44 protein-coding genes and 4 riboswitches (1 of these 48 running past the window's edge) are annotated in these 57,671 nt (G+C 36.8%); of the genes, 14 read left to right on the top strand and 30 right to left on the bottom strand.

Annotated features, from left to right (window positions below; translation table 11 throughout):
• The 4 genes from ACFHWD_RS14885 to ACFHWD_RS14870 form a co-directional block, all read right to left on the bottom strand.
• On the bottom strand, positions 1–419 hold the beginning of the coding sequence (locus tag ACFHWD_RS14885) for a hypothetical protein (RefSeq protein ID WP_378062581.1). The gene continues 3,625 nt to the left of window position 1, outside the view; only the first 419 of its 4,044 coding nucleotides appear in the window; the start codon lies at positions 417–419; the stop codon falls past the left edge of the window.
• A 302-nt stretch (positions 420–721) separates the two neighbouring features.
• Positions 722–4,456 (bottom strand): cell wall-binding repeat-containing protein, encoded by a 3,735-nt coding sequence (locus ACFHWD_RS14880; protein ID WP_378062579.1) that lies wholly within the window; start codon positions 4,454–4,456, stop codon positions 722–724.
• Between the two features lie 693 nt (positions 4,457–5,149).
• Positions 5,150–6,202 (bottom strand): Fic family protein, encoded by a 1,053-nt coding sequence (locus ACFHWD_RS14875; RefSeq protein WP_378062577.1) that lies wholly within the window; start codon positions 6,200–6,202, stop codon positions 5,150–5,152.
• Between the two features lie 221 nt (positions 6,203–6,423).
• Positions 6,424–7,491 (bottom strand): cell wall-binding repeat-containing protein, encoded by a 1,068-nt coding sequence (locus tag ACFHWD_RS14870; protein WP_378062575.1) that lies wholly within the window; start codon positions 7,489–7,491, stop codon positions 6,424–6,426.
• 193 nt (positions 7,492–7,684) lie between these two features.
• Here ACFHWD_RS14870 and ACFHWD_RS14865 point away from each other — a divergent pair, with 193 nt between their 5' ends.
• Together ACFHWD_RS14865 and ACFHWD_RS14860 are read left to right on the top strand one after the other, a co-directional pair.
• The gene (locus ACFHWD_RS14865; RefSeq protein WP_150358889.1) at positions 7,685–8,125 is read left to right on the top strand and encodes a cell wall hydrolase; all 441 of its coding nucleotides are present in this window, start codon (positions 7,685–7,687) and stop codon (positions 8,123–8,125) included.
• A 135-nt stretch (positions 8,126–8,260) separates the two neighbouring features.
• Positions 8,261–8,677: a hypothetical protein gene (locus ACFHWD_RS14860; protein ID WP_378062573.1), complete on the top strand. Its 417-nt coding sequence runs from the start codon at positions 8,261–8,263 to the stop codon at positions 8,675–8,677.
• Positions 8,678–8,788: 111 nt separating this feature from the next.
• On the opposite strand, the gene ACFHWD_RS14855 is transcribed toward ACFHWD_RS14860, so the two are convergent.
• The 4 genes from ACFHWD_RS14855 to ACFHWD_RS14840 all read right to left on the bottom strand — a co-directional run bounded on the left by ACFHWD_RS14855 (position 8,789) and on the right by ACFHWD_RS14840 (position 12,765).
• Positions 8,789–9,067: a hypothetical protein gene (locus tag ACFHWD_RS14855; protein ID WP_229981127.1), complete on the bottom strand. Its 279-nt coding sequence runs from the start codon at positions 9,065–9,067 to the stop codon at positions 8,789–8,791.
• A 10-nt stretch (positions 9,068–9,077) separates the two neighbouring features.
• On the bottom strand, positions 9,078–9,944 hold the full coding sequence (locus ACFHWD_RS14850; RefSeq protein ID WP_150358891.1) for an ATP-binding protein: 867 nt from the start codon (positions 9,942–9,944) through the stop codon (positions 9,078–9,080).
• 66 nt (positions 9,945–10,010) lie between these two features.
• On the bottom strand, positions 10,011–10,955 hold the full coding sequence (locus tag ACFHWD_RS14845; protein ID WP_150358892.1) for a sensor histidine kinase KdpD: 945 nt from the start codon (positions 10,953–10,955) through the stop codon (positions 10,011–10,013).
• A 457-nt stretch (positions 10,956–11,412) separates the two neighbouring features.
• Positions 11,413–12,765, bottom strand: a complete 1,353-nt coding sequence (locus ACFHWD_RS14840; protein ID WP_378062570.1) for an MATE family efflux transporter — start codon at positions 12,763–12,765, stop codon at positions 11,413–11,415.
• Between the two features lie 1,174 nt (positions 12,766–13,939).
• Between ACFHWD_RS14840 and ACFHWD_RS14835 the strand changes: the two genes are divergently transcribed.
• From ACFHWD_RS14835 to ACFHWD_RS14820, 4 genes are all read left to right on the top strand, one after another.
• The gene (locus ACFHWD_RS14835) at positions 13,940–14,404 is read left to right on the top strand and encodes a hypothetical protein (RefSeq protein ID WP_378062568.1); all 465 of its coding nucleotides are present in this window, start codon (positions 13,940–13,942) and stop codon (positions 14,402–14,404) included.
• Positions 14,391–15,065 carry an accessory gene regulator B family protein gene (locus ACFHWD_RS14830; RefSeq protein ID WP_378062566.1) on the top strand — a complete coding sequence of 225 codons (675 nt, stop codon included), beginning with the start codon at positions 14,391–14,393 and terminating at the stop codon, positions 15,063–15,065. The genes ACFHWD_RS14835 and ACFHWD_RS14830 overlap by 14 nt, the downstream gene beginning before the upstream one ends.
• Entirely contained in the window at positions 15,055–15,189 is a 135-nt protein-coding gene (locus ACFHWD_RS14825; protein ID WP_378062564.1) for a cyclic lactone autoinducer peptide, read from the top strand. The genes ACFHWD_RS14830 and ACFHWD_RS14825 overlap by 11 nt, the downstream gene beginning before the upstream one ends.
• 102 nt (positions 15,190–15,291) lie before the next feature.
• On the top strand, positions 15,292–17,145 hold the full coding sequence (locus tag ACFHWD_RS14820; protein WP_378062562.1) for an ATP-binding protein: 1,854 nt from the start codon (positions 15,292–15,294) through the stop codon (positions 17,143–17,145).
• Positions 17,146–17,212: 67 nt separating this feature from the next.
• Here the strand turns inward: ACFHWD_RS14820 and ACFHWD_RS14815 are convergent, their stop codons facing one another.
• The gene (locus tag ACFHWD_RS14815) at positions 17,213–18,571 is read right to left on the bottom strand and encodes a B12-binding domain-containing radical SAM protein (RefSeq protein ID WP_378062560.1); all 1,359 of its coding nucleotides are present in this window, start codon (positions 18,569–18,571) and stop codon (positions 17,213–17,215) included.
• A 298-nt stretch (positions 18,572–18,869) separates the two neighbouring features.
• A complete protein-coding gene (locus ACFHWD_RS14810; protein WP_378062558.1) occupies positions 18,870–19,421 on the bottom strand; it encodes a protein kinase in 552 nt (183 codons plus the stop codon).
• A gap of 311 nt (positions 19,422–19,732) precedes the next feature.
• Here ACFHWD_RS14810 and ACFHWD_RS14805 point away from each other — a divergent pair, with 311 nt between their 5' ends.
• Positions 19,733–21,445, top strand: a complete 1,713-nt coding sequence (locus ACFHWD_RS14805; protein ID WP_378062556.1) for a methyl-accepting chemotaxis protein — start codon at positions 19,733–19,735, stop codon at positions 21,443–21,445.
• 86 nt (positions 21,446–21,531) lie between these two features.
• Positions 21,532–21,663, top strand: a riboswitch (cyclic di-AMP (ydaO/yuaA leader).
• A 7-nt stretch (positions 21,664–21,670) separates the two neighbouring features.
• On the top strand, positions 21,671–22,429 hold the full coding sequence (locus tag ACFHWD_RS14800; RefSeq protein ID WP_179978496.1) for a cell wall hydrolase: 759 nt from the start codon (positions 21,671–21,673) through the stop codon (positions 22,427–22,429).
• Positions 22,430–22,473: 44 nt separating this feature from the next.
• Here the strand turns inward: ACFHWD_RS14800 and ACFHWD_RS14795 are convergent, their stop codons facing one another.
• Complete coding sequence (locus ACFHWD_RS14795) at positions 22,474–23,802, bottom strand: amidohydrolase family protein (protein ID WP_378062553.1); 1,329 nt, start codon at positions 23,800–23,802, stop codon at positions 22,474–22,476.
• 55 nt (positions 23,803–23,857) lie between these two features.
• A complete protein-coding gene (locus ACFHWD_RS14790; RefSeq protein WP_179978495.1) occupies positions 23,858–25,033 on the bottom strand; it encodes a pyridoxal phosphate-dependent aminotransferase in 1,176 nt (391 codons plus the stop codon).
• Positions 25,034–25,223: 190 nt separating this feature from the next.
• On the opposite strand from ACFHWD_RS14790, the gene ACFHWD_RS14785 reads away from it, so the two are divergent.
• Positions 25,224–25,922, top strand: coding sequence for a flavodoxin family protein (locus ACFHWD_RS14785; protein ID WP_150355532.1), 699 nt, complete (start codon positions 25,224–25,226; stop codon positions 25,920–25,922).
• A 104-nt stretch (positions 25,923–26,026) separates the two neighbouring features.
• Here the strand turns inward: ACFHWD_RS14785 and ACFHWD_RS14780 are convergent, their stop codons facing one another.
• The 5 genes from ACFHWD_RS14780 to ACFHWD_RS14760 all read right to left on the bottom strand — a co-directional run bounded on the left by ACFHWD_RS14780 (position 26,027) and on the right by ACFHWD_RS14760 (position 31,105).
• Positions 26,027–27,163 carry a DUF1648 domain-containing protein gene (locus ACFHWD_RS14780; RefSeq protein WP_150355533.1) on the bottom strand — a complete coding sequence of 379 codons (1,137 nt, stop codon included), beginning with the start codon at positions 27,161–27,163 and terminating at the stop codon, positions 26,027–26,029.
• Between the two features lie 16 nt (positions 27,164–27,179).
• Entirely contained in the window at positions 27,180–27,566 is a 387-nt protein-coding gene (locus ACFHWD_RS14775; protein WP_179978494.1) for a GntR family transcriptional regulator, read from the bottom strand.
• A gap of 220 nt (positions 27,567–27,786) precedes the next feature.
• A complete protein-coding gene (locus ACFHWD_RS14770; protein WP_378062550.1) occupies positions 27,787–28,959 on the bottom strand; it encodes a pyridoxal phosphate-dependent aminotransferase in 1,173 nt (390 codons plus the stop codon).
• Positions 28,960–29,057: 98 nt separating this feature from the next.
• A riboswitch (SAM riboswitch) is annotated at positions 29,058–29,161 on the bottom strand.
• Positions 29,162–29,213: 52 nt separating this feature from the next.
• The gene (locus tag ACFHWD_RS14765; protein WP_378062548.1) at positions 29,214–30,083 is read right to left on the bottom strand and encodes a DegV family protein; all 870 of its coding nucleotides are present in this window, start codon (positions 30,081–30,083) and stop codon (positions 29,214–29,216) included.
• Positions 30,084–30,148: 65 nt separating this feature from the next.
• Complete coding sequence (locus tag ACFHWD_RS14760; RefSeq protein ID WP_150355537.1) at positions 30,149–31,105, bottom strand: AEC family transporter; 957 nt, start codon at positions 31,103–31,105, stop codon at positions 30,149–30,151.
• 152 nt (positions 31,106–31,257) lie between these two features.
• Here ACFHWD_RS14760 and ACFHWD_RS14755 point away from each other — a divergent pair, with 152 nt between their 5' ends.
• Together ACFHWD_RS14755 and galU are read left to right on the top strand one after the other, a co-directional pair.
• The gene (locus ACFHWD_RS14755) at positions 31,258–32,844 is read left to right on the top strand and encodes a glycosyltransferase 87 family protein (protein WP_378062545.1); all 1,587 of its coding nucleotides are present in this window, start codon (positions 31,258–31,260) and stop codon (positions 32,842–32,844) included.
• Positions 32,845–32,970: 126 nt separating this feature from the next.
• Complete coding sequence (gene galU / locus ACFHWD_RS14750; RefSeq protein ID WP_179978491.1) at positions 32,971–33,843, top strand: UTP--glucose-1-phosphate uridylyltransferase GalU; 873 nt, start codon at positions 32,971–32,973, stop codon at positions 33,841–33,843.
• Positions 33,844–33,928: 85 nt separating this feature from the next.
• Here galU and hemL read toward each other — a convergent pair whose 3' ends face one another.
• The 5 genes from hemL to ACFHWD_RS14725 form a co-directional block, all read right to left on the bottom strand.
• Complete coding sequence (hemL, locus tag ACFHWD_RS14745) at positions 33,929–35,203, bottom strand: glutamate-1-semialdehyde 2,1-aminomutase (RefSeq protein WP_150355540.1); 1,275 nt, start codon at positions 35,201–35,203, stop codon at positions 33,929–33,931.
• A gap of 14 nt (positions 35,204–35,217) precedes the next feature.
• Complete coding sequence (hemA, locus tag ACFHWD_RS14740; RefSeq protein WP_378062543.1) at positions 35,218–36,432, bottom strand: glutamyl-tRNA reductase; 1,215 nt, start codon at positions 36,430–36,432, stop codon at positions 35,218–35,220.
• A 116-nt stretch (positions 36,433–36,548) separates the two neighbouring features.
• A riboswitch (cobalamin riboswitch) is annotated at positions 36,549–36,728 on the bottom strand.
• Positions 36,729–36,777: 49 nt separating this feature from the next.
• Positions 36,778–39,060 carry a glycosyltransferase family 39 protein gene (locus ACFHWD_RS14735; RefSeq protein ID WP_150355541.1) on the bottom strand — a complete coding sequence of 761 codons (2,283 nt, stop codon included), beginning with the start codon at positions 39,058–39,060 and terminating at the stop codon, positions 36,778–36,780.
• An 11-nt stretch (positions 39,061–39,071) separates the two neighbouring features.
• Positions 39,072–39,491: a GtrA family protein gene (locus ACFHWD_RS14730; protein ID WP_150355542.1), complete on the bottom strand. Its 420-nt coding sequence runs from the start codon at positions 39,489–39,491 to the stop codon at positions 39,072–39,074.
• 6 nt (positions 39,492–39,497) lie between these two features.
• Positions 39,498–40,442: a glycosyltransferase family 2 protein gene (locus tag ACFHWD_RS14725; protein ID WP_378062540.1), complete on the bottom strand. Its 945-nt coding sequence runs from the start codon at positions 40,440–40,442 to the stop codon at positions 39,498–39,500.
• Between the two features lie 181 nt (positions 40,443–40,623).
• Here ACFHWD_RS14725 and ACFHWD_RS14720 point away from each other — a divergent pair, with 181 nt between their 5' ends.
• Both ACFHWD_RS14720 and ACFHWD_RS14715 read left to right on the top strand, forming a co-directional pair.
• Positions 40,624–41,301: a response regulator transcription factor gene (locus ACFHWD_RS14720; protein ID WP_150355544.1), complete on the top strand. Its 678-nt coding sequence runs from the start codon at positions 40,624–40,626 to the stop codon at positions 41,299–41,301.
• Positions 41,302–41,303: 2 nt separating this feature from the next.
• Positions 41,304–42,524: a sensor histidine kinase gene (locus ACFHWD_RS14715; protein ID WP_378062538.1), complete on the top strand. Its 1,221-nt coding sequence runs from the start codon at positions 41,304–41,306 to the stop codon at positions 42,522–42,524.
• A 24-nt stretch (positions 42,525–42,548) separates the two neighbouring features.
• Here the strand turns inward: ACFHWD_RS14715 and ACFHWD_RS14710 are convergent, their stop codons facing one another.
• From ACFHWD_RS14710 to ACFHWD_RS14700, 3 genes are all read right to left on the bottom strand, one after another.
• A complete protein-coding gene (locus ACFHWD_RS14710; protein WP_378062536.1) occupies positions 42,549–43,745 on the bottom strand; it encodes a M20 family metallopeptidase in 1,197 nt (398 codons plus the stop codon).
• Positions 43,746–43,775: 30 nt separating this feature from the next.
• Entirely contained in the window at positions 43,776–46,988 is a 3,213-nt protein-coding gene (carB, locus tag ACFHWD_RS14705; protein WP_378062534.1) for a carbamoyl-phosphate synthase large subunit, read from the bottom strand.
• 114 nt (positions 46,989–47,102) lie between these two features.
• A complete protein-coding gene (locus tag ACFHWD_RS14700) occupies positions 47,103–48,152 on the bottom strand; it encodes a carbamoyl phosphate synthase small subunit (protein WP_378062532.1) in 1,050 nt (349 codons plus the stop codon).
• Between the two features lie 412 nt (positions 48,153–48,564).
• A riboswitch (cyclic di-GMP riboswitch) is annotated at positions 48,565–48,647 on the top strand.
• Positions 48,648–48,704: 57 nt separating this feature from the next.
• Between ACFHWD_RS14700 and ACFHWD_RS14695 the strand changes: the two genes are divergently transcribed.
• Entirely contained in the window at positions 48,705–49,550 is an 846-nt protein-coding gene (locus ACFHWD_RS14695; RefSeq protein WP_378062530.1) for an endo alpha-1,4 polygalactosaminidase, read from the top strand.
• A 148-nt stretch (positions 49,551–49,698) separates the two neighbouring features.
• On the opposite strand, the gene pelG is transcribed toward ACFHWD_RS14695, so the two are convergent.
• The 5 genes from pelG to ACFHWD_RS14670 are packed head-to-tail and all read right to left on the bottom strand — an operon-like array spanning position 49,699 to position 57,451.
• Positions 49,699–51,132: an exopolysaccharide Pel transporter PelG gene (gene pelG / locus ACFHWD_RS14690; protein WP_378062528.1), complete on the bottom strand. Its 1,434-nt coding sequence runs from the start codon at positions 51,130–51,132 to the stop codon at positions 49,699–49,701.
• A complete protein-coding gene (gene pelF, locus ACFHWD_RS14685) occupies positions 51,132–52,553 on the bottom strand; it encodes a GT4 family glycosyltransferase PelF (RefSeq protein WP_378062526.1) in 1,422 nt (473 codons plus the stop codon). The genes pelG and pelF overlap by 1 nt, the downstream gene beginning before the upstream one ends.
• 6 nt (positions 52,554–52,559) lie before the next feature.
• Positions 52,560–54,365, bottom strand: coding sequence for a DUF2194 domain-containing protein (locus tag ACFHWD_RS14680; protein ID WP_378062524.1), 1,806 nt, complete (start codon positions 54,363–54,365; stop codon positions 52,560–52,562).
• Positions 54,355–55,254: a hypothetical protein gene (locus ACFHWD_RS14675; RefSeq protein ID WP_378062522.1), complete on the bottom strand. Its 900-nt coding sequence runs from the start codon at positions 55,252–55,254 to the stop codon at positions 54,355–54,357. Before ACFHWD_RS14675 ends, ACFHWD_RS14680 begins: the two co-directional genes overlap by 11 nt.
• On the bottom strand, positions 55,247–57,451 hold the full coding sequence (locus tag ACFHWD_RS14670; RefSeq protein WP_378062520.1) for a GDP-mannose 4,6-dehydratase: 2,205 nt from the start codon (positions 57,449–57,451) through the stop codon (positions 55,247–55,249). Before ACFHWD_RS14670 ends, ACFHWD_RS14675 begins: the two co-directional genes overlap by 8 nt.
• Positions 57,452–57,671 lie beyond the last annotated feature (220 nt).

Here is a 57,671-nt window from a genome sequence, read left to right as displayed (position 1 = left end):
TGTTGTTTTGGCTGCTCGCTTACTGTTCCATCTGGGTTTTCAACTCTTTCATATATAGTACCTTCAACAGGTGTCGTAGTCAACGTTTCAGTAGCTGTCTGAGGATTGAAGTCATCTCCGGCATCTCCCCAAGCATCCAGTATTGTACTACGTGATACAAATCCATTTTGCACATCATCATAGTAAGAAATAACCTGTGCACCAGCATCTTTAACAGCCTTAAAGTCATCATATAATGCTGTTCCGCCCGCAAAAGAATCTTGTAAGTCCTTATAGTTATATTCATATATTTTTCCTGATGCATCCTTTAAAAGGACAGAAGCCATTTTTGCAGATGCAGGAGTTGCCACTGCAGAAGCAATAATAGTTGATATTGCTGCTGTCGAAAGGACTGCCAATAACTTTTTAGAGTTATTCATAATTTATAAAACCTCCTTAAAATATTCGAATCAATAATTATTGCATATTTTTATATAAAAATCATTTTCAGTCATCGGGGTTTTACTAGTTGCTCATAATCAAAATTATAAGTTCTCCCAGAATTATCCTTCAGTACTACTCCATTCACTTTAGTAAAAGCCTTCAAAAGACATAAATACAACAACTAATCTATGTATGAATTTTTTCGTACCTTAAATAATCCCCTTTATTTTTAGTTAGACTTCAACATTGAAAAATTTCCAATGTTGAAGTCTAAAATTAATATATCAAGTAAATTTAATTATTCTGCTTTCTCAACTGTAACTTTACTCTGTGCAGTAGCTTGATCTACATTTCCATCAACAACTATAACATATGCACTTTGATTTTCTTTAAAAGAAGCTGTCTGTCCATCATATTTTACAACATATTTTGCTGCGTTTGTTGCATCATTTACTCCATCAAGCTTAACTGATATTTTTGTAGCAAACAGATCACCATCATAATCTGCAGTTACTGTTGCTGCAGGTACTTCAGTCCCAGGGTTTGGATTTTCTCCATTATTATCTATAGTAACAATAATACCCTTATAATCGTCATCTGTTGGAACATAGTATGCATACTCATCATTTGCATCCTTTTCCGCGGAGATTTTAACAGTTGATTGTGGAGTAACCTTTATTGTCTCAGCATCCTTAAATTCTCCTATATTCTTGTTGTCTTTATTGAATTTAAAATTAACTGTACGTGCATCATTTTCATCTACCTTTGCAGAATCAGCATTTATAGTTGTTCCGCCTATGTTGAATTTGAAGTCTGATGCATTTACGCTGTTGCCATCAATTGGTGTATCAAACTTAACAGATACAATTGCGCTGCCATCACTTTGGAGTCCTGCACTCCAGTTTGTTGCTGGATCATCCTTACTATCTCTGTCAACAGTAACTAATCTAGGTGCCGCTTCATAGAAATAAGGTTTGTCACCTGAAGCATCAGCTGTAGTAACTGACTGTCCGCTTACATCCTTAGTAGCACTGTCTGCTTTTATAGTCAATACTGCACCATTGCCCAATGCCTTTATCTTGTTTATATTTGTATCCGCATTTTTGTCATCATCATTGCTCTTAAATGTAAGAGTTACTATCTTGCCATCAGGTTTTGCCGAATCTGCTGTAACTCCACCGAATGTAAAGTCTGAAGCTTCCAAAGTATCCGAATCAATTGGCGTATCAAAAATTACATCGACCTTCAAGTCGTCATCATTATCTTCATAGTAAACTTTAAGAGAATTAGCTTTGGCTTTTGTAATACCTGTTGGTGTAGTTATATCAGCTCCATCCCTTCCGGTCTGCAAGCTGTTTCCATTGGCATCTTTAACTCCAGTTGCATATATAGCTGTTATGATATTCTCATCAGCTTTTCCTGAATTCTCATCAGTAGTCAAAGAGGTGTCATCCAAATCAATAGTTGCACTCTTGTCATCATTGCTAGTTATATCGGCACTGCTTGGAAGAGTCTTTGTATCTCCCTTTTTATTCACATATTCATAATTGTCAGTGTCAGTTAATGTGGATGCATCCATTTCCTTGTTGAATACAACTGCAATTTTCTTTCCGTCACTTCCTGAAACCGCATAAACTCCTTCTACTTTTGCATTCACTTCATCAGAACCATCAAATGTATCTTCATATGTGTCTATTACATTTGGTGTAGAAGCCTTGTCCTGAATGTTTTCTATTCTTATAGTGTATTTTGAATCAGTTAATTTGTATCCTGACTTCAAATTTATATCAAATACATCTGCTGTACTTGCACCGGAGTCTCCTGCAGGAATGATTTTATCTATTTCATCAGTTATATCTGTACCATCATTATCTCTCAATTTATAGTTTGATGTATTTGTAGCATAATCCGAATCCACATCTTTGCTGAATCTAACTCTGATTGTATCATCGTCAAGAGCATATACAGAAGTTACAGAAGGTTTTGTTGTATCTTCTTCAAGTTCAAAGGATTCATAAGTATCCTCTTCAATGTTATTTCCATAAGCGTCTTTTACACTATCATCGATATATAATTTATTTGAGCCCTTGTTGAGACCATCAACACTGAGTTTAACTTGAGTGTCTCCTTCTTTGAGTTCAGCTTTAGTTACAGTAGCACTTTTATCATTTACCTCATATTTATCCTTGTTTTCTGCTGTCTTAGGATCCATTGGCCTGTCAAAGTTTATTTTAACCTTTCCATCATCACTTGCAGTTATACTCTTGATTTCTGGTGTTGAAGTCAATGTATCAACATCAAAAGTCTCTGTGGTTTCTGCAACCGGGAATCCTGCTGCATCTGCAAGTAAATCCTTGTCTCCTTCTGAAATTTTTAAAGTCTTGCTTCCGGAATCAAGTGCTGTGTCAAAATAATAGTCCACTTCATCTGTCCAATAATTTCCGTCAACATCTTTGATATAATCCGATGCTTCACTATAATCATAATTCAATCCATAGGATGAAAGAGTTTTTCCATCTATTTTAAATTTACTCTGTATTCCACTGGCATCTGCCTTTTTACCAACATTTATTGGCTCTGAGAACTTAACAGTTAATTTTTTATTTCCTTTTACTTCTACTGAATCAACTGTAGGTATAGTTGTATCACTAAATGTTACAGTATCTGTATATTCTGGAACAGTGCTTGATTTATCTGCAGTAAGTATTCCCTTCTTAACTGTTACATCTATATCATCTGATTGTTTTTGAGCCTTTGCCAATTTTATAACAACTGTTTTATTGTCATCCTGAAGTACTGCTTTTGCACTATTTTCATCAGGTGTTTCATCATTATCTGCAGTTCCCTTGTCATTTAAAGTTGTTCCATCAACTTTGTAATTTGTTATATCCTCAGCTGTATCTGAATCAACTTCCTGATTGAATACAACCTTTATCTCATTTAATCCATTAGTTTCTATGGATTTAACTTCTCCCTCTGGACTTGGATTATTATAAATATCATCAATTGCTTCTACAGTATTCTCGGAAACAACTCCTGTTCCTCCAATTACCTGGAAATCAGTGCTGGAAGTAGTGTTGTCTTTCAAGTAAGCTATTGCATTGTCTGTTGCATTTGGATTAGTTGTTGATCCTGAAGGATCTTTGTCCACTAATACCAGTGGTGCTGAATATTTTCCAGCTACTGCGGAAGCTACCAGTGCATCTGCATAAAGGTTATCTGGTGTAGCTTTGCTTGCATTTGCAATGTACACCTTGTCACTCTTCAAGTCACCCTGGAAATTATTCAATACTTTTATGTTTGTAGCAAATCTATCTGCGCCGCCATCTACTCTTGAAGATGCTCCAAGGGCATTGTAGATAGTGTCATTTATTATATTCTTAGTTCCAACAACTGTAACCTTTGAATTGTTTTTCTTTACAAAATCTATTACTGGCTGAGTTTTAGCCTGGTCATTGGTTGCCAATAACAGTATTTGTCCCTTTGCAGCTGCTACTGGTGCTACTGAAAGGGCATCCGAGAATCCTTCTCCTCCAACAACCAATGCATTGCTGGCGTCAACTCCCAATTTAACCAGTTCATCAGCTACTGCTGCATTTGTTTCATATCTATTGGCTCCGCCCAATTCTGTCAAAGTATATTTGTCTTTAAGTCCATCTCTTATACTCTGAGAAATTGAAGCATTTCCGCCAATAACATATACATTCTTTGGTTTCAGCGTATCAAGTGCTTTCTGAGCATCTGCGTTAAGTGAACCTGGTTCAGTCAAAAGTATTGGTGCACCCAGTTTCTTAGCCAATGCTGAAGCACTAACTGCATCTGCATAACCTTCACCTGAAACCAATACCACGCTGTCACTTCCACTTTCCCAGTTTGCTGTTGCAACCTGGGAAGCTGTTGCATATCTGTCGGCACCGCTTACTCTAGTTACTTTTCCTTGAGCTGCTTTAACTGGACCAGCTGATAAAGCTGTAGTTAAAACCAAGGACATAAGAGCAGCACTTGCAAGTGCCTTTGTACTTTTCTTACTCATATTGTAATACCCTCCTCGATTTAAGTGAATTTTAATTAAAATTCTTTTATATATATATATATATTTAAAATATATACTTTATTAAAATGCCAATCCAAGTAACATAAGCATGTACAAATCAATTTTTAACTTTATGTACTCTGTGAAATTTCATCTTTCCCATGCCAATACTGCTTGGTCAACATCCTTAAAACAGACTTTATTATACCACATATGGATTGTACATACTAGTAACATTGTACAATTTAACATAAATTTTCACAAAAATTTATTATTTACATGGTATTCCTCATAATTTATTTTGATTATATCATAATAAATCCATAATTTCTACAGTATACCTCCTATGATAAATAATTTCTCATCTGGCAATGACCAACCCATGTTTCAATTATACAACAACATTTCTAATTTTTCCATAGTCCAATCCCTAGTAAGTTAAGGTTTTACAAGAAATATATTCCTTAAAATATGGATGCTTTTTATAAAGCTAGTTAATTATACTTATATATTTGATATATTATTCTACATAACCTATAAAAATCCTTTTTTTATATTGTTAATAAATTTAAAAATCCGCTTTTTTTGGTTTAATTTTATGCTCACCTATCATATTCATTCGTCATAAACATAGTCATTTATATCGCAAATGACTATGTTTATTATAAAATGAATATATTTAATGTACATTTTTTAACTGATTACTTTCCATTTCGCATTTCTTCCCTTACCTGTAACAGTTATCTTATTTTCTTCTCTTAATTTGGACAGAACCCTGTTTATAGTTGATTCCCCTACATTAGGACATGCCTTCCTTATATCGTTTTTAGTAAATGAACCTATAAAATGATTTATTGAATTTTCCACTCTATAGCCTTTACTTCCTCTCGTATTTTTTATATCTCCAACTCTGGCTTCAAATTCCCTGTAGGCAGAAATAATGACCCCAAGCAAGTATTCTATCCAGGGCAAAAGGACATGTTCGCAGCTGTGCCATTTCTGTGAGGACAGATAGAGAGTTTTATAATATTCTTCTTTATTTTTCTCTATTATTTTTTCCAGACTTATAAATCTTCCCACTTCATATCCGAATTTATATAACAACAGCAAAGTAAGAAGTCTTGACATCCTTCCATTGCCATCATCAAAGGGATGAATGCACAAAAAGTCCAAAATAAAGGCACATGTCAAAATCAATGGATCTACTTCATTATTTTTTATACATTCATTAGTTAAATCGCATAATTGCTCCACAGCATCAGGTGTACCCAAGGCACTTACCGGTTTGAATCTTACAAACTTCCTACCATCCGGCAATGTTTCCTGAATAAAGTTATCACTGCTTTTCCAGTGCCCCCCTTCTGTTGAAACAAATTTATATAACTCTCCATGTAACTGAAGAATTACATTAGGTTTTAGTGGGATATGAACTGCTGATGTATGTATTAAATTCAAGACTTCCTTGTACCCCATTATCTCTCCTTCTGATCTATTTTCTAAATTTATAGGTTTTTCTTTATTTATGATATCCTTAAGACGCTTATATTCTATTTTAATGCCTTCAATTTCATTAGATGCCCTGGTGCTTTCTATAACTGCTACTTTTTTAAGACTTTCCAAAATCTGTGGTGACTGTTGATTGTACAAGTCCTGTTTTCCCTTGTATTCATTGATTTTCCCTATGAGACGTACTATGCGCATTGGAACATTCATATTGAGCAGTCTTCCATTTAAAAACGAGTTCATAAAACCTATTTCCTTTCCATTTTATATATATTTTGAATATATTTTTAATATACCCATTTATCATAAACATAGTCATTTATATCTAAAATGAATATATTTATTATTAAATGAATATATTTATGAGCATATTTATTATATAAAATCAGAAGAGTTTTTACAATTCACAACTAAAGATGAAGTTTGAATAACGACTATAAAAAACCCGCAAAAGCGGGTTTTTTTTATTCAATACCTATTATAGAAAAAGTAAAACTGTCTTCTATTGCCTGTGAAACGGAAGCCGTTCCTCCAATTATGGTTATCTTTGAAGTGTCCGGATCGGTATTGGACAATACATAATCTCTGGCATTATCTATTTGAGTCTGATTTGCACCAACTCCGCTGAGCACCAGAGGTGAATCGGTCTTTGCTGCTGCTGCAGAGGCCACCAGGGCATCTGCAAACTGATTGCTTGTCGCTCCCCCAGCTGCTACATACACATTGTCAAATTTAAGGCTGCTTTTAAAATAATTGAGGACTGCCAGATTGGTGGCAAATCTGTTCAACATATCGGAATCCTTGGTGATTTTAGTCCCATTTACTGAATTCACTACAGCTTCAGGCAGGACTCCGCTTCCTCCTACAGCTTTTATATTACTCAAGCTGTTGGAAGTCACTATATCCTTAACCACATCAGGTACTTCCGTGCTATTTGCAAATAAAACGGGATATCCCTCCTGTGCTGCAACGGAAGCTACTGAAAGTGAATCCGCATATCCATCTTGTCCATTTACAAGGATTGCAGATTTCTTTCCGGTCTTATCAAGCACTTTCTGGGCAACTGCTGCATTTGTACCCATTCTTGTGGTGTCAGTGGTTCCCTCTATACGCTGAACGTGTTCCGTCCCATATTTAGCCTTCAAACTGTCTTCTATGGACTGGGATACAACTCCGCTGCCGCCTACTATGTATACATTGGACACATGAAGACTGTCCATGGTTGAAGATACCTGGGATTCCAGAGCATCCTCCCCGCTTGTCAAAAGTATGGGGGCATTGAGCTGTTTTGCCAGTGGAGTGGCACTCACTGCATCCGCATATCCGTATCCATTTACAAGAACTACATTCTGGGAAGTTCCAAAGAGATCCAGCGCCACCTGGTCAGCAGTACCTATCCTGTCGCTTCCCCCTATTCTGTTTATATTATCACTGCTGTCATCTGCTTGTACACCTACACTTCCAACTCCAAGTGTCAGTGACAGCACCAGCGCAGTCAACAGGGGGCTCAAAAACCTTTTCTTATTCGCCATATAGTTTACCTCTCTTTCAATTATCATCAATATATACAATTTATTATATAACAACACAAAATTTTTTTACAGTCAATATAAGAATTTCTTATCCATGTAATTGATGGAAATAAGAGTTTAAGTAAATAATTGTAACCTTTTAAACTTTTCCAAATAAAATAATACTGTAAGTAAAATATGGAGGTGAAAGTCTATGGCTTTCTCAGATAGAGAACTCCTTGCCAGAATCATAAAGTGTGAAGCAGGCGGAGAAGGGGATAACGGAATGAGGGCTGTAGCTACCACTATCATGAACAGGGTACGGGTTCCCTACGGGGAATATCATAGAATAGGCCAGGGTGATCTCAGGCGTGTACTTTTTCAGGCTGGTCAATTCGACTGCATGCGTACTGAAATAAACGGCGTACCCAATAATCAAAATGTCTGGTCCATTCCTCCTGATCAAATACACTATGACATAGCAGACTGGGCACTTGCAGGAAACAGGTTATTTAACATAGGTTATTCTCTATGGTATTTTAATCCCTATGCCCCATGTCCCGGTATATTTCCCTATAACGGTGTAGGAACTTTTCAGATAAGGATATTAAACCACTGCTTTTACAACCCCACGGAGCTGTACGCACAAACTTAGGCAATGCACAATTCACAATGTACAATTGACAATGCACGATTTGATTTTTAATTGACAATTGAAATCTAGCCAGATTAATCAATATAATATGGAGGTATTTTAATGATATCAAATTACCCTGATTATTTCAGGACTATGCCAATGTCACCGGAGATAATGCCTGAAATGGAAATGCCAGGAGCTCCTCCCCCGGAGGAAACACTTGAAGAAACACCTGAGGAAACAGACGAAAGTTCTGACGCAAGACAAAACCAGCAGACGCCTTCTCAGGCACCCCATATCACCCCGACACCCACCAGCTTCGAGATGGCCCCAGGTTCTCCAATACAACAGGATATAAATTATGTTCAAGGTTACTTAAGAACTCAGATAGGGAAAAGAGTGAGGGTTACCTTTTTGCTGGGCACCGGCACTATGCAGGACAGGACAGGAATACTGGAAAATGTAGGAATAAGCTATATAATACTGAGGGAAGAGGGTACGAATGCCAGAGAACTGGCAGATATATATTCCATAAAGTTCGTGGTTATATTCGATAATGGACAGTCTTAGACAATTCACAATTTAAAGTGAAAAGTTAAAAGCGCAGGGTGTATAGTAAATGAAGATTTTCTGCAGTCGCTAAAAATCAACAAGAGCTGTATACTCCCAGCTGTCAGCTTTTCACTGTTTTTTATTTTTTGTTTTAAGTTCTTCTATGACAAATTTGTCAAAAGAGAATCTGTCTATAAAATTATCCTGTGTAAAAATAGTTTTGCCTCTCCTGTTGTACTCCTCCAGGTTGGTGGGAAGCCAGTAGGGTTTTTCAATGTCAAATTCACTGCAGAGCACAATTATACATTTCTTGAGATCCTGCTGATAATTTTCCCCGCCGCCAGCTGTGACCACTTTGTCTTTGATTATTTTATTGTGTTTTATGAGCTTTCCCCATATCTTTATCATTTGATTCAACTCACTGTCTATCATAATCTTCCAAAAAAGAATGTTTCTCTCCATCTTTCTCCCAGGCGAGAATGCCGTCTAAATTTACATTTTCCGCCGCGTGAAAAATGGATTTATCTATATCTTTAAATCTCTTCTTTAACTCCGCTATCAAGTCCTTGATCTCATAGCGCTTATTGCCTATTCTCTCTGCTGCAACCATGCAGGCACAATTAAGAGGCCATATACCGCTGTTTTGTATAAAACGCTGAATATAGACTTCTTCCACGTAATAAAGAGGTCTTATGAGTTCCAGACCTTCAAAGTTTTTGGACTTCAATTTTGGAAGCATGGTTTTAAAGCTTCCAGAATATAAAAGATTAAGAAGAGTTGTCTCTATTACGTCATTGAAATGGTGTCCCAGGGCAAGTTTATTGCAGCCAAGTTCCCGGGCTTTGGTATAAAGTGCTCCCCTTCTCATCTTGGCACACATATAACAGGGGTAATCTCTGGCAATTTTATCTATTACAGAAAAAATATCAGATTCAAAAATATGCAGTGGAATTTTTAAATATTCACAATTACTTTCCAAAAGTTCCCGAATGCTCTTATGATATCCCGGATCCATAGAAATAAATTCCAGCTGAAAATCCACTCTCCAGTGTTTTTTCAGTTCCTGGAACAATTTTGCCATGAGCAGACTGTCCTTGCCTCCGGATACTGCCACTGCAACTTTATCCCCTTCTTCTACCAAATGATATTCGCTTATAGCCCTTACAAATCTCGACCATATATGGGTTCTATACCTTTTAGTGATACTATGCTCTATTTCTTTCAACGGTTTTCTCTCATTAAAGGGAACCAGTATTTCGCATCCGTTCCCTCCAATTTTGCTCATGCCATCACCCCACCTTTACCAGAATATTATATCACTTATAAAGATGGAATCAAGATTCCTGCAAAATCAAGTTTTATAGTATATATCCGGGAATTCCATGCCAATCTGTTCTTTTCTGTTCCCATAATCGCTCTCTTCACAGTACTCTTCCTCTATAACTTTGGCGGGAAGCCTTATGGTAAATTCGCTTCCAACGTTCAAGGTGCTCTTTACACTGATTTCACCGCCGTGGAGCTCTACAAATGATTTTACCAGGTAAAGGCCTATTCCGCTGCCCTTGCTGTTGTCTACATAATCTCTGCCCACCTGCCCAAATCTTTCAAATATGACCTGAAGTTTGTCTTCCGGTATTCCAACACCTGTATCCTTTACTTTAATATATACATTATCCCCTTTATCCAGAACATCTACGTATATCTCACCATTCTCGGGAGTAAATTTCACTGCATTTGAGAGCAAATTTAAAATTATTCTCTCCATTTTATCCGGATCCACGGCCATTATCTTTTCCTCCACATTGGTGTCAAAGGTCAAATTGATTCCCTTGTCTTCCACATATGGAGCCAATGAAGAAGTGATATCCTCAACTACGCTTACAATATTTCTATTGTGAAGATTTAATTTTATAAATCCTGAATCCAGCTTGCTTATATCCAACAGGTTATTTATGAGCCTCATAAGTCTGTAACAGTTTTGTTTCATAATTTCCAGATACTTGCTTTGCTTGTTTATGTAATTTTTGTCTGTATAATCCTTACACAGTGCCAATACTTGTATCGCAGAAAAAATAACGTTGAGAGGTGTTTTTAATTCATGAGAAATATTAGATATGAATTCTGTAATCTTTTTATTAAGCTCCTGGCTTTCGTTTAAAAGTTCAGTATTTCTTTCTACGTCATTTTTAAGCTGTTGAACTTGTTTTTCCAGAGTGGCATCACAAAAAACGTCTAGTACAGAAGATTTTTGTACTTTACTATACCTGCCTTTATCCTGTTCACTAAAACTTTTCATATTCTCACACCCATTTCCATATCATTAATAATTATATTCTTATTACACAAACTGCCCTACACATAAATTATATTGATAATTATTGTATTATATGAACTGTTTATAAAAAAATATATTTTAACTTAATTATGCACCGTGGAGACTTAAACTTAAATACTTATGAAAATGTTTTAAATTGCAATTAAGATGTAAATAATCCAACAAGCTAATTATATCACCTCTTTTTCTAAAAATAAACCTATAATAAGAATATTTTTGCAATTTTTATTTTTTATGTATAAAAATTACATTAATAAAAAAATAATACTATATTTTTCACCGTCTAAAACGCTAAAATCCGCATAAATTATAATTAAACTTTAAATTTTTATTCACAATTTATTTACTACACATTAACATTCAGCCCGCGGCCTGTTCACGGCCCCCGGGGACAGCTTGTACCCGGAAGCCGTCCTGATTATTTTATGAGCACAAGGCTCTTCCACTTTCCTTTTTTAAATCTCATATAGTACAATATTCCCCTCACAAGCCAATCTATATACATTCCAAGCCAAATTCCTATAACACCCATTTTTAGGGGTATTCCCAATATATATCCCATAGTTATCCTGAAAATCCACATTCCTATGATGGAAGTCACCAGGGTATACCTGGCATCACCTGCTCCCTTCAGCCCCGCAGGCAGAACGAAGGCGATGGACCAAAGCGGAATAAACAGTGCATTTACTCTCAATAAATTCACACACAGATGTACTATAGAGGAATCTGTGGTGTAGAGAGAGGATAAAAAGCCTGCAGCAGGTACGGAAACAAGTGCTAAAACTACAAGGCATATGGTGGAAACCTTATTCAAATAGGATAGACAGTCTTCCGCTCCGCTGCTGTCTTTTCTTCCCATATACTGTCCTACCAGAGCAGTAGCCGCAATGCTCAGAGCCATTCCAGGTATGTTGAGCATATTTGTTATGGAATTGGTAATTGTATTGGCCGCTATGGATATGGTTCCCATGTCTACAATAAATATCTGAGTTATAAGTTTTCCTCCATTGAACAAAAAGGATTCTACACTGGCGGGAATCCCCACTCCAAATATGGGTTTCAGTAATTTCCTGTTAAAATTAAATTGAGCTACTTTAACAAGTTTTACGATGGCTGTACCTCTCAATAGGACAATGAATACCATAACTGCACCCAGAGTTCTGGCCGCAGCAATGGCAATCGCAGCCCCCTCCACTCCCAGACTTGAAATTTTGAAGTTTTTTATATGCACGCCGTAAATCAGGCAGTATCCCAGTATTACGTTTATCACATTCATGAACATAGTAATTTTCATGGGTGTTTTGGTATCGCCTGCTCCCCTCAGCACGCCATTGGCGGAAAGGTTCAGTGCAACAAGAGGATACGTTAAAAGTGTTATTTCGAGATAGGTATAAGCATAATCTATAACCTGTACATCTGCAGAACCATACAGCAGAGTTACAAGTTGTTTTCTGAATATCCACATGGCAGTGGTAATTGCAAGAGATATCAACACAGCAGAGTAAAGTGCCTGCTTGACTGCTTCATTTGCCCTTTTTATATTTTTTCTGCCGGCATATTGTGCCACTACCACAGTCCCGCCTACTGCCAGGGCTGAAAAAAAGGCAATAAATATATTGTTAATGGAATCCACCATACCAATAGCAGAAACTGCCTCCTTGTTGATATGCCCTGCCATCATGGTATTCACCACACCCAGGGACATGACAAACAACTGCTCGGTTAAAATAGGCACTGCCAATTTAAATACGTCTTTTCTTATAAAATTCACTTGATCTTTCTCCCATAATAAATTAGTAATAAAAATAATAATCAAGTTCTTCTTAGGTTCAGGTGGAGTTTGCTTATAAGGAATACTTTTCTCCACCTGAATCTTAGAAGAACTTATCCGATGGCTGCCAGTTCTAAACCTCCCAGTTTACAACATGATAGGTTAAAAACTGTTACGCCACTGGATTGGCTCTTCTAAGGTTCTTGAAAAAATTTTTCTCATAAGCAAATTACTGCGAACCTAAGAATCACCTTATCCAGGCGCGTAGCAGTGCTTATCTTCCAGCTTAGGAAGCTGGAAGTATTAGCAATGGTAGCGTTCGGATAAATAAGATTATACATCAATAGTTTGTCCAAAGTCCAGAATTACATAATTCCAAATGATCAGTTCACAATTTGTTCACTACTCCCGGGAGTCGAAAAAAAACTTTTTCAAGAAGGAGGATTTTTTTATTTTATGTAGAATTTCTTAACGTAAACAAATTGTACAAATATGTACAATTTTTACTATAATATATAAATAATGTAGTTACAGGAAAGGACATTTGCAATGCTGAAACTTCAATGGATAGAAATTTTTCTAAGGTGTATTCCCGAGATGCTGCTGATTATATGGGGAATATACGTACTGGCCAGAAAATCTTTTAACGTGCGAAATTATATAATTCTAAGCTGTATTCTGGGTTTATATTCCTTTTTAGTAAGAGAGCTCCCCATATACTTCGGTGTCCACACCATAATTATAACGATTTCAATAATAAGTATCATGATAATTCAGGGCATCCCGCTGGTTACTTCCATTTACAGCACCCTGGCAATGCTGCTGATACTTATGATAGGCGAAACTCTAAACAAACTTATACTCAGCCTTTTTAATATATCTTTTATATTTACCAACATAGACCCCGTTAAAAAATCCATACTTACCCTCCCCTCATTGATCATACTTTTTCTCTCTATAATCATCATCCAAAATATTGTAAAAAAAAACCTTAAAATACAGTAAAATGAAATATAATATCCTATAAAATATTTTTATAGGATATTTTTTTATTTAAAGAAGGATTTTCATATTTTATGGAGAATAACATAAATTAGACAATGTGAAATAAATTCATAAAATGTATATATTTGTCGAATAGCTTGTAAATAACAACAAAAGGAGAGACCTGAATATGCTTGAAATCAATTGGATGGAAATCTTTTTAAGGCTTATTCCAGAAATGCTTTTAGTGGTCTGGGGAATATACATTATAGCAGGAAAACCTCTTAATATAAAAAAATATATATTCTTAAGTCTTATATTGAGCATGATTACTTTTTTCGTAAGAGATCTGCCCATATATTTTGGAGTTCACACTCTAATTATGGCTATTTTAATTATAGCAATTATGGTAACTGCAGGAATATCTCTGATTACTTCCATATATGGAACATTGTTTATGCTTCTACTTCTTTCAATAAGCGAATTTTTAAACATGTTGATACTCAAACTGTTTGGCATCAACACAAATATAAATTCCATGGAACCTATAAAGAAATCCCTGATGGGTGTTCCATCACTGGCAATATTATTTTTAGCAGTTATTCTAATACGCTATTTATTAATAAAAAGAAGGATTAAAAATGTATCTGACTGAAAGGCTGGCAGCCTCCCTGGGAAAAAAAGCTAGAATTGTTCTGAAAGCAGATAAGGAAAAAGAAGAAATAATAGTGTACGGGGCAATCAACCTGCTTCAGACCATATTTTCTATATTCTGGGTAATAGCAATAGGTGTAATTTTAGGGGTATTGTATGAAGTCCTGATATTTTCCGTGTCAATGAGCATATTGAGAAAATATTCAGGTGGTTTTCATGCCTCTTCTCCTAACCTTTGTATTATAGGCGGAACAATTTCCGCTGCTGCTGCGGGACTACTGGTGGACAGATTTTTTTACAGTTTTTCTTTCTCAGCTACTGCAGTAATGGGTATGCTCTGCATGGCAATTGCTTTTGTAATAGTATTTTTAAAAGCTCCGGTGGACAGTCCTCAAAAGCCCATTGTCAGTAAAAAGATGAAAAAGATGTTTAAAAAAGACTCCATCATCACCTTGACAATATTTTCTATAATGATAATTACACTTTGTTTACTTTATAATATAAACAACAAGCTGTATTATTTAAAAATCATAGATTGCATAAGCCTTGGCTGCCTGTGGCAGTCCATCACCCTGACAGACAGGGGAGCAGTAACTTTAAAAAAGGTAGATTTAATGTTAAAAAACATAGGAAAAAAAGGAGGGAATTCAATTGAAGGGTAAAATAGCAAAGTTATTCATCACTTTATCTGCACTGGTGTGCACACTCATGGCATTTACAATTTCAGCTTCAGCTTGCAACTGGGGCCTCTATCAACCGGAGGAACCTGAATGTTTACGAAAGTAAAAAAATTTAAATGGCTTTAGGGTAAAAATTACTGATTTAAAAAATTAGTAATTTTTACTTTTTAATCTGAATTTTTCATCTATATCTGGGAGGAAATTATCTATGAAACGCATTGCAAACAGCATATCCGTCATGCTGTCTATTATAAAAATAGCCATAGTAGTATTCGTTGCCATCATAGTTTATATAAATTTACCAAATTACTGGGCAGATTTAAATATAAAAGAAAATGGTGATTTTAACTTAGTTACAACAGCATTTCTCATATCGATTATAGGCTTAATATTTTTAGTCTGGTTAATAATCAATACTAAATTAGAACGTTCTTCAAATATATTCAAAAAATCCTGGCTCATGGAGACCCTTTTTTTTACACTTATTATCGCCATACCCATATATATATCCACCTCCTACGAAAGTGAATACAAATATCTGTTTCTGCTCCTGATACTGTCCTCCGTAATACAATACGGCTCCAGATACGGGATTATAACTTCGCTTTTCTGCTCAACTTTCGTACTTACGGCGGATCTGCTGTACGCCCCCACTTCCAACGGCATAAATATATATTTCCAGAGAGATCTGATACTGGTGGGAATATTCATATTCATATCCTGGGTGCTGGGGTATTATGTAGATATGGAAGCTGAAAACAATAAAAGCAAGGACAACAGGTTAAACCTGCTGAGCCACAAATTAAAAGAACAGAGTATAAAAAGAGAAGATATGGAATCCTCCCTGCTGAAAAACAAGGTGTGTTTTGAAATGCTCTTTGAGAACTCCATAAACTCAGTCATAGTCCATGAAGGTGGAAAGATAATATACGCCAATGAAAGTGCTGCAAAACTCCTGGGCTATTCCAGGGCACTGGATCTGGATGATAAACTATTATATAAGCATTACCCAAAGGAATATATAATGACTTCCAAAGAAAAATACAACGACATAACAGAAAAAAAGCTGTCAAAAGTCACCATGGAGGAAAACATACTGGATTGTCAGGGGAATGCCATATCCGTCAGAAATACATCTTCATTCTTCGTCTACGACGGCAAACCTGCAGTAATGACACTGCTGCTGGATCTGACACCTGAAAAGCAGATGGAAACCCTTAAAAACACTGCGGAAGAGAACTTGAAACTGCTCAATGAAACCAGGGAATTCAATTCACTTATAACAGAATTCTTCGTAAATATGTCCCACGAGCTCAAGACTCCCATAAATGTAATATTCGTTGCCATCCAGACCATGGACATATATGTGAACAGATGCAGCAACGAAAGTATTGAAAAATGCAAATTCTACCTAAAAACCATGAAACAGAACTGCCTGAGACTAATAAGAATTGTAAACAATCTTTTAGACATAACCAGGCTTGATTCGGGAGCTATTAAAATAAACAGGCAAAATCAGAATATAGTAAGTGTGGTGGAAGACATCACCCAATCCGTGGCTTCCTATATAAACAGCAAGGATATAGAACTGATATTTGACACGAATGTAGAAGAGAAGATCATGGCCTTTGATCCAACTAAATTGGAGCGTATAATGCTCAACCTGCTGTCAAATGCCTTTAAATATACAGATTCCAGGGGACACATATACGTAAATGTTGAAGACAGGGAAAAGACAGTGCTGATCACCGTAGAAGATGACGGCAAGGGAATTCCGAAAAACAAGCTGGATCTTATATTTGAACGCTTCGGCCAGGCAAATCGTTCCCTTTCAAGGGACTGCGAGGGAAGCGGAATAGGACTGTATCTGGTAAAGAGCCTGGTAGATCTCCACAATGGTAAAATAAGCGTTAAAAGTGAAGAAGGAAAGGGGAGTAAATTTTTTATAGAACTTCCTGCAGAACTGGTGAAGGAAAATGACGTGAAAAACAATGAATTGTTTAAAACCAATGTAGAAAAGATAAATATAGAGTTTTCCGATATATATTCTCTTGGAAAATGAAAAGGGCTTAAAGCAATTTACTCTAAGCCCTTTACTTACGTAAAAACTTTTCCGGAAATAAAAAGATCTAAATAGACGCCTCTTTTATTCTGTTATATATGTTCCCATCTTTTGTATTGGATTTTTTCTTGAAAAGAGCTTCTCCAAATTTTACCGCAATCCACAGTCCAATTCTCCTAATCCAGGCTACAAATCCAAAGATCTTGAGTATGTTGAAAGAGGATTTAAAAGTATAGAACAATTTTGCCACTCTAAAAAATTCACTCTGCAGATCATAAGGAGACATCTTTTTAGGTTTGAAGTTTACAACCATCATGTCATAGTACTGCCAGTCATTATCCAGCAGGCGGCCTTCCTTCTTATACTGCTCATAAACAGGCGTGTTGGGAAATGGGGTCAAAATTGCCGGCTGGAACTGATAGGCATTTATCCTCTCACAGAATTTCTCTCCTCTTTCCATGTCCTCTTTACTGTCATCATCAAGCCCCAGTACAAGGCTGGCTATCAGTCTTATCTTGTGCTTGACAAGGGCTGTACCACATTTTTCAATATCGGAAATCTTCTGTTTCTTGTTTATGTTGTCCAGGGATTTTTGATTCAGGGATTCAATTCCTATAAGCACCCTGTTCAGGTGGGCATCATGAAGGAGCTGAAGCAGTTCTTCATCGTTTGCCATATCTGTCCGTCCAAAGAAAAAGGTCTCTCTAAACACCAGGTTATTTGAAATCATCTTTCTAAGTATTTCTTTCGCTCTATCTTTGTCTGCAGTAAAATTGTCATCTTCAAAATTTACATATTTAAATCCCTGGTTTTTATACATCCTCAGCTCTTCTATGACATTATCAGGAGTCCTCTTTCTATAAGGATGAAACATTCTGGAAGTGGTACAAAAAGAACAGCTAAAAGGGCATCCCCTGGAGGTCATGACATTGGCGGCCCTGCAGGGAGTTTTTAAAAGACTGTAATCCGGGAAAGGTATCTCGTCCAGATTCTCTATGCATTTTGAATAAACTATCCTGTCCTTGATTTTCCCGCCGGCCACGTCTACAATTACCCTTTCACCTTCTCCAACCACTACCTGATCTGCATGCTGAAGGGCCTCTTCAGGCATGCTGGAAGCATGTATGCCCCCTATGACCACTCTCTTGTGCCTGACATTCCTAAAATAGTCTGCAATGTGATAAGCCCTTGTGGAAGAAGAAGTCATGGTGTAGAGCATTATTAAATCCGCATCTTCAAATTTATTGAAATTCAAGTCTTTATAAAGCTCCTCATATACTTCTACATCATACCCTGCATCTTTCAATATCCTGCCGAGTATCAACGGCCCTGAAATAGAATTAGAATGCCCATAAATTTTATCTCCAAACCTATATATGGCATTTCTCCTTATATCTGCTGCCGGAACAATAAAAATTACTTTCATATTTACACCTTCATTATACAATTTTTATCACATACAAGTATATTAGTATTTTTGTCCAAATATTTCAACTCTTTTTCAACAAACGGTAAAAATAAAGTACAAATATAAAATTTAAACTGCAGAGTGAATAGTGTAGAATTTTGGTGAATTTTCGGTAAAAACCAGAAATACTGATTTACTATTCACTCTCCATTAAATATTCAGTAAACAGAGGTATAGTATATAATCTACAGCTGCAGCATTTAACCTAAAAGTTCAAAGGATGCTTTGCAATTACGGCTACTTTGCTTGTCCATTTTTATTTGATTTTCACATACTTTCCCCAATTCATGCAGGGCCTCTCTTCATCCAGTATCTTTATAAACTGCTCCAGCATTCCCATTTTTTTCAGCTTCTTCAAGAAGGATTTGGGGTAAGGTATATTTTGCTCGTAGCTTTTTCTGGGGTCTATTACCATGAGAGATCCATCTTCCTGAACAAACAGGTGGGGAAACCTGATCTCCAATTTTTTAAAGCCCATCTTTTTCATGTCGTCTATCAAATCAGCCACTTTTATGACAAATTCTCTGCTCAGTCCATATTTCTTCAGATACTTTTCTACATTCATTCCGCCTACATAATCTCTTATAATATAATACTTGCCGGCTTCATAAACCTTCGGAAAATACCTGCTCTTTTCTACCGATTTCAATATATCATATTCATTCCTGCAGCTGTCTGAACTGTTAAATATTTTTAAAGCTCTTCCATCGGGCATAAGGTATACCTGCCCGCTATGGCCTTCTCCCAGGTACTTGCAGTGTCTCAAACTTATCGGAATTTTTCTGGAATGAATACACCAGTTTCTCAATATAACACCTCCTTTGTTTTTATGTAGCATAAAAACAAAGGTTGATACAGCTGAATAATTCTTATTACATAGTATTACGGCAATTAAATTGTGTTACAGCTATATTATAGTATTTTTTGTAGTTATATGAAAATTTTAGGTGTAATTTGTAAGTTAAAATGTTATAATTATGGGTACTATAGTTAAGTTATCGTTAAATTATATTTAAATTAATTGCAAAATCAAAACATCATATATAAAATTGAGGCTGTAAGGTATTTTTAAACGAGTTCATCATGGTTTTGCACATAACTAAAAAGAGGAGGATCAATATGACATGGTTCAAGGATCTAAAAATAGGTAAAAAACTTTTAACAGGATTTCTAGTGACATCTTTGTTTATCATAATAATAGGCATGATAGGCACAATCAATTTAAACACGGTAAATAAAAAATCCAGCGAACTGTACAATGCCAATCTGAAATCTATAGAAAATTTAGACAGATTTGACGCCAATTCAATGAAGCTTCGCCTCGAGATAATAAATCTAGTTGAAAGCAGGGACAAAAACAATGTAAAAGATACGGCTGAAGCTATGAAGGAATTACAAAATCAAAATACAAATATAATCAGTACTTATGAAAAATCAGATCTTACACCGGAGGAAAAAACTCAGTTGGCAAGTTTAAACAAGCAAAGGGCTGAATGGCTGAACATATGCAATAATATTATAAACCTCATGGCTTCGGGCAAATACGATGATGCCATGACTTTAAACAAACAGGCGGCTTCTTATAGAAACAAACTCACTGAAAGTATTGAACAATTGATTAAAATTATAAATGAAAAGGCCGAAAAGCAGTATATAAGTATTAACAATACATTCAGAACTTCCCTCTATACAATTATAGCTCTGACTCTAATTGGAATAATTGCAGCAATAATTTTAGGCAACAGGATCACCGCCGGACTCATAAAAAGAATCAACAAAATACTGTCTTTTACAGATTTAATAAGCAAGGGGGATTTAAGCCAGTCTTTAAAGGCCAGCAGCAAAGATGAAATTGGAGATATCGCCACCAATCTGAACAATGCAAAAAATAATATAAGGGATTTAATCAGCCAGATAAATAACAGCATTGAGGAAATGAGTGCATCCAGCGAAGAACTATCCGCATCTACAGAAGAAATATCCTCAATGATGAATTCTGTAAATGAGTCTACGGCAAATATAGCAACGGGTTCTCAAAATCTAAGCAGCGTAACCCAGCAGATAAGCACATCTTCCCAGAAAATGGCACAAAGTGTGGACATCCTTCTGGGAGATGCTGAAAAGACGTCTAAAACTTCTTCAGAGATAAAAGAACGTGCTAAAAATATAAAAGAAAAAGCCTCACAGAGCATAAAAGAGGGAGAGGCCATATACAATGAGAAAAAAAATAAAATCGTAGAAGCTATAAAAGCGGGAGAGGCAGTTTCACAGGTCAAAGTCATGTCGGAAACAATCGGAAATATAGCAGAACAGACTAATCTGCTGGCATTAAATGCCGCCATCGAATCCGCCAGATCAGGGGAAGCAGGAAAGGGCTTTTCAGTAGTGGCCGAGGAAATACGAAAGCTTGCAGAACAATCCTCCAATACCGTGGAGGGTATAAATAAAATGGTGCTTTCTGTAGAGACAGCTTTTGAAAATCTATCTTCCAGCGGCAACGAGATTCTGGATTACATGTCAAACAGCGTCCAGCCCAATTACAACCTCCTGATGGAAACGGGAGTGCACTATGAAAATGATGCTGATTTTATAAATACCATGTCACAACACATGGACACTTCTTCAAAACAAATGAAAGAAATGATGACAGGTATAAATTCAGCTGTTGAAAATACGGCTTCTACAGCTGAAGAATCTGCTGCCGGATCTGAAGAAATATTGAGCAGTGTTGAAGAAGTCACCAAGGCCTCTTCAGGTATTGCCGATTCATCACAGAACCTGGCAGCACTGGCACAGAATATTGCAAAGACAATAGGTGAATTTAAGTTGTAGAGTTAAGATGTTAAAAACCTGGTTTAATTTACCAGGTTTCCCACTAATTTTACATGGATATTTTCTGGAAATACTGTTAGAATAGCAAACAAGACAAGCCTAAATTTCAGTGATGAAATGCGGGGGATAATATCTAGGGGTGAATCTTTTTTTAAAGTAGGGGTATCCCACAGTCCCGAACCCGTCAACTAACTCCGTAGGCAAAATTAAGGGGGATAATCTAATATGCATTTCAAGAAAATGAGGAGTATACTTTTTGCAATATCTCTTTGTGCTGTATCTTTTACCCAGGTTCATGCAGCAAGTTATACAGTAAAATCAGGTGATTCTATATTTAAAATAGGCGTGTTGTTCAAGAACAGTGTGGATACGATAATGAGAGACAACAATTTAAGTCAAACTACCATATATCCAAATCAGATTTTAAAGGTAAATTCGAAAACTTATATTGTACAAGCTACTGATACTCTCTATTTAATAGCAAAAAAATTCAATATATCTTTAAATACATTGATTGCCGCCAACTCTAATGTGGACAAGTATATTTATCCGGGTCAGGTGCTCAATATACCTTCAGGGTACATCTTCAAAGGAGCAGCTCCTCCCGCTATAGTACCCTACAGCCAAAGCGACCTGGATCTACTTGCAAGGCTGGTAAACGCAGAGGCACAAAGCGAGTCCTATAAAGCTAAGGTCGGTGTGGCTGCTGTGGTTTTAAACAGAGTCCGCAATCCAAAATACCCATCCACTATAAAGGGTGTAATATATGAAAAATCAGGTGGATACTATCAATTCACTCCTGTATTGAACGGTTGGATAAACAAACCCGCCTCGGAGGAATCGAAAAAAGCAGCTTATGATGCACTTCACGGCTACGATCCTACCAAAGGTGCACTCTACTATTTTGATGACAGCACTACCAACACATGGCTGTGGTCAAAACCAATTGCACTGAGAGATGGCAAGATGGTATTTACTTATTAAAATAGGGTCAGACCCCCTGACATTTTCTGTCAGGGGGTCTGACCCTATTTTACAAACTTCTCCACTTCAGGTATTATATACTCTCTTGTATTATCTATAATATTTCCTCGTTTAACCACCATCAGCGGTTTTTCAAAACAATTCAGATCTTCAAGAGGGTTGCCATCCAGGATAACAAAATCTGCAAATTTTCCAGGCTCAAGGGTTCCAACTTCTTTATCAATTCCCAGAATTTCAGAATTTGATTTAGTTGCAAAATATATAGCCTGTGCATTTAAGGCTCCGCCGTATTTTACCTGAAGCTGCAGTTCTCTCCAGGTATTATAGTGGGTTACAAAAGGCATGGCTGCATCAGTGCCAAGTCCAACTTTTATACCTTCATCTATAGCAGTTTTAAATCCTTTGGTCATTTCATCCCTTATAATTCTGCCATTGGCAAACTGCACATCATCAAGCTTTGTGTACTCAGTGCTGATTTCCGACGTATAAATTGCCGGAGCAAAGGTAGGTATAAGAGCACTGTAGCCTCTCAAGGATTTAGGATTGTGTTTGAAAAGCTCTATTATTTCATCATCCATGGAAGCACCGTGCTCTATGGTATCCACTCCTGCCCTCAAAGCTTCCTTCAATCCTCTGGTGCTCTGGCAGTGACTTGCCACAAGCAGACCTGCCCTATGGGCCTCATCACATACAGCCGCAATTTCATCATAGGTCATCTGGACTCTTCCTGCTTCGCCTATTTTCCTGGAATCGGTAACTCCGCCCGTACTAGCTATTTTTATAAGATCCGTACCCTTATAAACATGTTCTCTCACCTTTTTTCTTCCTTCCCAGGGTGAATCTGAAGCTTCAGATACAAGTTTATATCCATGCCCTCCGGTTATGCATATCATAGGTCCAGCACATAACATGTCAGGTCCAATTTGACCGCCGTTTTTCATTTCATTTTTAACTTCTATATCATAGTAAAGTGGATCTCCCACGCTTCGGAAAGTAGTCACTCCGGTATGAAGTGCTGCCATTGCATTTTTTTTCATGTTCTCCTCGAGAAGATATTTTCCAAGAGATGACTTCATGAACTCTAGGTTTTCATCCGGAGTCCTCTTTACACCTTCTTCTGTAAAAGGATTCCCATCCCCGAAAAGATGCACATGAGCATCTATAAGTCCAGGAACCACATATTTATTCTTTAAATCAAATACCTTACAGTCCTTAGGTATGCCAACCTCCATTTTATTCCCCAGAGATTTTATCTTTCCTATACCATCTACATTCTCTACCAGCATTACACCTTCATTTATCATATTGCTTTCAAATCTGCCATCAATTATATTACAGTTTATAAAAGCACAAACTTCTTTTTGCTCATTCACAATAATTATCTCCCTTTTTTAGGGGTCTGACCCCCTGACATTTTTTGGAAGGGGGTCAGACCCCTAGCTTATCAAAACTATCCAGTGATTTTTCTATTTTATCATATGAAATACAGTAAGAAAGTCTGAAATAGCCCGGACATTTGAAAGATGATCCCGGGACTATAAGAAGATTGAATTTTTTTGCCCGCTGTGCAAATTCAACATCATCCGGTATCAACGATTTTGGGAACAGATAAAAGGCACCATCTGGTTTGACACAGGAGAATCCTATTTTTACAAGATGGTTGTACAAAAGATCCCGATTTTTTTTGTATATGTTCACATCCACTTTTGAATCCACACATTTTGCAATGACCCTTTGAAACAGTGAAGGCGCATTTACAAATCCCAGGATTCTGTTGGCTACATTCAAAGATTGCATTATGTTATCAAAATCATCTGCATCACTGCTGCAGACTACATATCCTATTCTCTCTCCAGGAAGAGAAAGTGATTTGCTGTAAGAATATCCGACAAATGAATTTCTGTAGTAATTCAATATATAGGGTACTTCCACTCCGTCATATACTATTTCCCTATAGGGTTCGTCGGAAATCAAATATATACTGGTATTAAACTTCTGCTGTTTTCTATTCAAGACTTCTGCCATGCCCTTAATGAGCTCTTCCGAATATACAACCCCCGTCGGGTTATTTGGTGAATTTATTATTACAGCTTTAGTCCTGGAATTCACTTTGTCCTCAAGTTCATTTAAATCGGGCTCAAAAGTTTCACTGTCCGAGGGTATAATGACAAGCCTTCCATCAAAATTTTTTACATAGTTTTCATATTCCCCAAAGAACGGCGAAAATACAATAACTTCATCTCCAGGATTTAAAAGAGTTTTCAAAATAATATTTAATCCGCCTGCAGCCCCGCAGGTCATTACTAAATTGTTTTTAGTGAGTTTCACATTATATTTTTTGTTGATATTTTCAGCAATTTTGGCCCTTACATCTTCATAACCGGAGTTGTTCATATATCCATGGACTAAATTAGGAGGCTCTTCCCTCAATATTTCATATACAGCCTCTCTTATAGATTCAGGCGGTTTTACATTGGGATTGCCCAGACTGAAATCAAATACATTTTCTTCTCCATAAATTGAAGAGAGCTTTTTTCCCTCCTCAAACATAGCCCTTATTATGGAGCTTTTAGATACATATTCCTTCATTTTATCAGATATCACCTATTTTACCCCCTACCTCAATAATTTTAAATTATATTTGATTAATTATATAAAATATTCTAACACAACCATTGCCAATTCACAATTCACAATACACAATTTACAATTATGCTTGCAATTAAACTGTAATATTGGTAAACTCACTTTATAGTTTTTGAGATCAATCAATATATAAAACAAGGAGAATCTTATGAAAATTGCAGTGATATACGGTACAGAACATCGAGGAAGTACTTATAGTATTTGCCAGCTATTTTTAGAAAGACTACAACCGGAGACAAGTGAAATTACAGAATTTTTTCTGCCAAAAGATATGCCAAATTTTTGCCGCGGATGCAGTTCATGTTTTACTATAGGTGAAAAAGCATGTCCTCATTATAATCAAGTCAATCCAATAAGAGAGGCAATTGAAAAAGCAGATTTAATTATTCTTACAAGTCCCGTATATGTATTTCACGTGAGCGGGCAGATGAAGACATTACTGGATCATTTCGGCTTTCAGTGGATGGTACACCGTCCTAATAAGACAATGTTCTCCAAAATGGCCTTAGTTATTTCAACGGCTGCCGGCGGCGGAATGAAATCTACAATTAAAGATATTGTGGACAGCTTGACCTTCTGGGGAACAGGTAAGATATTTACCTACGGCAGGGCAGTTGCCGCCGTAGACTGGGAGGGTGTAAGTGAAAAGAAAAAAGTAAAAATTCATGGGGATGTAAAAAAATTATCCGATAAAATCCTGCACAGATGCGGTAAGGTAAAACCCAGCCTAAAAGTAAAGGCCCTCTTTTACGCTATGCGCTTTGTCCAGAAAAAATTTACCTTCAATGCTGTTGATAAAAAATATTGGGAAGAACAGGGATGGCTAGAACATAACCGTCCCTGGTAGTTTTATTCAATGAACAGTGCACAACTGACAGCACAAAATGCACGATGGGCAATTGACAGCGCACAACACACAACTGACAATTCATGGTGCACAATTGGCGGTTTTTAATTTTGGGCAAAGATTGAAAAGCCTATAACTGCTATTATAAATACAATCAGACCTATATATATGGCCATTCCTGCAGGTCTCCCTGCATTTATTGTCCAGCCTATGCCAAACCTCTTTTCCACAAAGAGGGATGGATCATCAGGGTTGTAATATATGGTGTTCGCCAGCTTCCAAAAATTATCATCATCTTTATCCGTAAATTCAGATTCGATTTTCCCAAAGTCCTGTTTTCCTATTTCTATATTGCTTCCTCCCTGTCCTATCTTTATAGACAGCACCACGCTGATCAAAGTTATAAATATGACAAAGACTATGGTGAAGATGAGCACAAACAGGTGTGAAATTTCAATTATATCAAATATTTGAATGGTTCCAACAGTCAAAATCAAATTCACCGCTACCGCAGAAAACACTGCGTATATGGACCATATTCTCCTGAATCTCCTGTTTTTTTTCACGGAAATTTCAGGGTTTGAAACATTTGTCTGCTGTTTTGACCAGCCTATGATCTTATACACTATGAAAAGCATGAGAGTCACTGCCATTTCAGTAAGAGGCATTTCCCAGATCAAAAATATGGATTTGGTCTGATAACCGTTGATATTTCCTGAAAGATCCCAGTGAGTGGGCACCCTATTGGGCAAAGGTGCATAATTTGCATATCCCAAAATTATATTTATCAAAATTATTGATACGGGAATCAGAAAAAACCAGGGCGATACCAGAGTTTTTCCCTTGTCCCTGGAGTAACCTACATCCACTGCCACAGCCTGCTTTTTTCCCTCAAACCAGGAATTCTTCAATTTAAGAGCTTTAACAGCCCTGTTGGATATCATATATACCAGAAAATCTATAAAGACAAAGGCAAAAACAGTAAACAAAATCACAGCTGCACTCAGGAATTTGTAATTTAGAAAACTAAACAGCAGCATAAATGGAATCCCTATTATCAGATTATTTTTTATAAACTGCCTTTTTATATCTTTGATTTCAGCACTGTCCATTTTATCTCCAGGTATTCTTACTCCAAATACAATTTCCTTTCTGGTAAAATTCGGTGTCAGCATGTTGATGACAAGTATCAATAAAAATATAAAGCACAAATATATACATAAAAATAAATTTTCCTTCATTAACATTCACCTGCCTTTATTTATTTTGCAAATCGTATTTTTGATATATACCGGAACATAATTTCAATATATCTTCCAATTTATCATCCCTCAAATAGGCTTCTGCCAGCAGATAGGTCAATTCCCTCACCAGCTTTTCATTAAATTCCTCACTATTTTTAGGATAGTTTTCATTTATAACAGCTCCTGTTCTTCTGTCTATATTCAAGTATCCATCAGATTTCAATATATTATAAGCTTTATTCACAGTGTGCAAATTTATCCCTATATCCTCCGCCATCTGTCTTACAGAAGGCAGGCTTTCACCCGGCTTCAGATCTCCAGCTGCTATTCCCTCTATAATACTCCTTTTAAGCTGTTCATAGATGGGCATTTCAGATTCAAAATCAATTTTAATTATCATAACTACCCTCCTATTCTATTTGTTATATATAATATATAACAAATAGAATAAAATTGCAACATTTATTCAATTGACAATTGACAATGAACAATTGACAGTTGACAGTTCACAGTGCACAATTAACAATTGGCAAAAATAAAGTTCAAAGCATAAATATCAGATGGTGAGGTCTGATATTTAAGCCCTGAACTCTGTTTATTACTCACGGGGATAACCTGGACTACTCTTTATAAAATCTGGCTTTTTCCCTCAGGGTTTTCAGCTTTTCAATGGACTTTAAAAGTGTGTCATCCTTCTTTGCAAAATGAAGCCTTATCAGATAATTCACATCTTCTTTAAAGAAGCTTGACCCAGGAACCGCCCCTATTCCAACTTCTTTTGCCAGCCACTCACAAAATTTCAAATCATTTTTTACATTAAATTCCGAAACATCTATGAGCACATAATAAGCTCCCTGGGGCTTCACATATTTAAGTCCTGCCTCGCTCAATCCCTTGAGAAACAAATCTCTCTTTTTCGTATATAAATTCTTCAGCCAGCCATAGTACTCCATAGGCAGTTTAAGCCCGGCCACAACTGCTTCCTGAAGCGGTGCCGCCGCCCCCACCGTAAGAAAATCATGTACTTTTCGCACATTTTCTATTACCCTCTCGTCACCTATAACATAGCCTATTCTCCACCCGGTTATGGAATAAGTCTTGGAAAAGGAGCTGCAGCTCAAGGTTCTGTCAAACATTCCCGGAAGTGAAGCAAAATAGACATGTTTATGGGGATCCATTACAATATGCTCGTACACTTCATCCGTTATTACGAAAGAATCATATTTTTCTGCTAGACGGGCTATGAATTTCAATTCCTCAAGTGTAAACACCTTTCCTGAAGGATTTGACGGGTTACAGAGTATAAGGGCCTTCGGCCTTTGCTTAAAGGCATTTTCAAGTTCAGTCTTGTTGAAAGAAAAATCAGGCGGATAAAGAGAAACATATATTGGCTCAGCTCCGCTCAATATGGCATCTGCAGCATAATTTTCATAAAAAGGCGAGAATACTATTACCTTATCTCCCGGATCACAGACAGTCATGACAGAAGCCATCATAGCCTCAGTACTGCCGCAGGTAATTACAATCTGGGTATCCGGATCTATGTCAAGTCCCATGAATCTGGACTGTTTTTCTGCAAGAGCTTCTCTCAAATTCTGTGCGCCCCAGGTGATGGCATACTGATGAGGTCCCTTGACTGCTGCTGTTCTAAGTGCTTCCTCTATCTCCTTAGGAGGATCAAAATCAGGAAAACCCTGAGACAAATTAATTGCTCCATATTTGTTCGATATTCTCGTCATTCTTCTTATAACAGAATCGGTAAAATTAATTAATTTTCTGCTCAATTCAGGCACTACAGCCACATCCTTTCAAATTATCAATACATCAAATAACATCTGAGAATAAAGTAAAAGTCTGGGGATATACCTCAGACTTAAAATCGCAAAATATATTCTCATCTTTCAGCTTCCGCTGCAGGACTTAGCACCAATATACAACGACGTACTGGTTGCCGGGTTTCAAAGGGCCTGTTCCCTCCACCTCTCTTGATAAGTTCAAGATTTATATTAAATTATGCTATTAATTATAATCATTTAGATATGTCCTGTCAATATGCCTGATTTTCCCCATTTCGTTCTACATAGCATACACCGACAGTTCCCGGTCCTGAATACACACCTACTATAGGGCTTATCTGACCTATCATGTATATATTTTCCACGTTGGGAAGTCCAGAAATCCTGTTATAAATATTTTCGGCTTCTTCTCTGGCATTGCCGTGAACTACATATACGTCACAGGGGGATTTAGCTAAAAAATCATTACCTATGTCTATCATTTTACTTAAAGATCTCTTCCTTCCCCTCACCTTATGACGGGTAAAACATATGCCCTGATCATCGTCAAAGTACACTATTGGCTTTATATCCAAAATCTCACCTATTGTACCCGACAGTCTCCCTATACGCCCTCCTTTTCTGGCATACTCCAGAGTGCCGAATACGAAAAAAAAGTGCATCCTCTTCTTTATCCCAGGTATGCAGTTTACAATTTCACTAAAACTTCTGCCCTGATCCAAAAGCCTTCCACACTCTTTTAAAACTATACCCTCTCCCAGGGAAGTGGATTTGGAATCATAAACATACGATGACAGTTTATTATGTTTTTTGCTTACCATTTTCAAAGCATTATATGTACCTGAAAGTCCGCTGGAAATCGTAACAGCTACCACATGAGTATAGTTTTCCCTTTCCAGCCTGTCAAAAACACTTTCCATATCGTCTATTGAAGGTAGAGAAGATTTTGGAATTTCATATTTCATGCTGTCATATACTTCTTTTGGAGTGATCTCAACTTTATCTATATATTCCCTATCCTTATATATAATCCTAAAAGGCAATATTTCTATGCTGTACTTTTTTATGGTTTCATCATCTATGTCACAAGCAGAATCTGTCAAAAGTGCAATTTTTTCCATAAGGTTTCTCCTCCTACTCATACTTACCATAAATTATATCATACCGAGGGAAAATTATTCAAATTCTACAAAAGAGACAGGCTTTTAAGCAGATATATGCCTATAAATATAGTAAACATTGAGAAAAAAGTGGTCAAGATCACAACATCTCCCGTGAGCTTGTAATCAGAATTCATTTCCTCAGCCATTACATAACAGGAAATAGCAGAAGGTGAAGAAAACAATATAAATATGGCACCTAGATCATATTTTCTAAATCCCATTAAAAACGCCAATGTGACAACTATACAGGGAACTACTATGAGCCTCCCCACAGAAGCTGTTATGGAGTATTTCAAATTTTCCTTTACACTCTTAAATTCCAGCTGGGCACCTAGTGTTATAAGGGCCAGAGGAGTACCAAGGGAAGCAACATCGGAAACAGCCCTTTCCATAAACAAAGGCAGTTTTATGGAAAACAGCTGAAAGACTATGCCCAGAAACGATGCTATGATAAGCGGGTTTTTCACTATTCCCACAAGAGTATACTTTATTTTACTTCCTATACCGCTTTTGTCACCTCTTTCGTCAAAAGCCGCAAGTACCAGCACCGCAAAAAAATTATAGGTGGGAATGACTATGGGCAGCAAAAGAGAAATAGGTCCCATATGGGATTTTCCAAGCATGTACATTCCCATGGGAACTCCAAGGAGCACAAAATTGCTCCTATATATAGTATGTATCACAGCAGAAGCCCTTTTCCTGTCCTTAATAAACAACGGTACAATAAGCCAAAGTACCAATACTGAACCGAATATACATAAAAATACAAATATCATGAGTTTAGTGTTGGCTATATCGCTCAATTTGGAGACATATATATTTTCAAAAAGCAGTGTGGACAATCCAACTCTAAAATTAAATTTGACAGCAGTATTTATAAACCTGTCATCTATAAGTCCTACTTCCTTTATGAAATATCCCAGTGCAATTACAATAAATATAGGCATTATCACGTTAAAACTAAATATTAAATTATCCAATTGTCCAACCCCCAAGTCTGTTAAGAAAGCTAGTCCTATCAATCTGAATCAACAACCATCTGGTTATTTTTAAGATTATTTTAAGCTTTATCCTAGAAGATATATATAATTATATTCCCATACTAGATTTTAGGAAAGGAGTTTCAAGATATATGAAAAAAATTTTTTCAAAAAACAGTCTATTGAAAATAATCCTAATTTTTTTAATGTCATTATCATTTTTACTATGCATCTACAGTGTAAAAAACTACAAGTCAAATTCCTATCCACAAAACAGGGCAGGACAATTCAGTCAATTTAATAGACAAAATGGACAGACAGGAAATAAAAATTGGAACCACAGTGTGAAGCAAACGCCGCCCGGCAGCAATGCAAACACTCAGAATAACCACAACAATACGATAAACTCCGGTAAGAATGGATTTAATTCTTCAAATAACAAGTTTGCACCGCTTCTCACCGTATACCTGGCAGTATTTCTTGCACTGTGTATCGTAATATATCGCAATTTCATACAGAAAAATATGAAGATAAAATCTGTAAATACCAAAATGCTTATTTTTTCGATGCTTTTTACGAGTCTGTTCCTCAAGATCACATTGTCGACTTTTATGGAGGGATACGGAGGAGATGTGAGGCTGTTTGAAAGCTGGGCATCTTCTGCTGCAAACAATTTTTCTCAATTTTACATAAATTCCAGTTCCAGCGACTACCCTCCACTCTATATATACGTACTGTTTTTTATAGGCAAAGCAGCAAGTTTAAGTTCATTAAACCCATATTATATTCTGCTCCTGAAGCTGCCCTCAATAATAGCGGATATGGCCACAGCTTATCTAATATACAAATTGGCTCAAAAATATCTTTCTGCAGAAATGAGTGTATTTCTAAGCATATTCTATATCTTCAGCCCGGCTGTATTTATAGATTCGGCCCTGTGGGGACAGGTGGATTCATTTTTTACATTACTCGTTGTACTTTCACTATTTCTGCTGTCAGAAGGGAAAACTGCACTTTCTTCAGTATTTTTTGCCAGCTCGGTACTTATGAAACCCCAGGGAATCATCTTCCTTCCCGTACTTTTCTTTGAACTCATAAGGAAAAAAGATTTGAAAATATTTATAAAATCGGTAATTTCAGCCGGAATAACTGCCCTAGCAGTGATAATACCCTTTTCCGCCAGCCAAAATATAATGTGGATCTTTAAATTATACTCAAATACCATATCGGAATACCCCTATGCTTCTGTGAACGGATTTAATTTCTTTAACTTGATGGGAGCAAATTATGAAAACAGTTCAAATACATTTCTAATATTCAGTTATAAAATCTGGGGATTGGCCGCAATCATTACAATTACAGTGCTTTCCTGGATAATTTATATCAGACGGAAGAGCAGAACCCTGGCCTTTTCCTGTGCACTTGTTCAAATTTCTGGAGTCTTTGCTTTTTCCACAGGAATGCATGAAAGATATCTGTTTCCAGCTACTGCACTGTGCATTTTGGCATTTATATACTTGAAGGATAAAAGATTCCTCACACTGCTCATGGGGTATACCATAACCATCTACGGCAACATATACTATATACTCTTCGGAACATTAAACCGCATGAATTCCAACTCCCACAGCATAATAACCGACGGAATATCTCTGCTAAATGTGCTTTTGTTCTTCTATCTCGTAAAAGTGCTCATGGACAGGGACAAGCAACTTCCGGCAATAGTGAGCAAATTGTAAACAAAATGGCATTGTTCAAATTCAATTTACATTTGATAGGAGTTTTTTTAAGAACTTTTTAAGATTAAAAGACAAGAATTGATATAGGAGAAACCAATAAAGGTATGGAAAGGAGTAAACATTCATATGGACATTAAAAAAGCAGTAATTCCTGCAGCAGGATTGGGTACAAGATTTTTACCAGCTACAAAGGCACAGCCCAAGGAAATGCTTCCTATAGTAGACAAACCAACTATCCAGTACATAGTTGAGGAAGCAGTGTCTTCTGGAATTGAAGAGATTTTGATAATTACAGGTAAAAATAAAAGATCCATCGAAGATCATTTTGATAAATCAGTTGAGCTGGAAGATGAGCTTGAGAAAAACAACAAGACAGATTTGCTGAAGCTGGTCCAAAACATATCAAATATGGTGGATATATATTATATAAGGCAGAGAGAACCCAAAGGACTAGGACATGCCGTAAGTCTGGCTAAGAATTTTATACAGGATGAACCCTTTGCGGTCATGTTAGGAGATGACATAGTTGACAACAGAATACCCTGCCTCAGGCAATTGATAGACTGCTACGAGAAGCACAGAGGATCAATTTTAGGAGTTCAGCCGGTAAAAAAGAGTGCAGTTTCAAAGTATGGCATCGTAGACGGGACAAAAATAGGTGACAAAATTTACAGAGTAAAAAGTCTGGTAGAAAAACCTGATGCCAAAGAAGCCCCCTCAAATATGGCAATTTTAGGGAGGTATATAACAACTCCTAAAATATTTGAAATCCTAGAAAGGACAATACCGGATAAAAACGGGGAAATACAACTGACAGATGCTTTAAGAGCTCTTGCAAAAATAGAACCCATGTATGCCTACAATTTTAAAGGCAGAAGATATGATGCCGGAGATAAACTGGGATTTTTGGAAGCAAACATATACTATGCCCTAAAGAGACAGGATTTGAGAGAAGATCTAATTGACTACCTGAAAGACATAGAAGAAAAAGACATATAAAAAAATAAACCTACTGTATTAAAGTGCAAATGCCGAATTTAGTGGACTTCCGGTATTTGCACTTTGACAACGCAGACATGCAATTTTAAATTTCAAAGGAATTAAATGCCTGCAGGAATCTGTCAACATCTTCTTCAGTGTGTTTTACATTCAAAAATACAGCTTCAAATTGTGAAGGTGCAACATAAATGCCCTTTTTTATCATATGGGTGAAGTATTTCGCAAAAATACCTGTATCACATTTTTTGGCATCGCTGTAATTTTTCACTTTGGAATCCTCTGTGAAAAACAGTGCAAACATGGCACCGCACCTGTTTATCACTACAGGCAGTTTTTTCTGCTCAGCTATATTTTTCACTCCATCTTCCAATTTCTTTCCCAATTTTTCGAGATGTACATAGTACTCAGGATGATCATGAAGCTTTCTCAGCGTTGTAATTCCCGCAGCCATTACAAGGGGATTTCCAGACATGGTACCTGCCTGATACACAGGTCCAAGAGGCGAAAGCTTTTCCATTATATCTTTTCTTCCGCCGTAGGCTCCACAGGGAAGACCCCCTCCTATGATCTTAGCCATAGTTGTAAGATCAGGTTTTATTTTATAGATGCTCTGGGCACCCTTATAGGCAACCCTAAATCCACTCATCACTTCATCAAATATGAGAAGAGCCCCATTTTCATCACACAGTGCTCTAAGTGATTTCAAAAAATTCTCATCCCCTGGAATCACACCCATGTTGCCTGCCACAGGTTCCACTATAACTGCAGCTACGTCACTGCCCTGCTGCTTAAAAATATCTTCTACACTTGAAATATCATTGTACTGGGCTACCAGAGTATTTTTTATACTGTCCTCAGGCACACCTGCACTTCCCGGAATACCCTCCGTCATAACTCCAGAACCTGCTTCCACCAGAAAATCGTCAAAATGTCCATGATAGCAGCCGGCAAACTTTATTATTCTATTTCTTCCCGTATATCCCCTGGCAAGCTTCACGGCACTCATAGTAGCCTCTGTTCCGGAATTGACCATTCTAAGCATTTCCACATTATCCACAGTAGTGCATATATATTTTGCAAGCTGAAGTTCAAGTTCTGTAGTGGCACCAAAAGATATGGCCCTTTCACTGGTATCTTTTATGGCCTTCACCACATCTTCATCACAATGGCCCAGTATCATGGGTCCCCAGGAACAGACAAAGTCTATATACTTATTTCCGTCTTCATCGTATATGTAAGCCCCACTGCCGCTTTTTATCACAGGCGGATTCATCGGCACATCCTTAAAGGCCCTCACCGGACTATTGACTCCCCCGGGCATATATAATTTGGACTCGTTGAATATATCATCGTTTCTCATTTTCATTTGCCTCCTCATTGACAAAATATTTTATTTATAAGTTTCATGTATTCTTTTTCCCTGCCCTCAAGCTTTCCCTCTTTTAAAACCTTTATGGCCCTATTTATATACACCTTGGCGGTGCTCTCTATCATAGTTTGTACAAGTTTTTCATTGTCCTTGGTATATCTTTTATTTTTGAAGGTCTTTATCCTCTTTTCACATATCCGGCTGCCAAAATCCTTTATTTTCTGTATTTCAGGAGAAATCTCATCCAGGGACCGCCACTTCAAAAACTCATCTATGTGCTCATCTATAATATTCCTGCACTTTTCCATTTTTTCTTTTCTCATGATTTTATTTTTCTGATCAATAGCACTTATACGGTCTATATCATACAACTCAACATTTGAAAATGTCATTACATCCCTGTCTACATCCCTTGGCACTGCCAGATCAAATATAAGCAATTTTTTATCAGGAAGTTCATCCTTTGAAATTACGGTATGAGGTGCAGACGTACAGCTTATTATGCAGTCCACATCTTTATAATAGTCCTTTCTCCGGTCAAAAGTTATAAATCTAACCCAGCTGCATTTTTTATATAGTTTGTCCACTTTATCCAGATTTCTAACTGCCACGTATACAATTTCCGTACTCAAAGAATTCAAATATTTAAGAACAAGCTGTCCTATTTCGCCAAAACCCAGCAGCATATATTTTTTCATCTTTCTCTTTTCTGATTCTCTCACCACTATGGAAGGAACCGATACGGGTATCTTATATATTTCACAGGTGTTTTTAAATTTTTTGCCGCAGGTTACAGCACTCTGGAACAGCCTCTGAAGCTGTCCTCTAATGGTTCCAGTTTTAAGAGCAGCACCATAGGCGGTTTTAATTTGTCCCAATATCTGATCCTCGCCCAAAATTTTGGAATGAAAACCACAGCTCACCTCCATGAGATGTCTGATTGCATTTTTATCCTCTACATAGAATATATAGTTCTCAAGCTCTCTATCCCATCCCAGGCGATCAAATACAGCACAGATCAGATCTTCCCTCTGTAAATCAGAGTTCACGTATATCTCCGTTCTGTTACAGGTACTTAAAATCAGCACATTTCCTGTAACATCATATATGTCCCTCAATTTGTCTACAAGCCTTGCCGGTATAATGGAAAACTTCTGCCTTATTTCAATATCACATTTACTTTTCACTCCAATAAGTTGTATAATTTTTATCACCTCCATTTATAAAAATGATCCTTTCAACCAAGCTGGCAAAAGGATCATTTACAATCAGATATAATTACACATTACCGTAAAAGTAACTCATTAATATACAGCCCCCCCTATCGCCTGTAGAGTTAAAGGTGCAAAGCACAGGCAGGTCTTCTGACTCAAGATTCATCATCTAAAATACGCCTTCCCAGTTTCCAAGTGGCTCATATAAATTAGATTCATCTAATACAGCTACAGGATAGCTCAGGACTTTCACCTGATTCCCTTTTAATCAATCATATCAAACCCGTACTTATTATCAAATTTTACTTAATTATAACATTATTATAGAAAGATTCAACTAATATACACAAACTATTTTACAGTACCTTTCAAATCATATAGCTGCTGGGAATTCATTCCCATTCCTCCAAATCCATTCTTTCCCAAATTCTCATTTTCTGCACTGCTGTCTTCCCTGGCTTCACCGGTTTCATTTGTATCGGTAGATGTGGTATTTTTCCACTGGCTTTCTGGAACAAGTTTGCCGTTTTTCTGAACCCAGCTCATTATATCCTGTGAGTCCCTTCCCATTCCACCTGTGAGTACATATCTTATTTCGCCCTTTTTCACCAGCTCTTTGAACTGATTCAAAGAAAGTATTTTGTCAGAGCCCGAGAACCCTCCCAGAGGCATTATACTTTTACCGCTCTCGATTATCATGCCAGCAGCAGCGTTGGAACTGGACGCCACAAGAGCATATCTTTCATTTTTAACATGGCTGTCAAGGAATTCTATCAATTTTTTATTTTCACTAGAATATCTGCTGTCATTTCCTCCCGCAGTCCCCATTCTGAAATTTCCGGATCCGGTGTTCGACAAGAGCTCCAATCCGGCAGCAGGCATGCTCCCGTTTACGCCATGGGTTACAGCGGCTGCAGATCCCAGAAAAGGTGTTACAAGTATTCCTACAAAAGCAAGGCTGGCAAGTACTTTTGCAAAATTTATATTTCTTCCAAGGTTCAAATCATGCTTCTTTATTATCCTGTAAATTACAAGAAGCACAGAGGATGCAAAGCTCAATACAGCTGCAGCTATTATCATGCCTTTAGCTGCCGCAGGTATGGAAGAATAGAAATAGGATAACATCATCAGATGAAGTGCTCCCTCTACAATAAAGGATATCGGCAGCAGCCACGCCTTTATTCCGCCTTCCTGCCTATACAGCTTCCACATAGAAACAAGACCTATGCCGGACAAGGCTGCAGCAGGAGGTGCCATCATTGTCAGATAGTACTGGTGAAACAGTCCTTTAGTATAGCTGAAGTATATGAATTCCGGTAAAAGCCACAGCATCCACAATGCCAAATCCAATTTTCTTCTATTATCAAAAGGAAATCTCAGCTTTTCCACTATTGCCGCTGCAATAAATCCCAATATGGACAAAGGCAGGAACCACACTATCTGATCGGACAGCACATTTTTGGAGAACAATCTTGTAATACCAGCCTCAGTCTGACCGCCAAAATTTCCTGAAAGCCCACCATTTCCGCCGGGTCCGCCATTTCCCCGTCTTTGCTGCATTCCTTCCCCATTCTGCCCTGCTCCCTGGGGCATCTGTGCCGGATTCACCCCATTTTTCTGGGAGCTGCCTCCCTGAGAACTGCCATTTTGCTGGCTGCTGCCCTGAGAGCTGCCTCCGGAGCCTCCAGGGAATCCACCCGGTGCCTGCATCATTCCACCGCCCTGGCCGCTTCCATTTGCTCCTGAGGTCACATTCTGCGTATCTGAAGAATTTCTGTTTCTCTGAAAGTAAGCCATATTTCCTCCCTGTCTGTTTCCGCCAGGTCCGCCGCCCATACCTCCACTGCTGCTGCTCAGCCTCTCAAGTCCATTGTGTCCAAATATAAGCTCCATAACGGTGTTATTAGTACTGCTGCCTACAAAAGGCCTGTTCTGAGCAGGAACCAGATCCACAACAACTGTCCAGGAAAAAGATACTACAGCAAGTACAACAGTACTTATGACAAGATGCTTTAACCTCTTTTTCAAAGGTGCGGCAGCAGAGATCAGATAAGTAATATACAGGGCAGGAATAACCATATAGGCCTGGAGCATCTTTATGTTGAACCCCACACCTACAAGGACAAGACTTATAAGAAGATACTTAAATCTGCCTTTTTCTGCCGCTCTGGATAAAAACATGCAGGCAAGAAGCAGCGTCATCACCAAAAGATTATCCACAGTGTTATTCCTGCTGGTTGCTACAAAAACAGGGGTTATTGCAAGACACAGCGCAGAAATAAAGGCTGCAGCTTTTCCAAAAGATCTCTTAACCATATAATACAAAATCCCAACGGATATTACTCCTGCCAGAGCCTGTGGAAGCAGTATGCTCCATCCACTGAACCCAAATATCTTGGCAGATAAAGTCTGTATCCAAAAACCCAGGGGAGGTTTGTCAATAGATACAAATCCCCCTGGATCAGAGGCCACAAAAAAGAAATTCTTGAAATTTACGAGCATACTTTTTACACCTGCTGCATAGTATTCATTTCCGTATCCTTCCACACCTAAATTTGCAAAATTCAATACTGCAGATACGGCCATTACTGCAAATAAGGCAAGTTTTTCTTTTGTAAATTCTATCTTTTTCATAATTTCACTCCTCAATTAAACACCCATAATTTATATGATACAAAATTTATCACCTGGGCTGCAAGCGTTATAACTACCTTTGATACATATACATTAAAATTAAAACTGTCTATCAAGAATTTCATAAGCACAACTGTTACAAAAAGAGATAACACATTTACCAGAACAAATTGTATTACTTCGCGGACAATATTTTTATCCGGATTATCGTATTGAAAAGTCCATTTCTTATTGAATACAAAACTATTTATCACCCCACAGCTGTAGCCTATGATCTGGCTTACAGTGTAATATAACCCAACTACACTCTGACACAGGGTAAATACCAGAAAATCTATTATGGTATTCAACACACCGGTGGTAGAAAATCGGCTCAATAATTTAAGTCTTCCATTGAAAATAGAATCCATGGTTTTGATCAGCTGATTCATATTTTTCTACTCACCTCTTTTATTTACTATGTTTTCAATAATATAATTGGGTCTTCCCCTGCATTCATCAAAAATACGTCCTATATACTGGCCTATTATACCTATACAAAATAGTACAATTCCAAACATAATCAGATCAACGGATATTAGAAATTGAAAATTTATCAGCTCCAAGCCCTTAGCTGCAGAATTTATAAGGCCCATTATAAGCATGATTATCCCTATAAAAAACGATATTCCCCCCAAATAGCCTGACATTACAAGGGGCTTGTAGGAAAAAGAAGTTATACCGTCAAAGGCCAGTTTGAACATCTTTTTAAGAGGATACTTGGTATCTCCTGCAAATCTTTCCTGTCTTATAAACTCCACGTAGGTCTGCCTGTATCCAATCCAGCTGACAAGTCCCCTTACATACCTGTTTTTTTCCGGCAGGGAATTTAAAACATCACATACTTTCCTGTCTATAAGCCTGAAATCTCCGGTATCCACGGGAATGTCAATACTGGTCATGCTCTTTAAAAGCCTGTAAAAAACTCCTGCTGTAAGTTTTTTTAAAAAAGATTCACCTTCTCTTTTAGCCCTCTTTCCATACACAACATCATATCCCTGTTTCCACTTTTCAATCATCTCAGGTATGACCTCAGGTGGATCCTGGAGATCAGCATCTATTACAATAACCGCCTCTCCTTCTGAAACTCTCATACCTGCAGTTATAGCCGGCTGATGCCCAAAGTTCCTGGAAAAGTTAACAAGTTTTATATTCTTATCTGTACTGCATATTTTTTCCGTCTTTTCACGAGTCCTATCCCGACTTCCATCATTTACAAATATGATTTCATAACCCTCCGAGGTGGTATCCATAATTTTTTTAAGTCTTTTATAACTTTCATCTATCACCAATTCCTCGTTATACAGGGGCACCACCACAGAATAAACAGTATCTTGCTGCATTTTATTCACCTCAGTTTTCTAGGAATTTGATCTATTATAATTCTGTAGTTTTAACCTTAAAAAAGTCTTAAAAAAGCAACAATAAATGTAAATTAAATTTGAATATCAATAATTGAACAAACTATACATCTTTAAAATTTGAAAGCCATATCGTATAATCATACTATAAAGAGGTGAAATTATGAGATTGCTTTTAATTGAAGACGAGGTCATGCTTTCAGATGCCCTGGTGTATATTCTCAAAAAAAACAACTACAGTGTAGACGCGGCCTATGATGGAATCGAAGGGGAGGAATTGGCTGAAACCCAAATATATGATGTAATAATACTTGACAGAATGCTTCCCGGGAAAAACGGCATAGATGTACTGAAAGACATCAGAAAAAATAAAATTCAAACTCCGGTTATAATACTAACCGCCATGGATTCCATCTCCAACAGAGTGGAAGGCCTTGACAACGGTGCAGATGACTATCTGATAAAGCCTTTTTCTACAGAAGAGCTTTTAGCCAGGATAAGGGCTCTTGGAAGAAGGCACGTGGATTTCATACAGGACGGCAATATAAAATTATCTTCCCTGATTTTCGATCCAATGAAAGGTGAAATTGAATGCAATGGAAATAGAATGAAACTCACTGCAAAGGAATCCCAGCTTCTGGAACTTCTGGCACGAAATAAAAACCAGGTGATTACAAAGGATCAAATACTGGACAGAGTATGGGGCATTGATTCCAATGTGGAGATGAACAACAATATAGAAGTATATTTTTCCTACTTGAGGAAAAAATTGAGGGAAATCAACTGCAGTGTAAAAATTGAGACAATAAGAGGTATGGGGTACTGCCTGAAAGAGGTTTGATCATGTTTAAAAAATTGAAGATAGAACTGGTTTTAATTAATTTAATACTTACAAGTCTGGTACTCATAACTATATTTTCGGGAATATATATACTGATGGACAAGAGCTTCACACATTCATCCTTTACAAAGATGCTTAAAACAGCTGAAATGGATAAAATACCTCCTCTTGAGCCTCACAGCAGAAATATGAACCCCATGGAAAGTTTTTTTGTGAAGACGGACAGCAGTGGAAATATAATTGAAATATCTCAGAACTCAAATCTCAATAAAAATTCCTATGAAGCCATACTGTCGAATATCTTTAAAAGCAGTGATTCAAGTGGCAGCATAAGCTATAAGAACTACAATCTAAGATATCTGAAAGTTCCAAAAGAATATGGCTTCATAATAGTCTTTATGGACAGATCCTCCGACAACGAAATACTAAACCGGCTAATAATGATATCAGTCATGATCTGTATAATAAGCCTCATACTGGTATTTATCATAAGCCTGTTTCTTGCCAACATATCCCTAAAGCCAATCATAAGTGCCTGGGAAAAACAGCAGGCCTTTGTAGCAGATGCATCCCATGAACTGCGCACACCACTGGCAGTTATAACTACGAACCTGGATATAGTCCTCGGCAACCGCAGTGACACCGTAGAGAACCAGGGCAAGTGGCTTGGAAATATCAAACTGGAGGCGGGAAGAATGACTAAACTCATAGAGGATCTGCTGTACCTCGCCAGATCCGATTCCCACCAGAAGGCATTAACTTTTTCCAATTTTGATCTCAGCGGCGCAGTTACCAAGGCAATTGTTCCCTTCGAGGCTTCTGCGATAAAACATGAAATACTCATGACGTCCAACATAGAACCTGGGATAAATTTCTTAGGAAATGAGGGACGCATAAAACAGCTCATGGCGATTTTGATCCACAACGCCATAAAACATACACCTGCTGGAAAATCCATTGAAATAAGTCTGGGCAGAGTTAAAGGCCGAATTCAGATAACAGTTCAGGACAGAGGGGAAGGCATAGCCCCTGAACACATAGATAAAATATTTGACAGATTCTATAAAGTGGATAAAGTCAGATCAGGAAATAACGGGAATTTCGGTCTGGGGCTTTCAATCGCCAAATCCATAGTTGAAGAACACAAGGGCGATATAAGTGTATCAAGTACCCTCGGTGAGGGATCCACCTTCAAGGTGATTTTAAGGGGTCTGACCCCCTGACATTTTTTGTCAGGGGGTCAGACCCTATTCCAGCAATTTCAAAACTGCATTACTTATAACTTCCATACCATAGAGCATGGCATTTTCATCTATATCATACTTGGGATGATGCTGTGGATAGATGATCCCTTTTTCGCGGTTGCCCACGCCCACAAAGATGAAACAGCCGGGTATTTTCTGCAGATAATATGAAAAATCTTCACTGCTCATAAAGGGATTTATGGGATGAGCTTTGCCATCTATCATTTCTTTTCCCGCTTTCAAAACAACGGCTGCAATTCCGGGATCATTGTTCACCACATAGGTACACGTATTCTTTTTGATATTGCAGCGAGCTCCTGTCATTTCACTTATATGCTCCACAATTTTTTTAATGTGAATAAACACCTGTCTGCGCACTTCTTCATCCAGTGTCCTGATAGTTCCCTTCAATATAGCCTTTCCTGCTATGGCATTGTATACACTTCCTGAATTGAAGACACCTACGGATACAACCGCCTGCTTCATTGGATCCACATCTCTTCCCACAATCGTGTTCAGGGCAACTACCACTTCAGATGCAGTCAATATGGAATCCACTGTCTGCTGGGGCATGGAAGCATGGCCCGCCTTTCCCTCAATTGCTATTTCAAATTCATCACTGGCTGCCATCATAGGTCCGGCAGAAATTCCCACAATTCCACTTCTGACAGGCTGCCACAGGTGAGCTCCTATAATGGCATCTACGCCTTCCAGACCGCCGTCCTTTATAATGGCTGCCGCCCCTGAACCATCCGCCACTTCTTCCTCACTGGGCTGAAATATGAATCTTATATTTCCACTGATACTGTCACGGATATCATATAAAATTTTTATCACTCCCAGCAGCATGGCTATGTGCCCATCGTGACCGCAGGCATGACATGCGCCTTTATTCTGAGATTGATATGGCCTGCCGCATTCATCATTTATGGCCAGTGCATCCATGTCTGCACGAATTGCTATGGTCCTGCCAGGATTTTTGCCCTTTAAATCTGCAATGACACCGGTTCCTCCTGCTCTTCTGATCTCAAGCTCCTCAAGATTTTCAAGTATCTGAATAATTTTTTTCTGGGTATTAAATTCTTTTTTGCTCAGTTCAGGATGAATGTGAAAATACCTTCTCAATTCCACTACACCGTGATAATTCCGTTTTGCCAGCTCTTTTATATTCTCTACCCTATTTAATTCCACCGACTTCATAATATGACTCCTCCTACTTTATTTTTAAATCTACTTGATACCACAATTACAAAATACCTTGAGTTCATTTTCATTCACTTTTTTCCCTTTTATCTGAACCAAAATTCTAAATGTGTCAATAGATGTTATAACCTCTATATTTCTCTCCACTGCCGCCCTTCTTATATGAAAGCCGTCTCTTGTGGAATCATTTCCCCTGGTAGGCGTATTTATCACCATATCAACCTGTTCATTTTTTATGACGTCCATTATATTTGGATGTTCTTCTTTCATCTTCCTGACTTCTTCCACTTCAATACCATTATCTCTCAGCAGTTTTGCCGTATTTCTGGTAGCCATGAATTTTATGCCCATTTTATCAATTTCCTCTGCTATAGGAAGAAATTCATTCTTATCGTGATCACCTACAGTGGCAAGTATGACGCCTTTTTTCATGGACGCAAACATTCCCGCAGCTACAAATCCCTTATAAAGCGCTCCGGACAAAGTGCTGGAAACCCCAAGCACCTCACCGGTGGATCTCATCTCAGGTCCCAGGGAAACTTCTACATTGGGGAGTTTCTGTGTGGAAAATACGGGAACTTTCACAGCTACTATAGGAGGTTCTTTTAAAATTCCCACTCCATATTCCATGTCCCGAAGCTTTTCACCAAGCATCACCCTTGTGGCAATATCAACTATGGGAATGCCGCTGACCTTGCTTATATATGGAACTGTCCTTGAAGCCCTCGGATTTACTTCTATCACATAGAGATCATCATTGTATTCTATAAACTGTATATTTATCATGCCCCTTATGCCTATGCCAAGTGCCAGCTTCACAGTACAGTCCAGTATCTTTTTCTTGATTTCATCACTTATATTCTGGCTCGGATACATGGTTATACTGTCTCCAGAGTGAACTCCGGCTCTTTCCAGGTGTTCCATAATTCCCGGCAGGAGTACATCACTGCCGTCACATATGGCATCTACTTCTATCTCCCTGCCCATGAGATATTTGTCTATCAATATGGGATTCTTCCTGTCCTTTCTAAAAGCCATGGAAAGGTAAAACTCAAGTTCACTTTCATCGTAAGTTATCTCCATTCCCTGTCCTCCAAGTACATAAGAAGGCCTTACCAGAACAGGAAATTCAACTCTCTTTGCCTCCTCAATTCCCTCTTCAACAGACCATACACCTTTTCCACGGGGTCTTTTAATATTTAATTTTTGAAGAAGTGCATCAAATTTCTCCCTGTCTTCCGCCGTGTCTATCTGATCAGCAGTCGTGCCCAAAGTAACTATTTCTTTTTCCTTTAAAAATTCCGCCAGTTTTATGGCAGTTTCCCCGCCAAATTGAAGTATCACTCCGTAGGGTTTCTCTTTGTCCAGTATATTCAATACATCCTCTTCGGTTATAGGTTCGAAATAGAGTTTATCTGAAATGTCAAAATCAGTGCTTACAGTTTCAGGGTTGTTGTTTATTATTATAGTCTCTATATGAAGTTTCTTGAGTGTCTTTATACAGTGCACGGAGGCATAGTCAAATTCTATACCCTGACCTATTCTTATAGGTCCTGAACCTATTACCACAACTTTCTTATTGGATGAAACCCGAACCTCGTCATATTCCTCATAAGTGGAATAATAATAGGGTGAAAGAGCTTCAAACTCCCCTGCACAAGTATCCACCATTTTATAGGAAGGTGTTATATTCCATATCCTCCTGAGCTTATATATTTCATCGGGAGAAATCCCCATCATGTCTGCTATTCCCTTATCTGAAAATCCCTTTCTTTTAAGCATTTTAAGCCAGTCCTTGTTCAGCTCGCCTATACTGCTGGATTTTAATTTCTCCTCTTGGTCTATTATCCATTTGAATTTGTATATGAAAAATTCATCCATACCGGTGATCTCCGACAGTTTTTCTATTTTGTATTTTCTCCTCAGGAGCTCCGCCAATGCAAATATTCTCTCATCATCGGGACGCTTTATTCTATCTTTAAGTTCCTCTATGGTGAAACCCTTAAACTTTTTATAATCCAGTGAATAAGCACCAATTTCAAGGGATCTTATTCCCTTTAAAAAAGCAGCTTCAAAATTGCTTCCTATAGCCATTACCTCGCCTGTAGCCATCATTTTCGTACCGAGCTCTCTCTTGGCATTCTCAAATTTGTCAAAGGGCCATTTGGGGATTTTTATCACCACATAGTCCAGGGAAGGCTCAAAGCAGGCATAGGTCTTTTTAGTAACAGCATTTTCTATCTCATCCAAGTTGCAGCCAAGAGCTATCTTGGCCGCCACTTTTGCAATGGGATAACCTGTTGCCTTGGAGGCAAGAGCAGAAGAACGGCTTACCCTCGGGTTTATTTCTATGACTGCATACTGGAGAGAATCTGGATTCAGGGCCAGCTGTACATTACAGCCACCCTCTATCTTGACTTCATTTATTATGTCAATGGAGGCAGTTCTCAGCATCTGATATTCCTTGTCCGATAACGTCTGGCTCGGAGCTACAACTATGCTGTCTCCTGTGTGAATTCCAACAGGGTCCACGTTTTCCATATTGCACACAGTTATACAATTGCCGGCATTGTCCCTCATGACTTCATATTCTATTTCCTTCCATCCCTTTATGCTCTTCTCCAGAAGTACCTGACCTATGGAACTGAGCTCAAGTCCCGACTCGAGTATGGTTTCAAGTTCCTCTTCGGTATAGGCTATTCCGCCGCCGGTTCCGCCAAGGGTATAGGCAGGTCTGACTATTACTGGATATCCTATTTTAGCTGCAAATTCTTTTCCACTTTTCACATCTCTTATGATCTCACTTTCAACTACAGGCTGGCCTATCCTGTTCATTGTCTCTTTAAACAATTCCCTGTCCTCACCTTTTTTTATGGACTCTATGGAAGTCCCTATTATATTTACATTGTATTTTTCAAGTATTCCACTCTCATGCAATTTCAATGCAAGGTTCAGAGCTGTCTGGCCTCCCATACTGGCCAAAAGGCTGTCAGGTCTTTCTCTGTCCATGATTTTTTCCACAAATTCCACCGTGAGAGGTTCTATATAAACCTTGTCCGCCACTTCCCGATCAGTCATTATAGTGGCAGGATTGCTGTTTACAAGTATCACCTCAACCCCCTCTTCTCTCAGGGATTCGCAGGCCTGGGTTCCTGAATAGTCAAATTCAGCCGCCTGCCCTATGATTATGGGACCGGATCCTATTACAAGTACTTTTTTAATATCTTTATTTAAAGGCATAATGCCGCTCCTTTCTACAATTCACAATGCACAGTTCACAATTATTGATGGATTTTCGGCCGGCGGCGAAAATCTTCATCAACTATTCATCTTTCACTTCTAACTGCCAATTGATTAAAGTGCATACTTCATAAACTCATCAAATATACAGCTGTTGTCTTCCGGTCCGGGACATGCTTCTGGATGGAACTGTATTGAAAATATCGGCAGTGACTTATGTCTCATTCCCTCTATAGTTCCGTCATTTAAACTTATATGGGTTACCTCCATGTCCTCAGGCAGTTTATTTACATAATATCCATGGTTCTGGGAAGTTATCCTGACTCTGCCCTCTGCAAGATCTTTTACAGGGTGATTGCACCCCCTGTGGCCGAATTTAAGTTTTGCCGTAGTTCCTCCAAGAGCCAGTGCCAAAAGCTGGTGTCCAAGACATATGCCTACAATTGGCTTCTTGCCTATGAGCTTTTTTATATTCTCTATTTCAAAATTCAAATCTGAAGGATCTCCAGGTCCATTCGATAAAAATATCAAATCCGGATCGATCTCAAGTACATCTTCCGCCCTGGCAGCTGCCGGGAATACCGTAACAGTACACTTCCGATCCAAAAATGCCTTTATCATGCTCTTTTTGATGCCAAAATCCAAAACCGCTATATTCTTTGCACCATTTCCCACTGTGTATTTATTTTCTGCAGTCACTTGAGATACAGCATTTTCATTGGAAAAGGATTCAATTGTGCTTTTTACAGTGGAAAAATCCAGGTTCTCCACGGTTATGATTCCCTTCATAGTACCCTTTGTCCTAAGTGATTTTGTAAGTGCCCTCGTGTCAATTCCTGAAAGTCCCGTCACTTTATTTATCTTAAGGTAGTCGTCAAGTTCCATTTCCGATTTAAAATTACTGGAGTAATGACATATCTCCCTTACAATAAGTCCCTTTACTTTTGGTGAAGTTGATTCCAGATCATTCAAGTCAACTCCATAATTTCCTATAAGAGGATAGGTCATCGTCACTATCTGTCCATAATAAGAAGGATCTGTCAATATCTCTTCATATCCTGTCATTCCAGTGTTAAATACCACCTCGCCTATGCTGTCCTTGAGATATCCAAAGGCTTCACCCTGAAATACACTTCCATTTTCCAGTATAAGTTTTGCTTTCATAAATTACCTCCTGTATTTTACAAGCAAAAATACACTCAACCAACTTTAAAAAATAAAAAGGCAATGAAAAAATTATCTATAAAATAATTTTTCTATTGCCAGAATTTCTAAAAATGTTCACTTTTTTAAACACATAAAAAAAGCTATCCAAAATAATACATTCCTTTCTGGCCTCACAGGACCAATTTAAAGTGCATTTTTTACTTAAAATTCTATTTTAATTAATTTTAATTAAAATATCAGCTTATGTCAAGTATCAAAAAATGTATTTTAAAATATATTTTGATATTTTACGCCAATGTTGACAAAATCACGGTAAAATAATATAATGAATTTTGAAAAATTAAATATGAATTTCTTCATATTTAATATTTATTTGAATTTAAAGGAATTTTTTTTATCATCAAAAAACTTTTGTAAAAGGCAAACTTATTGAAAAATAAGGACGCAAAGCTCTGAATCTAAGGCATTATGCTAAGATAGTCGGCTGCCAAAAGAGGATACATTTTTATAGTCCTCTTTTAAGGTATATCTTTAAGGGGATGATTAATAATGAAAAAATCAGTTCTTTTGCTAATGATAATATTTCTTATAGTATTTCAGGTATTTCCCGGTAGAGTTGAGGCGGGTCAAATTAAAAACAGTTCTAATAATTCGTATGGTTCTTATGGCGTTTTTATAGGTATGGATTCAGATAATATAGATAAATTACTTGATTATAAAGAAGTGGTTATAGATGCATCGTATTATACCAAGGATCAAATTGACTATCTTCATGAAAATGGAGTAAAAGTTTATAGTTATTTAAACATAGGTTCAATTGAAGATTTCAGATCCTATTACAACAAATTTAAAGATATGGCCCTTGGAAGCTACGATAATTGGCCTAATGAAAAGTGGGTAGATGTTTCAAATTCCAAATGGAAGAACTACGTGATGAATGTATTGGGAAAGAACTTAAAAGACAAGGGCATAGATGGATTTTTTCTTGACAATCTGGATGTTTACTCAGTGTACAAGAATGAAAAAATTTTCAAGGGAGTACTTGACATTATAAACGGATTAAATGCCAAATACAACCTTCCCATAATAGCCAACGGAGGTTATGATTTTTTTACATCAGCAATAGAAAAGAACTTATCTGTTAAAAAATTAGTATATGGAGTAAATACCGAATCAGTATATACCACTGTAGATTTTGACAACAACAAATTCTTAAAAAATTCAGCTAAAGAGAGAAATTATGCAGTAGAATATTTAAAGGATCTACAATCCAGAGGTATATCCATATATATAATAGAATATACTAAAAATTCATCGTTAAGCAAAATCATAAATAAGTATTACAATAATCTTGGATTTAAGTATTATATTTCAAAAAATTTAGATTTAAATTGATTTATTTCCCAGTTCCCAGTTCGCAGAAAGATCTCATAAATTAAAATGCCACGGTTTAACCGTGGCATTTTAATTTATGAGAGTTTAAAGTGCAAATATTAAATATCAAATTTTCATTATTTTATATTTCTTCTCTGCGACTTGCATTTTATTTATAGAATTTGTCTACCATGCGTGTAAATATACCGGTTTTTTCTCTATATATTACGGGCTGCGAGCAAAAGGTTATATAATCTATATCGTTCAGGAAATATGTCAAGTTATGCAGTGCCGCACAGAGAGAAATAAACGATGCTAAGAAGTATCCCAATCCATAATAACCATAGCCCAGTTTTACACTTATAATCGTAAACAGAAAGTTGGAAACCAGAAATATGCTCGTTATAACAAATGCTCCCTTTCTATTTTCAAAGTAAAGTCCGATAAGCACTATGATGAACATGGAGATAGAACAGTAGGCACCAAACGTTAAAATATCGAATATATCTATTGAAGTCTGTGTCAATCCTATAAATGGAAGAAAACAATTCCCTATTAATATACAGACAAAGGTAAAAAAGAATTGAACTTCCATAAGATGAAACATCTCCTGCCACAATACCAATACCATGCTTTTCCTTGCACGCACTATATCCCTTAAGTTTCCCCCGCAGGTTATCTGTGAATAATATTCCCTGTATCTGTCATAAAATGAAGTTTCCAGAGAAATGGCAAATATGACCATAGAAGGTAGAATTGTCAGCAGTGCGTAAAAAGTTGGCACATCATAGGAAGGTGCAAATATATAAGTACCTGCAACAATTTTACCCAGAGATCCAGACCAGAAAATAAAATTGTGTATATACATGGACAAGGTATAAAAAAAACATATAAAAAACAATATGGAATACTTGTCAAAATATTTTAGAAACTCAAAGTATTTTCTGTCACTGCTTTTAAAAAAGTTCTGTATACTCAGCATAAGTAAGGTTATTATTACGAATGTACCTACATCAAGGGAAGCTAACAATACTTCTATTGGATTCAACTTTGTAGACATTAGAATTACAATTCCCAGTACCACAGAAGTCACCAGGCCAAGGAAAAAGGTTTTTACGATTTTGAAATATTCCTTGATTGTACCCAAATATACTGTTTCCAGCCACATTATTATCAATTCCATAAAAAGAATGTACGTAATAAATTTTATTGAAAAATGGAGGGGAGATCTATAAAAAAATATTATTCCCGCAACTGCCCCAATAGTTATGCAGATAGATAAAACTCCATACAAGGATGGCATGATTTTATCATATTCTTTAGAATAAAGTTTGTCTGATATGTACCTGGTAACAAGCATTGAAAAGCCGCTTGTAATAATTTGTGAAAAAATAAAAGAATACAAAGTTGATGCCAAAAATAATTCCCTTTGACTAAAAGAAACATTCATCAAGGATACGATAAGCTGGAGAGATGCAATAGCTGCTATACACAAAACCTGTGGACCGGTTATCGCAACTGATGTATACAATATCGCCCTGAATTTAAACAATATGCTGTTGCTTTTGTATAATTTTTTCAATTCAAATCCTATTCCAGCCATTACTTCATCACTCCATATTTTTTGTAAATATTTTTATAGCTGTTGATTACATTTTCCATTGTATATTCATTGGAAACCCTTTTGAAGCCATTTTCACCCATCTGTTTTCTCAATTTTTCATCTTTACATAATTTTATTATGGCCTGTCCCATTTTGACATAATTCATCACCGGTACAACAATACCGGCACTTCCATAATTATCATCCGTTCCATATATCAGCTCACTGCAGCTCCCCACATTTGTGGTAACAAAAGGTTTTTTACATGCCATGCCCTCAAGCATTGCCAGAGGCTGTCCCTCACTAATACTGCTCAAGACCATTATATCGATTTTTCCCATATAATCTTTTACATCAACCCTCCCTGTAAAAAACAAGTTCGTTATTTTCAATTCCCGGGCCAGTTTCAAACACTCTTCATAATATTCTTCGTCCTCATCTGTAGGTCCTATGATATAAAAATTGCAGTTCTTTATTTCATAAGATACTATTAAAAAACTCTGAAGCATTGTTTTAACGTCTTTTATGGGAACTACCCTCAGTACTGAAGCTATATTTATACTGCCGCAGTTCTCATTTTTGCCTTCCGCAGGTAGCTTTGAAAATTCTTCTATATCTATGCCGTTTTTAATTATAGAAATTTTATTTTCAGGACAGCCCAGTTCCATTTCAATCTGTTTGTTCTTACCAAAAAGAGTTATAACCTTTGCGGCATAATTATAGGAGCATTTTGAAAGAGTGTAAAAAAATTCAATCCACATATCCTTCAAGTAACCCTTAACCCATTTGGATTTTATGATCTCCTCTTCCCTTTCCCTGGTGTATATACCATGCTCTGTAATTATAAAGGGTTTGTTGTATATTTTACTTGCCAAACCTCCCACCACCCCTGCATATCCCGTAGAGACACTGTGATATACATCGGCTTTTGGTATCTCACTGTTTATTATATAAAATAAAGGCAGAAGCATGGACCTGACAGCCCAAAAAAATTCTGTAAAAGGCAGTCCTGCATATTTTTTTTCGTAACAGCGCACAGTAATATTAAAAAAATCCCTGCTCATGAAAAAATCCGATATGCACTTCATACTTTCATCTCTAAAGAAATCATATAATTTGTAAAAATCCACATCCCCACCAATAACAAGGTTTTCTATATTATTTTTCTGTTCATCGGGCATATTGTAGTTACTTTTCATATAGCCCTGTTCCTTCAAAATATTGTCTAAAAACATTTCTTTTACTTCCACAACATTTTTACAGAGCTTATAGTTGAATTTTCCTCTAAATTTTTCTTCCGCACCAATACAATAGAGTACAAATTCATGTTCAGGCATTTTTTTTATAAGGATATGTACCCAGGTAGATACGCCGCCTGTAACATAAGGATAGCTGCCTTCACATATTAAACAAATTCTCAATTATAATCACCTACTTATTTTTAAAGAAAAACTGGCATTCTTTCCCGTAATCAAATAAACTCCGTTATCAATTTTACTAACAGTACAACCTCCGCTGGAATCAATTGTGTCACTGCTCCTCAATATAAATTTATCGCCGCTTTTAAAATTCTTACAATACACATTGATTAGATTTCCCTTATATTGTATAAAGGGTTCAACATCAAGATAATTTTTCATGATATCAGCTCCTTCTGAAGCTGTAGCAGGTTTCAGCCATTTAAAATTGGTATTTATATTTGACAGGAGTGAATTATAGTCTCTTAAAAGTTCCTTCCAGTCTCTTCCTTCACTTCTTTTTGAATCCAGAACATCATCCGGGTGAATAAAATGTGAAAATACTCCTAATGAGGTTATGCTATTATATTCATTCCATATGGTTTCATCATCATCATTATATCCGGAGGTTGTTCTCGGAAGTTCATAAATGCCGTCTTTTATCTCAAATTCCTGGGTGTAGCTATCAGGATAAGTATCATCACTGTACAATGAAGATATTACCTTTAAATCGGGCATTGCTTTTATTATGGATTCTCTTCCCTGGGGACTTAATATATTTGACGGCGGAACATATACTCTCAGTTTATAATCGCTAAATACAGACTTTGAATATCTAACTGCCTCCTCTATGGACGCTTCCATGTCGCTTATATTTTTCCAGGATTTATATCCCAGAGGCTGTTTGATATATCCTTCTGGTGCGAGGGATTGATGGTTGTATCCGTGAATTCCCATTTCTCCACCGCTTTTCAGCAGTTCATTTCCAAGCAGAACAAAATCTTTGTTGTTATTTTCCCGGCTTATAAAAGGTGGAACAGTTTTATTATTGTAATCTTCAATTATTGTACCTGTATATTTCAAATTATAGACTTTGGCCCCTTTCATTATAGCCGGAAGCCATATTTCTTTATAGAACCTGGCTGTGGTAACTCCATATTCTTTATAAATACCTTTGTCATATCCTGAAGGTATTGGAGAAGGGAAATCATCAATATAAGCAAGCTTAGTTCCCATTACGGGGTACATATAATTTGGAACTGATATGCTTATCAAGCCTGCAATAAGCCCCCTTTCCAATTTTTCCCCTAAAACATTCCCATTGAAGGCCACAACATTTCCTCTTCCAAAAACATTATGCCAGATAAGGGGAATATTCTCATCTGAAACTGCCAGTATACTGGTACTGCCATCTAAAGTCAATTTTAAGGATGAATTTGATACGATTTTTTCATTGATGTTAAGTCCTGTCCCTTTTATAAGCACATTTGACAACAATTTACACCCTTTGGAGTTAGAAAATCCCTGAATTTTTGAAATTCCAAGCATATCTGAAATTTTTGTCAATGCATCTCCCGTTAAAGGTCTTTCTGCAACTAAAAGGCTGCCTCCATTTTTAACATAATCGGTAATTAAGGACATATCCCTGCATTTATCCAAACTTTCAAATGCAAAAATTACTGCCTTGTTTGAACTGTCCAAAGTCTTCACATCTTTTACATCTTCAGCAGCCGGATCTTTTTTCATATACTGCAGCGTCTTAACAATGTTATCTTTGAGAGCCTTGCTGCCGTTTTCCGCATTATCATATATAACAAGAAATTTTTCCCTGTGGAGATCCGCCGGAATCTTAGATGAGCTGTATTTTGGAGTGCCAGATAAAGCTGTGTTATTTTCAAAAAATTTCAGGGTATAATTGGAGCGTAAAAATTGGACAAACATAGCAAATGTCAATACTATAACAATCAGTATTATAATGTTTTTCCTAGGATTCATCTAATTCACCCGCTATCCAAAATCTAACTATATTCAAAGTTTTATTGCTAAACTGCAGGCTGGATTGTTTAAGTTTATCCAGCACTCTTTTGAAATTGCGGAAATCCTTGAGCACATAATATAGTTTCATCTGCATTACATATGCCTCATCACTGTCACTATGAGCCTCATAAAATTTAATACAGTATTCTTTTGCAGAAGTGTAGTTTCCAAGCTCCATATCACAATTTATTTTATCGACAAAATATTTTTCTTCCAGATCATACATTTCCAGCAGTTCTTCCAATCTTTTTGAATACAGATATTTGTATTTCTTCAAAGACTTTTTATCCAGAAGTCCGCTTTTTATATATTCTTTAACTATATTTATATAAGAAATAAGGGTATCCACGTTTTTTTTATCATTTTCATATTCTACCGATACTTTCTGAATTGTATTTATAAAATAATTTCTAAATTCAGTAATAGCAACAGCAGCATAGTGTGAAACCTCCGTATCGCTGTTTTCAAGTGCCTTTTTCAATATAGGTATGTTTTCCGTAGAATTCTTTTTAATAACATCAATCAACAATTTTCTCTTGATTTTGCTGTCGTTCAAAATAAGGGCCTCCCTCACAGGTATCACATTCATTTCATCTGCCATAGTTCCTGCTCTGACTACATTATAAGGTATGTTTTCCCTTATATATCTGCTATAATTTGAAATTACACCCTCAGAATCAGATTTAAATCTTTTAAATATTGAAATAAAGATGAAATATGCAATGCCGAAAACAGGTATTAAAAGTACAATTAAAAATTCATAAATGCGCTTGTCCCTATAATTTTCAGCATTGATAATGTAAAACAAAATACATATTAAAACATGAACTGCAAAAAATTTATACATTATACTTGATTTCCTCCACCAAATTAGTCTTTATACCATTTAGGGAAAGCCTCTCCACTGCACTTTCAGCCTTAACCTTATCCGTATTGGACAAAATTATATATATACAATTGTCCTCCAGCATACCTATCAAATCATCATCTCTTATACAGGTAGCTGATTTGTAAAAAATTTGCTGATGTGAATAGTCATCATTTACAACTTTTGCAAGGACAAAATCTATACCTGATATTTTCTTATTTCTAATTTTATTATTCAGTATTTTTCTGAATTCTTTTTCCACTAATATTTCAGTACCCGGTATATATTTATCAGACAGTGTCACTTCATCATATTTATAAGCCTTTGCTATAGAATTTGATATCAAGTCTACAAGAACTCTAAATAAATTTTCATAATAAAGGGTCAAGTTTTCAAATTCAAATTCATATATGGAAATCAACGCTATGGTTTCACCCTTATTTATTACCGGTGCAACCATCATGGGAAGTTTATCCTCTAATTCCCTGTTTACAAAAACTGTCTTGTCCTCCATTATTTTTCTAGTTACTGATTGTGAAAGCTGATTCATATCAATAGAATAAGGCAGGCTGAAATCATCACCAGATGATTTGGATCTTAACCTTAGATATTTTTTATCCCTGCTTAAAGAATATATTGAAACTTTAGAAGTTTTTAGAAGCTTTTCTACAATTTTAATGGCACAGTCATATATTTCATCGACCTCAAAACTGTCCAGTTCCCTAATTGCATTATAGATGCTCACAAAGCTATTTTCCGAATTGACAACCTGATTTTCCAGCTCTTCCTTTATATTTCTGGTCTCATTATAAATCAGTCCCAGAAAATTGTATTTGTCTTTCATACTGTTCAATTTCAATTTATTCAGGAACAGATTCCTTCTATTTACATCCGAAACATATCCCGAAATAATCCCAACAATTATATAACCTGCCATGTGGAATATAATATTGGGATCATATAATATCGCTACCATGTTGTTTCCTGAACCCAACAATAAATATACATATAATGCCAGAGAAAATATTACTGCGATAATAGACTGTTTCATTCCGTATACAGCTGATAGAACTATTATATATATGTAGGAGATATCTATAAAGTTAGATGAAGACAGGTCGTTGTTTCTAAAAACATAGGAGTTCAAAAATATAACAATTAGTATTCCTAACAGGTTTTCAACATATGGAATATACTTAAATAATGCCGACTTCTTTGACTTTTTATTAATCTCTGTACCATCTTTGTTTAAATCAATGTCCCTATAATATTTTTCATACCAACTATAAGTTTTTTCAACTCCAGCTTTAAAGGAATACTTAGGCTCCCACTTTAAAATCTTCTTCACTTTTGTATTGTCCAGTCTGGAATTCCTTATATCGCCGGAACGGCTTTCATTGTGAGTAACTTTTTTTATTGTACGAAATCCCTTTAAAATATCCACCAATTCATTTAAAGTATGCTGGGTATTTGTCGAAAGGTTCAGCACACCAACATAGTCATTTTTAACAGCTTTATAGATACCATCCACTACATCTTCCACATATATGAAATCTCTTGTCTGTTCCCCGTCGCCAAATATAGTAAGTTCCTGATTTTTCATCATTTTGTTCATAAATATGGACATTACGCCGCTTTCCCCTTTTAAGCCCTGTCTCGGTCCATATACGTTTGAAAATCTAAAACACATTGTTTTAAGTCCATAAATTTCATGCCACTTTTCACAATAAAATTCACCTACATATTTGCTCATGCCATAGGGTGATATAGGTTTTATCGGTGCATCCTCCTTAATTGGAATTTTGTCCGTGTTCCCATATACAGCTGCAGAAGACGCAAATACAAATCTTTTAACTCCATATTTTTGTGAAAGATCAAGCATATTTGTAATGCCTAATAGATTTGATTTCGAGTCCAGAAAAGGTGATTCAATGGAGGTTTTAACGTCTACCTGTGCAGAAAGGTTTATAACTGCATCGAACTTGTTTGACTTAAATATTTCTTCACAACTTTTACTTTCAATATCCAAATTGTAGAATTTATGAGGGACTTGCACATTTTTAATATTTCCAGTAGAAAGGTTGTCTATTATGTATATTTTATGACCTTCCTTGTAAAACCTATCTGCTGCATGAGACCCTATAAATCCACAGCCACCCGTAATTAATACTTTCATAAATTCCTCCCTTATCTCAAAAAATACTACATAAAACCAATACATTTCATCTTATTTTATTACTATTAATAAAATTTTGCAATATTATAGCAGAATTTGTCCTACTTTAAGATTTTGTTAAAAATTCACTAAAAGTTTCAATTAAGGTTTCAATTACATGATAAAGATTGGCACAGGGTGCATTTAAATAATTCGAATTTAAATATACCATGATATTAGG

The sequence above is a fragment of the Clostridium sp. MT-14 genome (assembly GCF_042436595.1).
In the GTDB taxonomy this organism is placed as follows: Bacteria; Bacillota; Clostridia; order Clostridiales; family Clostridiaceae; genus Clostridium_B; species Clostridium_B aromativorans.
Note: the sequence above shows the minus strand (reverse complement) of the source record. Positions and strands in the feature narration are given on the sequence as shown.

Coding starts and splice junctions, on each gene's coding strand:
- ACFHWD_RS14850 (WP_150358891.1), bottom strand. CDS start 9,944: ATGAGCAAAATTGGAGGGAACGGATGCGAAATACTGGTTCCCTTTAAT.
- ACFHWD_RS14820 (WP_378062562.1), top strand. CDS start 15,292: ATGAAACGCATTGCAAACAGCATATCCGTCATGCTGTCTATTATAAAA.
- ACFHWD_RS14855 (WP_229981127.1), bottom strand. CDS start 9,067: ATGATAAAGATATGGGGAAAGCTCATAAAACACAATAAAATAATCAAA.
- ACFHWD_RS14700 (WP_378062532.1), bottom strand. CDS start 48,152: ATGAAAGCAAAACTTATACTGGAAAATGGAAGTGTATTTCAGGGTGAA.
- carB (WP_378062534.1), bottom strand. CDS start 46,988: ATGCCTTTAAATAAAGATATTAAAAAAGTACTTGTAATAGGATCCGGT.
- ACFHWD_RS14720 (WP_150355544.1), top strand. CDS start 40,624: ATGAGATTGCTTTTAATTGAAGACGAGGTCATGCTTTCAGATGCCCTG.
- ACFHWD_RS14785 (WP_150355532.1), top strand. CDS start 25,224: ATGAAAATTGCAGTGATATACGGTACAGAACATCGAGGAAGTACTTAT.
- ACFHWD_RS14755 (WP_378062545.1), top strand. CDS start 31,258: ATGAAAAAAATTTTTTCAAAAAACAGTCTATTGAAAATAATCCTAATT.
- ACFHWD_RS14845 (WP_150358892.1), bottom strand. CDS start 10,955: ATGAAAAGTTTTAGTGAACAGGATAAAGGCAGGTATAGTAAAGTACAA.
- ACFHWD_RS14875 (WP_378062577.1), bottom strand. CDS start 6,202: ATGAACTCGTTTTTAAATGGAAGACTGCTCAATATGAATGTTCCAATG.
- ACFHWD_RS14775 (WP_179978494.1), bottom strand. CDS start 27,566: ATGATAATTAAAATTGATTTTGAATCTGAAATGCCCATCTATGAACAG.
- ACFHWD_RS14730 (WP_150355542.1), bottom strand. CDS start 39,491: ATGAATCAGCTGATCAAAACCATGGATTCTATTTTCAATGGAAGACTT.
- ACFHWD_RS14880 (WP_378062579.1), bottom strand. CDS start 4,456: ATGAGTAAGAAAAGTACAAAGGCACTTGCAAGTGCTGCTCTTATGTCC.
- ACFHWD_RS14725 (WP_378062540.1), bottom strand. CDS start 40,442: ATGCAGCAAGATACTGTTTATTCTGTGGTGGTGCCCCTGTATAACGAG.
- ACFHWD_RS14765 (WP_378062548.1), bottom strand. CDS start 30,083: ATGGAAAAAATTGCACTTTTGACAGATTCTGCTTGTGACATAGATGAT.
- ACFHWD_RS14805 (WP_378062556.1), top strand. CDS start 19,733: ATGACATGGTTCAAGGATCTAAAAATAGGTAAAAAACTTTTAACAGGA.
- hemL (WP_150355540.1), bottom strand. CDS start 35,203: ATGAGAAACGATGATATATTCAACGAGTCCAAATTATATATGCCCGGG.
- ACFHWD_RS14780 (WP_150355533.1), bottom strand. CDS start 27,163: ATGAAGGAAAATTTATTTTTATGTATATATTTGTGCTTTATATTTTTA.
- ACFHWD_RS14680 (WP_378062524.1), bottom strand. CDS start 54,365: ATGAATCCTAGGAAAAACATTATAATACTGATTGTTATAGTATTGACA.
- ACFHWD_RS14870 (WP_378062575.1), bottom strand. CDS start 7,491: ATGGCGAATAAGAAAAGGTTTTTGAGCCCCCTGTTGACTGCGCTGGTG.
- galU (WP_179978491.1), top strand. CDS start 32,971: ATGGACATTAAAAAAGCAGTAATTCCTGCAGCAGGATTGGGTACAAGA.
- ACFHWD_RS14835 (WP_378062568.1), top strand. CDS start 13,940: ATGCTTGAAATCAATTGGATGGAAATCTTTTTAAGGCTTATTCCAGAA.
- ACFHWD_RS14670 (WP_378062520.1), bottom strand. CDS start 57,451: ATGAAAGTATTAATTACGGGTGGCTGTGGATTTATAGGGTCTCATGCA.
- ACFHWD_RS14695 (WP_378062530.1), top strand. CDS start 48,705: ATGAAAAAATCAGTTCTTTTGCTAATGATAATATTTCTTATAGTATTT.
- ACFHWD_RS14710 (WP_378062536.1), bottom strand. CDS start 43,745: ATGAAGTCGGTGGAATTAAATAGGGTAGAGAATATAAAAGAGCTGGCA.
- ACFHWD_RS14675 (WP_378062522.1), bottom strand. CDS start 55,254: ATGTATAAATTTTTTGCAGTTCATGTTTTAATATGTATTTTGTTTTAC.
- ACFHWD_RS14865 (WP_150358889.1), top strand. CDS start 7,685: ATGGCTTTCTCAGATAGAGAACTCCTTGCCAGAATCATAAAGTGTGAA.
- ACFHWD_RS14735 (WP_150355541.1), bottom strand. CDS start 39,060: ATGAAAAAGATAGAATTTACAAAAGAAAAACTTGCCTTATTTGCAGTA.
- ACFHWD_RS14715 (WP_378062538.1), top strand. CDS start 41,304: ATGTTTAAAAAATTGAAGATAGAACTGGTTTTAATTAATTTAATACTT.
- ACFHWD_RS14830 (WP_378062566.1), top strand. CDS start 14,391: ATGTATCTGACTGAAAGGCTGGCAGCCTCCCTGGGAAAAAAAGCTAGA.
- ACFHWD_RS14860 (WP_378062573.1), top strand. CDS start 8,261: ATGCCAATGTCACCGGAGATAATGCCTGAAATGGAAATGCCAGGAGCT.
- ACFHWD_RS14800 (WP_179978496.1), top strand. CDS start 21,671: ATGCATTTCAAGAAAATGAGGAGTATACTTTTTGCAATATCTCTTTGT.
- ACFHWD_RS14815 (WP_378062560.1), bottom strand. CDS start 18,571: ATGAAAGTAATTTTTATTGTTCCGGCAGCAGATATAAGGAGAAATGCC.
- hemA (WP_378062543.1), bottom strand. CDS start 36,432: ATGGAGGTGATAAAAATTATACAACTTATTGGAGTGAAAAGTAAATGT.
- pelG (WP_378062528.1), bottom strand. CDS start 51,132: ATGGCTGGAATAGGATTTGAATTGAAAAAATTATACAAAAGCAACAGC.